Annotated in this window: 49 protein-coding genes, 1 tRNA gene and 3 pseudogenes (1 of these 53 only partly in view); 25 read left to right on the top strand and 28 right to left on the bottom strand. The window is 70.5% G+C overall.

The genetic code is table 11. The annotated features are described in order from the left end of the window. Nucleotides 1-237 precede the first annotated feature (237 nt). Both AB0A61_RS12650 and AB0A61_RS12645 read left to right on the top strand, forming a co-directional pair. Nucleotides 238-762 (top strand): YwqJ-related putative deaminase, encoded by a 525-nt coding sequence (locus tag AB0A61_RS12650; RefSeq protein ID WP_361290400.1) that lies wholly within the window; start codon nt 238-240, stop codon nt 760-762. An 81-nt stretch (nt 763-843) separates the two neighbouring features. Continuing rightward, entirely contained in the window at nt 844-1335 is a 492-nt protein-coding gene (locus AB0A61_RS12645; RefSeq protein WP_361290397.1) for an SUKH-3 domain-containing protein, read from the top strand. Nucleotides 1336-1376: 41 nt separating this feature from the next. On the opposite strand, the gene AB0A61_RS12640 is transcribed toward AB0A61_RS12645, so the two are convergent. Then, on the bottom strand, nt 1377-2696 hold the full coding sequence (locus AB0A61_RS12640) for a histidine kinase (RefSeq protein ID WP_361290394.1): 1320 nt from the start codon (nt 2694-2696) through the stop codon (nt 1377-1379). Between the two features lie 167 nt (nt 2697-2863). Here AB0A61_RS12640 and AB0A61_RS12635 point away from each other — a divergent pair, with 167 nt between their 5' ends. The 7 genes from AB0A61_RS12635 (at nt 2864) to AB0A61_RS12605 (ending at nt 8523) form a co-directional block, all read left to right on the top strand. After that, on the top strand, nt 2864-3721 hold the full coding sequence (locus AB0A61_RS12635) for a hypothetical protein (protein WP_361290391.1): 858 nt from the start codon (nt 2864-2866) through the stop codon (nt 3719-3721). Between the two features lie 29 nt (nt 3722-3750). After that, nucleotides 3751-3822, top strand: a tRNA-Gln gene (locus AB0A61_RS12630). 115 nt (nt 3823-3937) lie between these two features. After that, nucleotides 3938-5386 (top strand): bifunctional UDP-N-acetylglucosamine diphosphorylase/glucosamine-1-phosphate N-acetyltransferase GlmU, encoded by a 1449-nt coding sequence (gene glmU / locus AB0A61_RS12625; RefSeq protein WP_361290388.1) that lies wholly within the window; start codon nt 3938-3940, stop codon nt 5384-5386. A gap of 136 nt (nt 5387-5522) precedes the next feature. Further along, nucleotides 5523-6497: a ribose-phosphate diphosphokinase gene (locus tag AB0A61_RS12620; RefSeq protein ID WP_361290385.1), complete on the top strand. Its 975-nt coding sequence runs from the start codon at nt 5523-5525 to the stop codon at nt 6495-6497. A 201-nt stretch (nt 6498-6698) separates the two neighbouring features. Beyond that, the gene (locus AB0A61_RS12615) at nt 6699-7298 is read left to right on the top strand and encodes a 50S ribosomal protein L25/general stress protein Ctc (protein WP_361290382.1); all 600 of its coding nucleotides are present in this window, start codon (nt 6699-6701) and stop codon (nt 7296-7298) included. 82 nt (nt 7299-7380) lie between these two features. Further along, nucleotides 7381-7977 (top strand): aminoacyl-tRNA hydrolase, encoded by a 597-nt coding sequence (gene pth, locus AB0A61_RS12610; RefSeq protein WP_361290379.1) that lies wholly within the window; start codon nt 7381-7383, stop codon nt 7975-7977. Nucleotides 7978-8019: 42 nt separating this feature from the next. Continuing rightward, entirely contained in the window at nt 8020-8523 is a 504-nt protein-coding gene (locus tag AB0A61_RS12605; protein WP_361290376.1) for a hypothetical protein, read from the top strand. Between the two features lie 167 nt (nt 8524-8690). On the opposite strand, the gene ppc is transcribed toward AB0A61_RS12605, so the two are convergent. Further along, complete coding sequence (ppc, locus tag AB0A61_RS12600) at nt 8691-11432, bottom strand: phosphoenolpyruvate carboxylase (protein WP_361290373.1); 2742 nt, start codon at nt 11430-11432, stop codon at nt 8691-8693. Nucleotides 11433-11732: 300 nt separating this feature from the next. Between ppc and AB0A61_RS12595 the strand changes: the two genes are divergently transcribed. Together AB0A61_RS12595 and AB0A61_RS12590 are read left to right on the top strand one after the other, a co-directional pair. Beyond that, entirely contained in the window at nt 11733-12740 is a 1008-nt protein-coding gene (locus AB0A61_RS12595; protein ID WP_361290370.1) for an acyl-CoA desaturase, read from the top strand. Next, the gene (locus tag AB0A61_RS12590; protein ID WP_361290367.1) at nt 12737-13411 is read left to right on the top strand and encodes a TetR/AcrR family transcriptional regulator; all 675 of its coding nucleotides are present in this window, start codon (nt 12737-12739) and stop codon (nt 13409-13411) included. The genes AB0A61_RS12595 and AB0A61_RS12590 overlap by 4 nt, the downstream gene beginning before the upstream one ends. A gap of 13 nt (nt 13412-13424) precedes the next feature. Here AB0A61_RS12590 and AB0A61_RS12585 read toward each other — a convergent pair whose 3' ends face one another. Together AB0A61_RS12585 and AB0A61_RS12580 are read right to left on the bottom strand one after the other, a co-directional pair. Further along, on the bottom strand, nt 13425-13802 hold the full coding sequence (locus AB0A61_RS12585) for a VOC family protein (protein WP_361290364.1): 378 nt from the start codon (nt 13800-13802) through the stop codon (nt 13425-13427). 3 nt (nt 13803-13805) lie between these two features. Continuing rightward, nucleotides 13806-14618 carry a trans-aconitate 2-methyltransferase gene (locus AB0A61_RS12580; RefSeq protein ID WP_361290361.1) on the bottom strand — a complete coding sequence of 271 codons (813 nt, stop codon included), beginning with the start codon at nt 14616-14618 and terminating at the stop codon, nt 13806-13808. A 138-nt stretch (nt 14619-14756) separates the two neighbouring features. On the opposite strand from AB0A61_RS12580, the gene tamR reads away from it, so the two are divergent. Beyond that, the gene (gene tamR / locus AB0A61_RS12575; RefSeq protein ID WP_361290358.1) at nt 14757-15254 is read left to right on the top strand and encodes a MarR family transcriptional regulator TamR; all 498 of its coding nucleotides are present in this window, start codon (nt 14757-14759) and stop codon (nt 15252-15254) included. 61 nt (nt 15255-15315) lie between these two features. On the opposite strand, the gene AB0A61_RS12570 is transcribed toward tamR, so the two are convergent. Beyond that, a complete protein-coding gene (locus AB0A61_RS12570; protein ID WP_361290355.1) occupies nt 15316-16089 on the bottom strand; it encodes a response regulator transcription factor in 774 nt (257 codons plus the stop codon). Between the two features lie 271 nt (nt 16090-16360). On the opposite strand from AB0A61_RS12570, the gene AB0A61_RS12565 reads away from it, so the two are divergent. Further along, complete coding sequence (locus AB0A61_RS12565) at nt 16361-16804, top strand: N-acetyltransferase (RefSeq protein ID WP_361290352.1); 444 nt, start codon at nt 16361-16363, stop codon at nt 16802-16804. Here AB0A61_RS12565 and galK read toward each other — a convergent pair. From galK to galT, 3 genes are read right to left on the bottom strand one after another with little or no spacing between them, the layout of a single operon-like run. Continuing rightward, a complete protein-coding gene (gene galK / locus AB0A61_RS12560) occupies nt 16788-17960 on the bottom strand; it encodes a galactokinase (protein WP_361290349.1) in 1173 nt (390 codons plus the stop codon). The two genes, AB0A61_RS12565 and galK, sit on opposite strands and share 17 nt — an antisense overlap. Continuing rightward, nucleotides 17960-18928, bottom strand: coding sequence for a UDP-glucose 4-epimerase GalE (gene galE, locus AB0A61_RS12555; RefSeq protein ID WP_361290346.1), 969 nt, complete (start codon nt 18926-18928; stop codon nt 17960-17962). Before galE ends, galK begins: the two co-directional genes overlap by 1 nt. Continuing rightward, nucleotides 18928-19986, bottom strand: coding sequence for a galactose-1-phosphate uridylyltransferase (gene galT / locus AB0A61_RS12550; RefSeq protein WP_361290344.1), 1059 nt, complete (start codon nt 19984-19986; stop codon nt 18928-18930). Before galT ends, galE begins: the two co-directional genes overlap by 1 nt. Nucleotides 19987-20163: 177 nt before the next feature. On the opposite strand from galT, the gene AB0A61_RS12545 reads away from it, so the two are divergent. Further along, entirely contained in the window at nt 20164-21843 is a 1680-nt protein-coding gene (locus tag AB0A61_RS12545) for a sodium:solute symporter family protein (RefSeq protein ID WP_361290341.1), read from the top strand. A 20-nt stretch (nt 21844-21863) separates the two neighbouring features. Beyond that, entirely contained in the window at nt 21864-22190 is a 327-nt protein-coding gene (locus AB0A61_RS12540; protein ID WP_361290338.1) for a hypothetical protein, read from the top strand. A gap of 491 nt (nt 22191-22681) precedes the next feature. On the opposite strand, the gene AB0A61_RS12535 is transcribed toward AB0A61_RS12540, so the two are convergent. The 11 genes from AB0A61_RS12535 to rsmI all read right to left on the bottom strand — a co-directional run bounded on the left by AB0A61_RS12535 (nt 22682) and on the right by rsmI (nt 37569). Further along, a complete protein-coding gene (locus tag AB0A61_RS12535) occupies nt 22682-23392 on the bottom strand; it encodes a response regulator transcription factor (RefSeq protein WP_361290335.1) in 711 nt (236 codons plus the stop codon). A 278-nt stretch (nt 23393-23670) separates the two neighbouring features. Further along, the gene (locus tag AB0A61_RS12530; RefSeq protein WP_361290332.1) at nt 23671-25857 is read right to left on the bottom strand and encodes a PQQ-binding-like beta-propeller repeat protein; all 2187 of its coding nucleotides are present in this window, start codon (nt 25855-25857) and stop codon (nt 23671-23673) included. A 114-nt stretch (nt 25858-25971) separates the two neighbouring features. Beyond that, on the bottom strand, nt 25972-27816 hold the full coding sequence (locus tag AB0A61_RS12525) for a PQQ-binding-like beta-propeller repeat protein (protein ID WP_361290329.1): 1845 nt from the start codon (nt 27814-27816) through the stop codon (nt 25972-25974). A 258-nt stretch (nt 27817-28074) separates the two neighbouring features. Beyond that, nucleotides 28075-29892, bottom strand: coding sequence for an ABC-F family ATP-binding cassette domain-containing protein (locus AB0A61_RS12520; protein ID WP_361290327.1), 1818 nt, complete (start codon nt 29890-29892; stop codon nt 28075-28077). Nucleotides 29893-29940: 48 nt separating this feature from the next. Further along, nucleotides 29941-31248, bottom strand: a complete 1308-nt coding sequence (locus tag AB0A61_RS12515) for a hypothetical protein (RefSeq protein WP_361290324.1) — start codon at nt 31246-31248, stop codon at nt 29941-29943. A gap of 124 nt (nt 31249-31372) precedes the next feature. Further along, nucleotides 31373-32281 carry a 4-(cytidine 5'-diphospho)-2-C-methyl-D-erythritol kinase gene (locus tag AB0A61_RS12510; protein WP_361290322.1) on the bottom strand — a complete coding sequence of 303 codons (909 nt, stop codon included), beginning with the start codon at nt 32279-32281 and terminating at the stop codon, nt 31373-31375. After that, nucleotides 32278-33186: a 16S rRNA (adenine(1518)-N(6)/adenine(1519)-N(6))-dimethyltransferase RsmA gene (gene rsmA / locus AB0A61_RS12505; protein ID WP_361290319.1), complete on the bottom strand. Its 909-nt coding sequence runs from the start codon at nt 33184-33186 to the stop codon at nt 32278-32280. Before rsmA ends, AB0A61_RS12510 begins: the two co-directional genes overlap by 4 nt. 148 nt (nt 33187-33334) lie before the next feature. After that, entirely contained in the window at nt 33335-34924 is a 1590-nt protein-coding gene (locus AB0A61_RS12500) for a ubiquitin-like domain-containing protein (RefSeq protein WP_361290316.1), read from the bottom strand. Between the two features lie 152 nt (nt 34925-35076). Continuing rightward, nucleotides 35077-35955 carry a TatD family hydrolase gene (locus AB0A61_RS12495; protein WP_361290313.1) on the bottom strand — a complete coding sequence of 293 codons (879 nt, stop codon included), beginning with the start codon at nt 35953-35955 and terminating at the stop codon, nt 35077-35079. A 59-nt stretch (nt 35956-36014) separates the two neighbouring features. Next, nucleotides 36015-36443, bottom strand: coding sequence for a hypothetical protein (locus AB0A61_RS12490; RefSeq protein ID WP_361290310.1), 429 nt, complete (start codon nt 36441-36443; stop codon nt 36015-36017). Nucleotides 36444-36720: 277 nt separating this feature from the next. Further along, a complete protein-coding gene (gene rsmI, locus AB0A61_RS12485; RefSeq protein ID WP_361290307.1) occupies nt 36721-37569 on the bottom strand; it encodes a 16S rRNA (cytidine(1402)-2'-O)-methyltransferase in 849 nt (282 codons plus the stop codon). A 108-nt stretch (nt 37570-37677) separates the two neighbouring features. On the opposite strand from rsmI, the gene AB0A61_RS12480 reads away from it, so the two are divergent. Further along, nucleotides 37678-39423, top strand: coding sequence for a phospholipid carrier-dependent glycosyltransferase (locus tag AB0A61_RS12480; RefSeq protein WP_361290304.1), 1746 nt, complete (start codon nt 37678-37680; stop codon nt 39421-39423). 66 nt (nt 39424-39489) lie between these two features. Here the strand turns inward: AB0A61_RS12480 and AB0A61_RS12475 are convergent, their stop codons facing one another. Together AB0A61_RS12475 and AB0A61_RS12470 are read right to left on the bottom strand one after the other, a co-directional pair. After that, entirely contained in the window at nt 39490-40248 is a 759-nt protein-coding gene (locus AB0A61_RS12475) for a hypothetical protein (RefSeq protein WP_361290301.1), read from the bottom strand. Next, nucleotides 40245-40853, bottom strand: coding sequence for a hypothetical protein (locus tag AB0A61_RS12470; protein ID WP_361290298.1), 609 nt, complete (start codon nt 40851-40853; stop codon nt 40245-40247). Before AB0A61_RS12470 ends, AB0A61_RS12475 begins: the two co-directional genes overlap by 4 nt. Before the next feature lie 679 nt (nt 40854-41532). On the opposite strand from AB0A61_RS12470, the gene AB0A61_RS12465 reads away from it, so the two are divergent. From AB0A61_RS12465 to AB0A61_RS12455, 3 genes are all read left to right on the top strand, one after another. Continuing rightward, on the top strand, nt 41533-43290 hold the full coding sequence (locus tag AB0A61_RS12465) for a trypsin-like serine protease (protein WP_361290295.1): 1758 nt from the start codon (nt 41533-41535) through the stop codon (nt 43288-43290). A gap of 258 nt (nt 43291-43548) precedes the next feature. After that, nucleotides 43549-45162, top strand: a complete 1614-nt coding sequence (locus AB0A61_RS12460) for a penicillin-binding transpeptidase domain-containing protein (protein ID WP_361290294.1) — start codon at nt 43549-43551, stop codon at nt 45160-45162. Between the two features lie 306 nt (nt 45163-45468). Continuing rightward, a complete protein-coding gene (locus AB0A61_RS12455; protein ID WP_361290291.1) occupies nt 45469-47142 on the top strand; it encodes a penicillin-binding transpeptidase domain-containing protein in 1674 nt (557 codons plus the stop codon). 24 nt (nt 47143-47166) lie between these two features. Here the strand turns inward: AB0A61_RS12455 and AB0A61_RS12450 are convergent, their stop codons facing one another. Then, nucleotides 47167-47526: an SsgA family sporulation/cell division regulator gene (locus AB0A61_RS12450; RefSeq protein ID WP_361290288.1), complete on the bottom strand. Its 360-nt coding sequence runs from the start codon at nt 47524-47526 to the stop codon at nt 47167-47169. 165 nt (nt 47527-47691) lie between these two features. Here AB0A61_RS12450 and AB0A61_RS12445 point away from each other — a divergent pair, with 165 nt between their 5' ends. The 4 genes from AB0A61_RS12445 (at nt 47692) to AB0A61_RS12430 (ending at nt 51593) form a co-directional block, all read left to right on the top strand. Then, entirely contained in the window at nt 47692-48735 is a 1044-nt protein-coding gene (locus AB0A61_RS12445) for an energy-coupling factor ABC transporter permease (RefSeq protein ID WP_361290285.1), read from the top strand. A 1-nt stretch (nt 48736) separates the two neighbouring features. Continuing rightward, on the top strand, nt 48737-49498 hold the full coding sequence (gene cbiQ, locus AB0A61_RS12440; protein ID WP_361290282.1) for a cobalt ECF transporter T component CbiQ: 762 nt from the start codon (nt 48737-48739) through the stop codon (nt 49496-49498). Next, nucleotides 49486-50271 (top strand): ABC transporter ATP-binding protein, encoded by a 786-nt coding sequence (locus tag AB0A61_RS12435; RefSeq protein ID WP_361290279.1) that lies wholly within the window; start codon nt 49486-49488, stop codon nt 50269-50271. Before cbiQ ends, AB0A61_RS12435 begins: the two co-directional genes overlap by 13 nt. Nucleotides 50272-50423: 152 nt before the next feature. Beyond that, nucleotides 50424-51593, top strand: coding sequence for a serine hydrolase domain-containing protein (locus AB0A61_RS12430; RefSeq protein ID WP_361290812.1), 1170 nt, complete (start codon nt 50424-50426; stop codon nt 51591-51593). A 122-nt stretch (nt 51594-51715) separates the two neighbouring features. Here the strand turns inward: AB0A61_RS12430 and AB0A61_RS12425 are convergent, their stop codons facing one another. Beyond that, complete coding sequence (locus AB0A61_RS12425) at nt 51716-51991, bottom strand: DUF1876 domain-containing protein (RefSeq protein WP_361290276.1); 276 nt, start codon at nt 51989-51991, stop codon at nt 51716-51718. A gap of 95 nt (nt 51992-52086) precedes the next feature. Further along, nucleotides 52087-52209, bottom strand: a pseudogene (locus AB0A61_RS12420) (EamA family transporter); the annotation flags it as partial. 25 nt (nt 52210-52234) lie between these two features. Here AB0A61_RS12420 and AB0A61_RS12415 point away from each other — a divergent pair. Continuing rightward, nucleotides 52235-52798 carry a recombinase family protein gene (locus AB0A61_RS12415; RefSeq protein WP_361290273.1) on the top strand — a complete coding sequence of 188 codons (564 nt, stop codon included), beginning with the start codon at nt 52235-52237 and terminating at the stop codon, nt 52796-52798. Between the two features lie 292 nt (nt 52799-53090). On the opposite strand, the pseudogene AB0A61_RS12410 reads toward AB0A61_RS12415, so the two are convergent. The 4 genes and pseudogenes from AB0A61_RS12410 to AB0A61_RS12395 form a co-directional block, all read right to left on the bottom strand. Then, nucleotides 53091-53300, bottom strand: a pseudogene (locus tag AB0A61_RS12410) (hypothetical protein); the annotation flags it as partial. An 85-nt stretch (nt 53301-53385) separates the two neighbouring features. Further along, nucleotides 53386-53559: pseudogene (locus tag AB0A61_RS12405) on the bottom strand (YbaK/EbsC family protein); the annotation flags it as partial. 126 nt (nt 53560-53685) lie between these two features. Next, a complete protein-coding gene (locus AB0A61_RS12400) occupies nt 53686-55914 on the bottom strand; it encodes an MMPL family transporter (RefSeq protein WP_361290271.1) in 2229 nt (742 codons plus the stop codon). Nucleotides 55915-56016: 102 nt separating this feature from the next. Then, complete coding sequence (locus tag AB0A61_RS12395; protein ID WP_361290269.1) at nt 56017-56616, bottom strand: TetR/AcrR family transcriptional regulator; 600 nt, start codon at nt 56614-56616, stop codon at nt 56017-56019. Between the two features lie 164 nt (nt 56617-56780). On the opposite strand from AB0A61_RS12395, the gene AB0A61_RS12390 reads away from it, so the two are divergent. Further along, nucleotides 56781-57170: the beginning of a S41 family peptidase gene (locus tag AB0A61_RS12390; RefSeq protein ID WP_361290267.1), read on the top strand. Its footprint extends 2991 nt past the window's final position; 390 of the gene's 3381 nt are visible here — the first part of the coding sequence; it begins with the start codon at nt 56781-56783; the stop codon falls past the right edge of the window.

Raw genomic sequence — 57170 nt, 5'->3', positions numbered from 1 at the left:
CGACTACTTCTCTCCAACGCGTTGACCGCACCTAGCGCGGTGCCGACAGCCTATGCGGTACGACGAGACCGGTCACCGGCCCTCCGCTTCCCCGCCCTCCCCAGCCCCGGCACCACCGTGACCAGCCGTCACCCCGCCGTGACACACCGACCCCACCGGGCGTGTCGCACCGCCCCAGCTTCCGTACCAGCCACGGCATTTGGCACTCTGTGTCCTTCGGGGGGATGCCCGGAGGGGATGATGATCATGAACGCGACGCAGACGGGACCGCACACCAGCGCTTCCGGCGACCCAAGGATCGGCTGGAGCAACACCGAAACGCCCCACGCCCCCACCCTGCGCCACCGCCGCGACGGCATACTCCCCACCGTCGCCGCCGCACTCTCCGTCCGCGGCGCCACCCTCACCGGCACCGCCGCCCGCGGCGACCAGCCCCCCGCGCTCCACCCGCTGGTCCAGGACTTCCTCGACACCCTCACCAGCGCCCAGCGCGACCGCTTCACCGGCCGCTGCGCCGAGACCATCCTCATCTCCCGCCACATCGCCACCGCCGACGCCGCCCGCAGCAAACGCGCCGCCCGCAAACCCATGACCAACGGCGAAGCCCGCAAAGCCCTCAAACAGGCCAAACTCACCGCCCGCCGCATCCGCGAGGACGGCGACCCCCTCCACGGCAGCTTCGCCACCCCCTGCCGCGCCTGCACCGCACTCAGCGCCCACTTCGGCGTCCACATCGTCGACCCGGCGAACAGCGACGGCTGACGACCGGCACCTCACACCCCGGTCACCCCTCCCCCACCCCACCCCCGCACGACCCACCACCCCTCGACGAACGAAGGGCAGATGCACGCCGACCGCACCTCCACACGCTTCGCCGTACCCGTCGACGCCACCCTGCGCGCCGCCGGCTGGCAGCCCGGACGCTGGGACATAAAACAGGCCGAGATCTGGGCCGACACCCTCCGCGACCACACCTCCCCCGCCGGACACCGCCACACCGTCTTCCCGGCCGCCGTCGAAGCCTGGGCCGAATTCGGCGGACTCCACATCACCGCCGGCGGACCCGGCCGCCAGATCGCCCCCGCCGCCCTCCACCTCGACCCACTGCACGGCCTCCACATGGCCCGCACCCTCGGCGACCTCGGCCGCGCCCTCGACACCCAGGTCTGCCCCCTCGGCGCCGAACCCGACACCCACTCCCTGCTCGCCATCGACACCGAAGGCCGCGTCTACGCCCTCGACCACACCGGCGACTGGTACCTCGGCCCCGACATCGACCAGGCCCTGTCCGCCCTCGTCTCCGGCATAACACCCGTACGACTGACCGCAGGCTGACCGAGCCCGGCACGCGCAAACACGCGCAAAGAAGCCCGGCCCTACGACGCCGGAATCACCGCCGACACCCGAAAACCCCCCGCATCCGTCGGCCCCGACACGAACACACCGCCCAGCGCGGCCACCCGCTCCTTCATCCCGACCAGACCATTGCCACCCGAGGGCAACCCCACCGACGCCGCCGACGCCGGCTCCGGCGGCGGCTCGTTCTCCACCTGCATCGCGATCTCCGACACCCGATGCGCCAGCCGCACATGCGTCTTCGCCCCCGCCGCATGCTTGTGGACGTTCGTCAACGCCTCCTGCACCACCCGGTACGCGGTCTGCTCGACCTCCGCCGCATACGACCGCACATCCCCCTCGACCGACAGATCCACGACCATCCCGGCCGCCGCCGACTGCCCGATCAACACATCCAGCTCCGACAGACACGGCCCCTCGACCGCAACCCCCTCCTCACCCACCACCCGGAACGCCGCCGCAGCCGCCGCCACACCCACCGCGGCCAGCGGCACGGACGCCGCCGCACGCCGCTCACGCCCCTCCGCGCTGCGCAGCACCCCCAGCATCTCCCGCAACTCCGTCAACGCCTGCCGCCCCATGTCCCCGACCAGAGCGGCGTTCTTCACCGCCTTCTCCGGATCCTTGCGCGCCACCGCCTGCAACGCCGCCGCATGCACGACCATCAGGCTGACCCGATGAGCCACGACGTCATGCATCTCCCGCGCGATCCGCGTCCGCTCCTCGTTGCGCGCCCACTCCGCACGCTCCTCCGCCCGCTCCGCCAGCAACTGCAACTCACGCTCGAGACTGTCCGCCCGCTCCCGAAGACTCTCCATCAGCCGCCGCCGCGCCCCCACGTACAAGCCGAGCAGCACCGGCGGCGCGGTCAGCCCCAGCGAGGTGGTGACAGCGGCGAACGGAACGAACCAGTCCCCCAGGGTCAGATCCCCCCGCGCCAAATCCTGACGCACCCGCACAAATGTCACGATCATCGTCCCGAGCAGCGACATCCCCGCCAACGCCACGATGATCCGGCGCGGCAGCTCACACGCCGCCAGCGTGTACAGGCCGACGATCCCCATCAGGAAGCCCATCTGCGCCGGCGTGATCGCGATCGCCACCAGCACGACCGCGATCGGCCAGCGCCGGCGAATGAGCAGCACGGAACCCGCCAGCAAACCGAACACAATCCCAACGGACACCGGGATACCCGCATCCCGGGCAAACGGCATTCCCTCCGCCCCGCACTCCAGCGCGGACACCACCGCAAGACTCCCGTCGAGCACCGCACTGCGCCACCGCGCCCACCACCACGGCCCGGTCACGGCCGTCGCGCGGTCTTCCCCCGTCGTGGTCATGACTCCAGCCTACGGGCGCCGCGCGCGGCTTTTCCGGCGAGTTTCCGGTACCGCCCCACACCACACTCGGTAATCGAATAAGAACAAAACCAGCCGGTATCCCTCGAACTACTGAACCACCCCCCGTTCGCCCCCGGAGCTCCACATTCCGCCCGGATGGTATGCCTATGGCACATTCCACAGGCAAGTACACGAACTTCGAGGGGCTGCGGGAGCAGGCGGTCGCCCTCCGCCGAGGCGGCTACAGCCTCCGGCAGATCCGGGACGAACTGAAGATCTACAACAACGACATCCTCAACCAACTCGTCAAGGGCGAACCACCCCCGGAGTGGACAAAACGCCCCCGCGCCAAGGACGACCTCCGAGCGAAAGCCCGGGAGCTGCGCCTCCAGGGCTGGACGTACGACCAGATCGAGGCGGAACTGGGGTGCTCCAAGGGCTCGATCTCATTGTGGGTGCGGGATCTGCCGAAGCCGGAGCCGCGCTACACGCAGGAGGAACAGCGGGCGCTCATGCAGGCCGGACTGACCCGCCTGCGCAACGCACAAGACGAGGAGCGCCAGCGGGTGAAGAAAAGCGCCACCCAGGAGATCGGCGAGCTCACAGACAGAGAGCTGTTCATGACCGGCGTCGCGCTCTACTGGGCCGAGGGGCAGAAGAGCAAGCCCTACAGCCGCCGGGAAGCCGTAATCTTCGTCAACAGTGACCCTCAAGTGATCCAGGTCTACCTGGCCTGGCTCGACCTGTTGGGCATCCACAGGGAGCGCCTGCGCTTCCGTGTCATGATCCACGAAACCGCAGACGTGAGCGCCGCCGAGCAATACTGGGCCGACCTCGCGGGGATCGATGCGACGGCCCTTCAAGCAACAACGCTCAAGAAGCACAACCCCAAGACCGTGCGCAAGAACACCGGCGACACCTACCGCGGGTGCTTCGTGATCCGAGTCCTACAGGGAGCCGAGCTGTACCGTCGCATCGAAGGCTGGTGGTACGGCATAGTAGGTGCCGCGACCTCAACGGACTGACAGAATGTCCGTTTTAGGGAGCTATACACTCCCCTGTGGTGTAATTGGCAACACGGGTCACTTTGGATGATTTATTCCAGGTTCGAGTCCTGGCAGGGGAGCTGCTTATGTTCGGGTCCTGACTACCAAGTCAGGACCCGCTCTCGTCACCCCCCACAAACGCCCCGGTATCCTGCGGATGTCCACCCCCACCCATCCACAGCCGAAGGGCATCCCGTGAGCGCCATTCGCCCGGCAGCCGTCGTCGTTCTCGCAGCGGGTGAGGGCACCCGTATGAAGTCGGCCACACCCAAGGTCCTGCATGAGATCTGTGGCCGTTCCCTGGTCGGTCATGTGCTGGCCGCCGCACGCGAGTTGAAGCCCGAGAATCTGGTCGTCGTGGTCGGGCACGCGCGCGAGAAGGTCAGCGCGCACCTGACCGAGATCGACCCGCAGGCCCGTACCGCGGTGCAGGAGCAGCAGAAGGGCACCGGGCATGCGGTGCGTATGGCGCTGGAGGAGCTGGGCGGGTCCGTCGACGGGACGGTCGTGGTGGTCTGCGGCGACACTCCCCTGCTGACCGGTGAGACGCTTCGGAGTCTCGCCACCGCCCATCGCGAGGACGGCAATGCGGTGACCGTGTTGTCGGCCCAGGTGCCGGATGCGACGGGTTACGGCCGGATTGTGCGGGACGGTGCTTCCGGTGCGGTGACGGCGATCGTGGAGCACAAGGATGCGAGCGAGTCGCAGCGGGCGATCCGGGAGATCAACTCCGGTGTGTTCGCTTTCGACGGTCAGCTGCTTGCGGAGGCGCTGGGGAAGGTGCGGACGGACAACAGTCAGGGTGAGGAGTACCTGACTGATGTGCTGGGGATCCTGCGTGAGGCGGGTCATCGGGTGGGTGCGTGTGTGGCGGGGGATCACCGTGAGATCGCGGGGATCAACAACCGGGTGCAGCTTGCTCAGGCGCGTCGGATTCTGAATGACCGGCTGCTGACCGAGGCGATGCTGGCCGGGGTGACGATTGTGGATCCGGCCACGACCTGGGTGGATGTGACGGTGACGTTCGAGCAGGATGTGACGGTGTTGCCGGGGACACAGCTGCATGGGTCGACGCAGTTGGGTGAGGGCAGTGTGGTGGGGCCCAACAGCCGGCTGACGGATACGCGGGTGGGCAGGGGGGCGCGTGTGGACAACACGGTCTCGGACGGGGCTGTGGTGGGTCCGGAGGCTTCCGTGGGGCCGTACGCGTATCTGCGGCCAGGTACGCGCCTGGGGCTCGGGTCCAAGGTGGGTACGTATGTCGAGACGAAGAACGCGAGGATCGGCGAGGGGACGAAGGTGCCGCACCTGTCCTATGTCGGTGACGCGACGATCGGTGAGTACACGAACATCGGTGCGGCGAGTGTGTTCGTGAACTACGACGGGGAGAACAAGCACCACACGACTGTCGGGTCGCACTGCAAGACGGGGTCGGACAACATGTTTGTGGCTCCTGTCACGGTGGGGGACGGTGCGTACACCGCGGCCGGCTCGGTGATCACGAGGGACGTGCCGCCCGGTTCGCTGGCTGTGGCCCGTGGTCAGCAGCGGAATATCGAGGGTTGGGTGGCTCGTAAGCGTCCGGGGAGTGCGGCGGCGAAGGCGGCCGAGGCGGCGTCCCGGAGGCCGGAGGGCGAGGCCTGACCGGATAACGGGTGCGTCGGGGACGGCGTACCGTGATAGGTGAACATCCGCACCCCACCAGCTGAGACGGCCTCTTGCGGACGGCTGAGGGGGTCTCTGGACATCCAGCTGCGAACACCTCTGAGGAGACAGTGCTGTGACCGGGTTCAAGACGACCGGCGAGAAGAAGATGATGTTCTTCTCCGGCCGCGCCCACCCCGAGCTTGCCGAGGAGGTCGCCCACCAGCTGGGTGTCGGGGTTGTCCCGACGAAGGCCTTCGATTTCGCCAACGGCGAGATTTATGTGCGGTACCAGGAGTCGGCCCGTGGTGCGGACTGTTTCCTGATCCAGAGCCACACGGCTCCGATCAACAAGTGGATCATGGAGCAGTTGATCATGATCGACGCGCTGAAGCGTGCGTCGGCACGTTCCATTACGGTCATCGTGCCGTTCTACGGTTACGCGCGGCAGGACAAGAAGCACCGTGGTCGTGAACCGATTTCGGCGCGTCTGGTCGCGGATCTGATGAAGACGGCGGGTGCGCACCGGATTCTGGCGGTGGATCTGCACACGGACCAGATCCAGGGTTTCTTCGACGGTCCGGTGGATCACCTGTTCGCGCTGCCGCTGCTTGCGGACTATGTGGGCAGCAAGGTGGACCGTGCGAAGTTGACGGTGGTGTCTCCGGACGCGGGCCGGGTGCGGGTGGCGGACCGTTGGTGTGACCGGCTGGGTGCGCCGCTGGCGATCGTGCACAAGCGTCGCGACAAGGACGTGGCGAACCGGGTGACGGTGCACGAGGTGGTCGGTGATGTGAAGGGCCGTATCTGTGTGCTGGTGGACGACATGATCGACACCGGTGGCACGATCTGTGCCGCGGCGGACGCGTTGTTCGCGCACGGTGCGGAGGATGTGATCGTGACGGCGACGCATGGTGTGCTGTCGGGTCCGGCGGCGGACCGGCTGAAGAACTCGAAGGTGAGCGAGTTCGTGTTCACGAACACGTTGCCGACGCCGGGTGAGCTGGAGCTGGACAAGATCACGGTGCTGTCGATCGCGCCGACGATCGCGAGCGCGGTGCGTGAGGTGTTCGAGGACGGTTCGGTGACGAGCCTGTTCGACGAGCAGTGAGCGATCGCCCGCAGGGATCGTTGTAGAGATCGTTTTGGGTGCGGCCTCCTGGTCCGAGTATCCTGCTGGGGTTGCTCGGCGAGGGAGGCCGTGTTCGTTCCCGCGAATACGGTGATCCGTTATCGACGCGCTCTTCGTAGCAGGCCGTTCGTGGCCGGGTGACCCCGTCCGTTTTCCACGTTCTTCTGCGAGGAGTGAGAGATGTCCGAGGTGAAGATCTCCGCCGAGACGCGCACCGAGTTCGGCAAGGGTGCCGCGCGTCGTATTCGTCGTGACAACAAGGTTCCGGGTGTGCTGTACGGGCACGGTTCGGACCCGCTGCACCTGACGCTGCCGGGTCACGACCTGCTGCTGGCGCTGCGTACGCCGAATGTCCTGATCTCTTTGGACATCGACGGCAAGACCAATGAGCTGGCGATTCCGAAGTCCGTGCAGCGTGACCCGCTGAAGGGTTTCCTGGAGCACGTCGACCTGCAGCTGGTCAAGCGTGGCGAGAAGGTCACGGTCGAGATCCCGGTGCACGCCGAGGGTGAGCTGGCTCCGGGTGGGAACCTGCTGGAGCACGTTCTGGCCGCGCTGCCGGTCGAGGCCGAGGCCACGCACATTCCCGAGGCGGTCACGGTGTCCGTCGAGGGTCTTGCTGCCGGTGCCTCGGTCCATGCCAAGGACATCACGCTGCCGAGCGGTGTGACCCTGGCCGTGGACGAGGACGCGGTGGTTCTGCAGGTTCTGCAGGCCCAGGTCGAGGAGGCCCCGGAGGGCGAGGAAGAGGCCGCCGGCGAAGAGGTCGCCGAGGCCTGAGCCCGACCGGCGGTTCGGCTTTGGTTTCAGCCGCTGCTCTCCTTCCGGGGGAGCAGCGGCTGCTGCATGAGGGAGATATGACGTGAGCACCCCCGCCAATGCCCCTTGGCTGATCGTCGGGCTCGGCAATCCGGGTCCGGAGTACGCCATGAACCGGCACAATGTCGGGTTCATGGTGGTGGATCTGCTGGCTGAGCGGATCGGGGGGAGGTTCAAGCGGGCCGGGAAGGCGCAGGCGCAGGTGGTGGAGGGCCGGATCGGTCCGCCGGGGCCGGCGGGCCGGCGGGTGGTGCTGGTGAAGCCGATGTCGTTCATGAATCTGTCGGGTGGGCCGGTGAACGCGCTGCGGGACTTCTACAAGGTGCCGCTGGGGAACATCGTGGCGGTCCATGACGAGCTGGACATCGACTACGGCACGCTGCGGCTGAAGCTGGGCGGCGGTGACAACGGGCACAACGGGCTGAAGTCGATGACGAAGGCGATGGGTGCGGACTATCACCGGGTGCGGTTCGGGATCGGGCGTCCTCCGGGCCGGATGCAGGTGGCGGACTTCGTGCTGAAGGACTTCTCGTCGGTGGAGCGCAAGGAGCTGGACTTCTTCGTGGACCGGACGGCGGACTCGGTGGAGTGTCTGGTCACGGAGGGGCTGGAGCGGGCGCAAAGCGCGTACAACTCCTGACTTGTCCCCCGCCGGAGTTGACCGGTGGCGGGGGGATGGCCAATGATCCCGGCCATGTCTGCCACCGCCGCCCGTTCTCGCCGGGCCTCGAACACTGCGCTGCGGTTCGGGCAGGTCGCGGTGATGGGGGTGGTCGCCGTGCTGATCCTGATCGCCGGTGTGTGGGCGTCCTGGAGCACCGCGCCGTACGTGATGCTGACCAGGGGCCGGGAGAGCGGCACGGTCGAGGTGACCCGGTGCGGCGACGACACGTGCAGCGGGCCCTTCAGGCCGCTCTCGGAGGGTTCGACGGCCCGCGGCCGGGTCGTGATCGCCCACACGGTCGGGGTGAAGAAGGGGCAGACCTACACCGTGGTCGTGAAGCCGGGTACGGACGAGGTGGTGCGGTCGGGTCCGGCCGGGGTCCTGTATGCCTGGGTTCCGCTGGGCGGGGCGCTGCTGCTGGCGTCGGTGGTGGTGGCGGGCGGGTTGCGGTTGAGGCGGGCGGCCTGGGTGCTGGCGGGGTCGGGGGTTGCTCTGCTGACGGCGGCTTTCGTGGTGCTGTGAGGGTCCGTGCTGTGCGGGTCCGTGCTGTGTGGGGGTCCGTGCTGTGAGGGTCCGTGCTGTGCGGGGGTCCGTGCTGTGCGGGGGTCCGTGCTGTGCGGGGTCGTGGATGTGGGGGTGCCCCCGGGTTCGGTGAACCCGGGGGCACTTTCGTGTCCGTGGCGGTGTGGTCAGCCGGTGTTGCGCAGGCCGGCGGCCACGCCGTTGACGGTCAGCAGCAGGGCTCGTGAGAGCAGCGGGTCGGGGTCCTGGCCGGCTGCTGCCGCGTCCCGCTGCCGCTTGAGCAGGGCGACCTGGAGGTAGGAGATCGGGTCGAGGTAGGCGTCGCGGATGCTGAAGGTCTGCTTCAGGACGGGCTGGGCGTCGAGCAGCTCGGTCTCGCCGGTGATGCGGAGTACCTCGCGGACGGTGAGTTCGTGTTCGGCCTGGATGACCTCGAAGATGTGCTTGAGGTGGTCGGGGACGAGGGTGTCGACGTAGTGCTCGGCGATGCGCAGGTCGGTCTTGGCGAGGGTCATCTCGACGTTGGAGATGAAGTTGCGGAAGAAGTGCCACTGTTCGTGCATCTCGTCGAGCACGGTGTCCCCTTCCTGCGGCAGGCCTGCCTCGCGCAGTGCCTTGAGGCCGGAGCCGACGCCGAACCAGCCGGGGACGATCTGCCGGGACTGGGTCCAGCCGAACACCCAGGGGATGGCGCGCAGGCCGTCGAGGCCGGCGCCGGAGTCGGGGCGGCGGGAGGGGCGGGAGCCCAGGTGCAGGTCGGCGAGCTGGTCCACGGGGGTGGAGGCGAAGAAGTACGCCGGCAGGTCGGGGTCCTCGACCAGCTTGCGGTAGGCGGCGTGGGCGGCGTCGGAGACGACGTCCATGGCGGCGTCCCAGCGGGCGAGGGCCTCGTCGGACTGGCGGGGTGCGGTGTGCAGGGCGGAGGCCTGGAGGGTGGCGGCGACCGTCAGTTCCAGGTTTTCCCGGGCGAGGGAGGGGATGAGGTACTTGTCGGAGATGACCTCGCCCTGTTCGGTGACCTTGATCTCGCCCTCGAGGGTGCCCCAGGGCTGGGCGAGGATCGCGTCGTGGGAGGGGCCGCCGCCGCGGCCGACGGTGCCGCCGCGGCCGTGGAAGAGGCGCAGGCGGACGCCGTAGCGGTGGGCGACGTCGCGCAGGCGGCGCTGGGCGCGGTGGATCTCCCACTGGGAGGTGGTGATGCCTCCGAACTTGGAGGAGTCGGAGTAGCCGAGCATGACCTCCTGGACGTCTCCGCGCAGCGCGACGAGGCGGCGGTAGGAGGGGTCGGAGAGCATGTCCTCCAGGATCGTGTCGGCGGCCTTGAGCTCGTCGGTGGTCTCCAGCAGCGGCACGATGCCGATCCTGGCCCAGCCGGCGTGCAGGTCGATGAGGCCTGCCTCGCGTGCGAGTACGGCGGCCGCGAAGACGTCGTCGGCGCCCTGGCACATGGAGATGATGTACGACTCGATGACCTCGGCGCCGAAGACCTTCAGGGCCCGCTTGACGGTTTCGAAGACGCCGAGGGTCTTGGCGCCGGCCGCGTCGACCGGGGCGGGGGTGGGGGCCAGCGGCCTGCGGGAGCGGAGTTCCTTGGCGAGCAGCTTGGCGCGGTACTCGCGGGGCATGTCGGCGTAGCGCCAGGTCTCCTCGCCGAGCCGGTCGAAGAGCTGGCCGAGGGCGTGGTGGTGGGCGTCCGCGTGTTCGCGTACGTCCATGGTGGCGAGTTGGAGGCCGAAGGCGGCGAGGGTGCGGATGGTGCGGGCCAGGCGGCCGTCGGCGAACAGACCGCCGCGGTGGGCGCGCAGGGAGGTCTGGATGACGCGCAGGTCGTTCAGCAGTTCGGAGGTGCCGAGGTAGTCGCGGCCGGGCTGGTGTCCGGTGCCCTTGGCCAGGCGCTGCTTGGTGTTGACGAGCTTCTGCCGGATGCAGGTGGCCTTGAGCCGGTAGGGCTCCTCGGCGTTGAGCCGCTTGTAGCGGGGGCTGATCTCGGGCAGGTTCTCCAGGTCGGTCTGGAGGGACTGGAGGAGTTCGTCGGTGGCGCCGGAGTAGCGGATGGACTGGGACAGCAGCCCGCGCAGCTCGTCGATCATGTCGAGGGCGTCGTTGATGCCGTGCTCGTGCTGGAGGATCAGCACTTCCCAGGTGACCTCGGGGGTCACGTTGGGGTTGCCGTCGCGGTCGCCGCCGATCCAGGTGCCGAAGGTGACGGGGCGGGTGTCGTCGGGCAGCTTGACGCCGACGCGTTCCAGTTCGGCGGTGAGGTCCTCCAGGACGTCGCCGACGGCGCCGGCGTGGAGTTCGTCGAGGTAGTAGATGGCGTTGCGGGCCTCGTCGGCGGGCTCGGGGCGTACGACGCGCAGTTCGTCGGTCTGCCAGACGAGGTCGATGTTCTCCGCGAGCCGGATGTCGTGGCGGCGGCGGTCGGAGTCGAGGACCGGGGTCTCCAGGAGTGCGGCGATGCGCCGGAGCTTGTTGAGCACCGACCGGCGTGCGGCTTCGGTCGGGTGGGCCGTGAACACCGGACGAACATTGAGGTGCTGGACCGTCTGGCGCAGGTGTTCGGGGTCGGCGTCCTTGAGGCGGTCGGCCGTGCGGGCGAGCAGGCCGCCCTCGGCGGCGCGGCGGGCGCGCAGTTCGCGGCCGCGGTGGACCTGTTCGGTGACGTTGGCCAGGTGGAAGTAGGTGGAGAAGGCGCGGACCAGCTTGGCCGCGGTCTCCAGCTCGGTGCCGCGCAGCAGTTCGGCGGCGGCTTCGCCGTCCTCCCTGGTGAGGCGGCGGACCTTCTCGACCAGGTCGAGGAGTTCGGGGCCTTCCTGCCTGACGAGGGTCTCACCGAGGAGGTCGCCCAGTCGGCGGATGTCGGCGCGCAGCTCGGTGCTGGTCGTCGTCTGGTCGTCGGCACTGCTCACAGGTGCGGCTCCTTGCAGTGTTGGTGCTTGTCTGAAGCTCGTCTGGAGGGGTACCCGGCCGTCACCCGCGCGGCGGGCTGCCGCATAGCGACGGGGCATCCGGGAAGTAATCAGAGCGGACCGCGCTGTCCGACCGAGTCCAAGTCTAGGTGTCGGGTCGGACGCGCAGGCTCACGGGCTCTTGCCGCGGTGCGACGCGCTGCGATACTTACGACGCCGTAGGTTACGGAACCGTAAGAAGACGGACCGGTTCCGCGGCCTGCCGGCATCTCTCGACCCTCGACCCCACAGGGGACGCCCATGACCACAAGCTCCGATGTGATCGACGACGCCCCGAAGGCGACCGACACCACGCTGCTCACCGCGACCCTGGGCGGCGAGCAGAAGCGTTCGATCGAGCAGATCACGCTGCTGTTGTTCATCACCGTTCCGTTCCTCGCGCTGCTGGCGGCGGTGCCGCTGGCGTGGGGCTGGGGGGTGAGCTGGCTGGATCTCGGCCTGCTGGTCTTCTTCTACTTCCTCGGCTGCCACGGCATCACGATCGGTTTTCACCGGCATTTCACGCACGGCTCGTTCAAGGCGAAGCGGCCCCTGAAGATCGCGCTGGCGATCGCGGGGTCGCTGGCGGTCGAGGGCCCGCTGGTCCGCTGGGTCGCCGATCACCGCAAGCACCACCGGTTCTCCGACGCCGAGGGCGATCCGCACTCTCCGTGGCGGTACGGGGAGACGGTCCCGGCGCTGATGAAGGGCCTGTGGTGGGCCCATGTCGGCTGGATGTTCGATGAGGAGCAGACCCCGCAGGAGAAGTACGCGCCGGATCTGATCAAGGACCGTACGCTGCGGACGATCTCCCGGCAGTTCGTCCTGTGGACGGCGGTGTCGCTGCTGCTGCCGGCGCTGATCGGTGGTCTGGTCACCATGTCCTGGTGGGGCGCGTGCACCGCGTTCTTCTGGGGGTCGCTCGTGCGGGTGGCGCTGCTGCACCACGTGACCTGGTCGATCAACTCGATCTGTCACGCGGTCGGCAAGCGGCCGTTCAAGTCGCGGGACCGCTCGGGAAACGTGTGGTGGCTGGCGATCCTGTCCTGCGGCGAGTCCTGGCACAACCTGCACCATGCCGACCCGACCTCGGCCCGGCACGGCGTGGAGCGCGGGCAGCTGGACTCCTCCGCGCGCATCATCCGCTGGTGCGAGCAGCTCGGCTGGGCCCATGACGTGCGCTGGCCGTCACGCTCGCGTATCGATTCCCGCCGGAACACCGGTGAAGGCGGCTCCCGGCGCCGGAAGGAGGCCGCCGAGGCGGCATGATGGTCGCTGTGGCGACCGACTCCAGCACTCCCAGCAACGACAAGCCGCGGCGCACGCGTCGTACCCGTATGACCGGTGCCGAGCGCCGCCAGCAGCTGCTGGAGATCGGTCGCACCCTCTTCGCCGCGAAGGGCTTCGAGGGCACGTCGGTGGAGGAGATCGCGGCGAAGGCCGGGGTGTCCAAGCCGGTGGTGTACGAGCACTTCGGCGGCAAGGAGGGCCTGTACGCGGTGGTGGTGGACCGCGAGATGCGGCGCCTGCTGGACATGGTCACCAGTTCGCTGACGGCCGGTCACCCGCGTGAGCTGTGCGAGCAGGCGGCGTTCGCGCTGCTGGACTACATCGAGGAGTACACGGACGGCTTCCGCATCCTGGTGCGGGATTCGCCCATCCCGCAGTCGACGGGTTCCTTCGCCTCGCTGATCTCGGACATCGCCACCCAGGTGGAGGACATCCTGGGCCGCGAGTTCAAGAGCCGCGGTTTCGACCCGAAGCTGGCTCCGCTCTACGCGCAGGCGCTGGTGGGCATGGTGGCGCTGACCGGCCAGTGGTGGCTGGACGTGCGCCGCCCGAAGAAGGCGGAGGTCGCGGCCCACCTGGTGAACCTGGCGTGGCACGGACTGGACGGGCTGGAGCCGAAGCCCCGGTTGATAGGGCACCGCAAGAGCTGACCCGGGCACGTGATCACCCGATGTGGTGATCTTTGACCGGCTCGAGAAACTCCAGTCGGTTCCCCACCGGGTCCTCGGAGTAGAAGCGGCGGTGGCCCGGCAGGTTCTCGTCCCAGACGACCGCCGCTCCGTGCTCGGCCAGCCGGGCCGCGTACGTCTCGATGTCCGTCACCCTCAGCCCGGGGTGCGCCTTGCGCGCCGGGCGGAAGTCCTCCTCGATGCCCAGGTGGAGCTGCACCGCTCCCGCCTGGAACCAGCAGCCGCCGCGTGTGGCCAGGACCGGTGGTTTCGGGGTCTCCGTCATGCCGAGGACGTCGACGTAGTACGCCCGAAGCGCCACCTCCGAGCCGGGCGGCGCCGCCAGCTGTACGTGATCCACCGCGGTGAGCATCTCTCACGCCTCCCTGGTGGCCACTGCGAAGATCCGGCGGAAGGGGAACGGCGTGCCGTGCGGGCCCGCCGGATACGCCTCGCGCAGTGCGGCCCGGTACTCGGACAGGAAGTCCTCCCGTGCCCGGGGGTCGTCGGCGAGCACGGTCAGGACCGGGCGCAGGCCGGTGCCCTTCACCCAGTCCAGGACCGGGTCCTCGCCCTGGAGCAGGTGGATGTACGTCGTCTCCCAGACGTCCGCCGTGCAGCCGAGGCCGGTCAGCTTCTCCAGGTAGGCCTCGGGGGAGAGCACCGCGTCGTCGTGGCGCAGGGTGTCCGCCAGGCGGTCCTTCCAGCGGGCGGAGTGGGCGAGTTCCCGCATCAGCTGGTGGCTGGGGGCGGGGAAGTTGCCGGGCACCTGGAAGGCGAAGGTGGCGCCCGGCTTCAGGGCTGTCACCCAGTCGGGGAACCTCTCGGCATGCCCCGGCACCCACTGGAGGGTGGCGTTGCTGATGATCAGGTCGTACGGCTCGTCCGGCGTCCAGGTGCGGGCGTCGGCGTGGGCGAAGTCGAGGCGGCCGCCGCCGGGGGTGGGGCCCTCGTGGTCGACCGCGGCCTTGTCGAGCATCTCGGGCGAGTTGTCGTAGCCGGTGATGTGCGCGGTGGGCCAGCGGTCGGCGAGGAACACGGTGACGTTTCCGGGGCCGCAGCCCAGGTCGGCGATGCGGGGTGGGTCGCCGGGGAGCTCGGGGACGCGGGCGAGCAGGTCGGCGAAGGGGCGGGCCCGGTGACCGGCGTGGCGAAGGTACTGGGCGGGGTCCCAGACGGGGGCGGGCATGGCGGCCTCCTCGAAAGTCGTGGGCGTCGTCGACGCCGTGCACCACTGTGATCACCACTGTCGCGCGAGATATATCTCGACGTCAAGAGAATCGACATCAAGAGACTTCACGTCGACACAACCACTACACTGATCGTCATGGAGGACGAGGTCGATCGGCTGGTCGCGGCGTGGCGCCGGGAGCGCCCGGACCTCGACGTGGAGCCGCTTGAGGTGCTCAGCCGGGTGAGCAGACTGGCCCGGCACCTCGACCGCGCACGGCGGCTGGCCTTCTCCGAGCACAGCCTGGAGCCCTGGGAGTTCGACGTGCTGACGGCGCTGCGCCGCGCGGGCGCGCCGTATCAGCTCTCGCCGGGACAGCTGCTGACCCAGACCCTGGTCACCTCGGGCACGATGACGAACCGTATCGACCGTCTGGCGAAGAAGGGCCTGGTGGAGCGCCTGCCCGACCCCAGCGACCGCCGCGGCGTGCTGGTCCGCCTCACGGCCGAGGGCCGGGACCGCGCCGACCAGGCCCTGGCGGGTCTGCTCGACCAGGAACGGGCGATCCTCGGAGAGCTGTCGAGCGCCCAGCGCGCCGAACTGGCCGGTCTGCTGCGCCAGTTGACCGCCCCGTTCGACAACATCCCGGGCTGAGGGCCCGCGAAGAGGATCAGGACGCGGACGCGGGGCCCGGAATGGCACGCACCGGCGTCGATCAGGCGCTGCTGCTCGCCTCCACCCCGATCCGCCCGGCGGGCCCCAGATCGACCGGCCCGACCCCGGCCCGGCGGGCCAGCGCCACCGCCGCCAGTGTGGAGTGCACGCCGAGTTTGCCCAGGACGTTCTGCATATGGGTGCGCACCGTGTGCGGGGACAGGTACAGCCGCTCGGCCACGGCCTTGCGGCCGAGCCCCGCGACCATGCAGCGCAGCACCTCCCGCTCCCGCGGGGTCAGCGACTCCACCAGCCGTTCGCTCTCGGTGCGGTGCTTGCGGGCGGCGGTCAGTTCGCGCAGCACCCCGGTGAGCAGGGCGGGCGGCAGATGGGTCTCCTCGCGCAGCACGCCCCGGATGACGGTGAGCAGCCGGGACAGCGAGCAGTCCTTCGCCACCCAGCCGGAGGCACCGGCCTGCAGGGCGAGCGCAGCCCTCCGCGGGTCGTCCTTCTCGGCCAGTACGACGGTGCGCACCCCGGGCTGGGCGCCGCGCACCCCGGCGACCAGGGAGATCCCGTCGACCAGGCCGTCCGCGTTGCCCTCCTGCACCGGCACCGCGGGCCGTCCGCCGGGTACGTTGCCACCGAGGTCCGCGTCGACGAGCAGTACGTCGAAGCGGCGGCCCTCGGCGGCGGCGCGCTCCAGACAGCGCAGCGCCGCCGGGCCGGAGCCGGCCGCGGAGACGTCGACGTCGGGCTCGGCGGCCAGGGCGGCGGCGAGCGACTCGGCGAAGATGCGGTGGTCGTCGACGACCAGGACACGGATGCGAACCACTGAAAACCCCCTTCCCCAGGCTCCCGAAAGAGCAGGGGATTCCCCATCGTCCGGAGAACGCCGACCGGCGCGGGCACGACGCCCGGGCTGACACGACCGCACGGCCGCCGCCATGCGGAACTGCTACCCCCACTTCGGGCGTCGTACCCGACTGTCTCGCCCCCTGATCGGTACCGGCCCCCACCGGTACTGCTCCTCAGAGTACGGACGGGGGGCAGGAGCGGAAGGCAATTCGCAGAACTGGCCGTCCAGCGCGTTTAGGGTGTGCCGCATGTTTCGTATTGAGGCAGAAGTAGACAAAGAGCGGTGCGATCTGCTCCGCTCCCGCCTCCGCGACACGAACTCGGTGGCCTCGCCGGTACTCGCCGCGCTGCGCGGAACCCCCGCCGAACGTGAACTTCCGCTCCACGTCTGGGCGTTGGACGACGCGGGCGGCCTCGTGGGCGGTCTGGTGGGCCACACCTGGACGACCTGGCTGCATGTGACCTACCTGTGGGTCGACGAACGGCACCGGGGCGCGGGCCTGGGCTCCCGGCTGCTGGCCCTTGCGGAGCGGCTGGCCCGCGCCGACCGCGGCTGCCGGGGCGCACGCCTGGAGACCTGGGACTTCCAGGCACCGGAGTTCTACCGCAGACACGGCTACAAGGTGGTGTGCGCGATCCCCGACTATCCGCCGGGGATCACCGAGTACACCCTGATCAAGCCGCTCGGCTGAGCCGGCGCGCACCCGCCGACGGCACCGCCTCGAACACCCGGGGGGCTGTGAAGCCCGCCGCGGCGAAGGCATCCTCGATCGCCTTGGTGAGGGAGGGCACACCGGCCTCCTCGGCCAGCACGATCGCCGAGCCGCCGAAGCCTCCGCCGGTCATGCGGGCGCCCAGCGCGCCCGAGGCGTTCGCGGTGTCGACGACCAGGTCCAGCTCCGGGCAGGAGATGCGGAAGTCGTCCCGCAGCGAGATGTGCCCCTCGGTCAGGACCGGCCCGATGGCCCGGGCGTCGCCCGCCCGCAGCAGGGACACCACCCGCTCGACCCGGTGGTTCTCGGTGACGATGTGGCGCACCAGGCGGCGCACCTCCGCCTCGTCGCCGAGCCTGCCGAGCGCCGCGTCCAGTTCGTCGTAGGGGATGTCCCGCAGCGCGTCCACGCCCAGCAGGGCGGCGCCCTTCTCGCAGCCGGCCCGGCGCTTGCCGTACTCGCCGTCGCTGTGGGCGTGCTTGACGCGGGTGTCGACGACCAGCAGCCGCATTCCCTGCGACACCAGGTCGAAGGGGATCTGGCGCTGGGACAGGTCGCGGGTGTCGAGGAAGAGGGCGTGACCGGCCTCGCAGCAGGCCGACGCCGTCTGGTCCATGATGCCCGTGGGGGCGCCGACGTAGATGTTCTCGGCGCGCTGGCACAGGCGGGCCAGTTGCCAGCCCCTGAGGCCGAGCTCGAACAGGTCGTTCAGTGCCAGGGCGACGACGACCTCCAGTGCCGCCGACGACGACAGGCCGGCCCCGGCCGGGACGGTCGACGCCAGGTGCACGTCCGCGCCGGTCACCGCGTGGCCGGCCGCGCGCAGCGCCCACACCACGCCCGCCGGGTAGGCAGTCCAGCCGTCGCCGGACTCGGGGGTCAGTTCCTCGACGCGCAGTTCGACGGGCTTTCCCGCCCCGTCGTCGATGTCCGCGGAGTGCAGTCGCAGCAGGCCGTCGGTGCGCCGCGCGAGGGCGGCCACGGTGACGTGCGGCAGCGCGAACGGCATCACGAAGCCGTCGTTGTAGTCGGTGTGCTCGCCGATCAGGTTGACCCGGCCCGGCGCTGCCCACACTCCCTCCGGTTCGGCTCCGTACAGCTCGACGAAGCCTTCCCGGACCCGCTGTGGCCCCACTACTGCTCCCTTGCGATGTGCTGGGCGAACTCCCAGGCGTCGGCGACGATACCCGCGAGGTCCGCGCGGGACGGATTCCAGCCGAGCTTCTCCCGGGCCGCCCCGGCCGAGGCGACCAGCACCGCCGGGTCGCCGCCGCGGCGCGGGGCCACGACCTCCGGGATCGGGTGGCCGGTGACCTTGCGGACGGTCTCGACGACCTCGCGGACGGAGAAGCCGTTGCCGTTGCCGAGGTTGCAGATCAGGTGCTCGCCGGGCCGAGCTGCCGTCAGGGCCAGCAGGTGGGCCTCGGCGAGGTCGGCGACGTGGATGTAGTCGCGGACGCAGGTGCCGTCCGGCGTCGGGTAGTCGTCGCCGAAGACGGAGATCGCGTCGCGGCGGCCCTGCGCGACCTGGAGCACCAGGGGGATGAGGTGCGACTCGGGGTGGTGCCGCTCGCCGTACGCGCCGTAGGCGCCGGCCACGTTGAAGTAGCGCAGGGAGACCGCGCCCAGGCCGTGCGCCGCGGCCTCGCCGGTGATCATGTGGTCGACGGCGAGCTTGGAGGCGCCGTAGGGGTTGGTGGGCCTGGTCGGCGCGCTCTCCACGATCGGCACCCGCTCGGGCTCGCCGTACGTCGCCGCCGTGGAGGAGAAGACCAGCCTGCGCACGCCCGCCTCGCGCATGGCGGCCAGCAGCGCCATGGTGCCGCCGACGTTGTTGTCCCAGTACTTCTCCGGCTTGGCGACCGACTCGCCGACCTGGGAGAAGGCGGCGAAGTGCAGGACGCCGTCGTAGGAGGAGTCCAGCCATTTGGCGGCATCCCGGATGTCCCCCTCGACGAAGGCGGCACCGGCCGGGACGCCCTCGCGGAAGCCGGTGGAGAGGTTGTCCAGCACCGTGACTTCGTGACCGGCCTCCAGCAGGTGCCGGCTCACCACGCTGCCGACGTAGCCCGCGCCGCCCGTCACCAGGTACTTACCGCTCATCAACTCGCTACCTCTCGCAGTCGCTCGGCCGCGCGCTCCGGCGGCACGTCGTTGATGAACACGCTCATGCCGGACTCGGAACCCGCGAGGAATTTCAGCTTGCCGGAAGTGCGGCGGATGGTGAAAAGCTCAAGGTGCAGCGCGAAGTCGTCGCGCGTCACACCGTCGAACCCCTCCAGCCGGCCGAACGGCGCCTGGTGCCAGGCGGCGATGTACGGCGTCGGAGACTCACCATGGTCGAAGATCCGGTCGAAGCGCCTCAAGAGTTCCAGATAGACGGCGGGGAACTCCGCGCGCGCCGCCTCCTCCAGCGCGAGCAGGTCCGGCACCCGGCGCTTGGGGTACAGGTGGACCTCGTAGGGCCAGTGGGCCGCGTACGGCACGAAGGCCGCCCAGTGTTCACCCTCAAGGACGACCCGCTTGTCGGCGAGTTCCCGCTCGAGGACCGCGTCGAAGAGGTTCTCCCCACCGGTGGCCTCGCGGTGGGCCGCCAGCGAGCGCAGCATCAGCGCGGTGCGGGGAGTGGTGAAGGGGTAGGCGTAGATCTGACCGTGGGGATGCCCCAGCGTCACGCCGATCTCGGCCCCGCGGTTCTCGAAACAGAAGACCTGCTCGACGGAGGGCAGATGGGACAGCTCCGACGTCCGGTCCGTCCAGGCCTCCAGGACCAGTCGCGCCTGCTCCTCGGTCAGGTCGGCGAAGGACGCGTCGTGCGCGGAGGTGAAGCAGACGACCTCGCAGCGGCCAGAGTCGCCGGCCAGGGACGGGAAGCGGTTCTCGAAGACCACCACGTCGTAGGACGAGTCCGGGATCTCGGTCGGTCGGCCGCCCTGCGAGGGGCACAGGGGGCACTCGTCGGCCGGCGGGTGGTAGGTGCGGCCCTGGCGATGGGAGGCGACGGCGACCACGTCACCGAGCAGCGCGTCCCGGCGGATCTCGGACGTGGTGAGGGTCGGCTCCAGTGGGCGCCGGTCGACCGACCCGCGCACGGTGTCGTCGCGCAGGTCGTAGTAGATGAGCTCACGACCGTCGGCCAGCCGGGTCGAGGTCTTCTTCACTCCGGACTCCCTATGCCCGCACCCAATCACTCAACACAATCAAACATAACACGTCACAACCAATCATCGGACGAGCACATCACAATCCAACAAAGCCGACCATCAAATGTGTTCAAATACTGAACGCCGAGGCGTAGGTTCGCCGCTGGATCAGTTCGCGCAACGAAGCGAGTTCTCATGCACACCCCCACGTACCTGGCAGCGGGGCTACGGCTGCCGACCAACGGGATCGACTACACGATCCTCGGGATCTACTTCGTCGTGGTCCTGGGCATCGGCTTCGCCGCCCGCCGCTCGGTGAAGACCAGCCTCGACTTCTTCCTCTCCGGGCGCTCACTGCCCGCCTGGATCACCGGTCTGGCGTTCATCTCGGCCAACCTCGCCGCCACCGAGATCCTGGGCATGGCCGCCAACAGTGCCCAGTACGGCGCCTACACCGTGCACTGGTACTGGATCGGCGCGATCCCGGCCATGGTCTTCCTGGGCCTGGTGATGATGCCCTTCTACTACGGCTCCAAGGTCCGGTCGGTCCCCGAGTTCCTGCTGCTCCGCTTCGACCGGGGGGCGCACCTGCTCAGTTCGATCCTGTTCGCCTTCGCCGCCATCCTGATCTCCGGCGTGAACCTGTACGCCCTCGCGATCGTCGTTGAGGCGCTGCTGGGCTGGCCGCAATGGGTGGCGATCGTGGTCGCCGGGGCCTTCGTGCTCGCCTACATCACCCTCGGCGGTCTGTCGTCCGCGATCTACAACGAGGTGCTGCAGTTCTTCGTGATTCTCGCCGCCCTCATCCCGCTCGTCGCGCTCAGCCTGCGGAAGGTCGGCGGCTGGGACGGCCTGACCCACAAGCTCACCGCGACGCACGGGGCGAACTTCGTCACCGCCTGGGGCGGCACCGGCATCGGGGACACCAACCCGCTGGGCGCCAACTGGCTGACCATCGTCCTCGGCCTCGGCTTCGTACTGTCCTTCGGCTACTGGACGACCAACTTCGCCGAGGTCCAGCGCGCGCTGTCGGCGAGGAACCTCTCCGCGGCCCAGCGCACCCCGCTCATCGCCGCCTACCCGAAGATCTTCATCGTCTTCCTGGTGATGATCCCGGGTCTGGTGGCCGCCGCCCTGGTGCCGAAGATCGGCACCCCCGGCTCGGGCCTGCAGTACAACGACGCGATCCCCTACCTGATGCAGGAGCTGCTGCCCAACGGCGTGCTCGGCATCGCGGTGACCGGTCTGCTCGCCGCCTTCATGGCCGGTATGGCGGCCAACGTGTCGTCCTTCAACACCGTGTTCACCAACGACATCTGGTCCAAGTACGTGGTCCGGCACCGCGAGGACGAGTACTACGTGCGGTTCGGCCGGATCATCACCGCGATCGGGGTCCTCGCCTCGATCGGCACGGCCTTCCTGGCCTCGTCGTTCTCGAACATCATGGCCTACCTGCAGACGCTGTTCTCCTTCTTCAACGTGCCGATGTTCGTGGTCTTCATCATCGGCATGTTCTGGCGGCGCGCGTCCATGAAGGCCGGCTTCTGGGGCCTGCTCGCCGGCACGACGGCGGCGATGGTGAACTACTTCGTCCTCTACAAGCAGGGCATCGTCCGCATCCCAACCGACCAGGGCGCCAACTTCGTCTCCGCGATCGTCGCCTTCGTGGCCGGTGCGGTGGTCATGTTCGCCGTCTCGCTGGTCACCTCGCCGAAGCCGGACGACGAGCTGCAGGGCCTGGTCTACGGCACCCGCTCGCCCGGTATGGCCGAGCCGCCCGCGCCCGGTGACGAGGCCTGGTACCGCCGGCCGGCGCTGCTCGGCTGGGGCGCCGTCGTCCTCGCCGCCATCTGCTACATCCCGTTCTCGCTCTGACGCGGGAGGATTGAGAAACCATGACTGATCAGTCCGGGTACTCCGGGTTTTCCGAGAAGGACGTCCAGCGGGAAGTCACCGAGCTGGAGGGCAAGTCGGCGACCGCCGCACGGATCTTCGACCTGCGGCGCATCATCGGCGGCCTGTTCGTGGTGTACGGGATCATCGTCACGATCGTGGGGATCACCGACTCTCCGGCCGCCATCGAGAAGGCACAGGGCGTCAACATCAACCTGTGGACCGGGATCGGGATGCTGCTGCTCGGTGTGTTCTTCCTGGTGTGGCTGAAGCTGCGGCCGGCCGTGCCGACGACGCCCCCACCGCCGGAGGACGAGCCCAAGCAGTGAGCCGATGGCATGCGCCTCGGGCCAGCGGCCGAAGACATGGGCCTCCGGGTCCGCGGGGCCAGGGGCCCATGCCGTCGCCTCCGGGTCCGCGGGGCCAGGGGCCCATGCCGTCGCCTCCGGGTCCGGGTCCGGAGGCACAAGCCATCGCCTCCGCTTCCGGGTCCGCGGGGCCAGCGGCCGAAGACATGGGCCTCCGGGTCCGCGGGGCCGGAGGCCCATGCCGTCGCCTCCGGGTCCGGGTCCGGAGGCACAAGCCATCGCCTCCGCTTCCGGGTCCGCCTTCGGCTCCGTTTCCGGATCCGGAAGCCCATGCCATCGCCTCCGCTTCCGGGTCCGCCTTCGGCTCCGTTTCCGGATCCGGAAGCCCATGCCTTCGGCACCGTTTCCGGGTCCGCCTTCGGCTCCGTTTCCGGGTCCGGAGGTCAATGCCTTCGGCTCCGTTTCCGGGTCCGGAGGTCAATGCCTTCGGCTCCGTTTCCGGGTCCGGAGGTCTATGCCTTCGGCTCCGTTTCCGGGTCCGGTGAGGTGGGATGCGGGAGGGGGCCCGCGCGGTCCAGCAGGCCGGTGCGGGCCGCCAGGGCCGCCGCCTCCAGGCGGGAGCCGACGCCCAGTTTCATCAGCACGCGCTGTACGTGCGTACGGGCCGTGCTGGGCGCTATGCCCATGCCGGCCGCGATCAGCCGGGTGTCCTCCCCCTCCGCGACCCGGACCAGGACCTCCACCTCACGCGGGGTCAGCATCTCCAGCAGGCGCTGTCCCTCGTCGTCCGGCTGGGCCGCCGGGTTGAGGAGCTCACCGAAGGCACCCTGGAGCAGCTGGGGCGCCACCGCCGCCTCCCCGGCCCTGGCCTTCATGATCGCGCGCTCGACCCCTTCTATGCGCTCGTCATGGCGTACGTATCCGGAGGCACCGGCGGCGAACGCCGCCGCGATGCCCCGCGGCGACGGAACCGGCCCCAGCACCACCACCGCGACCTGCGGCCGCTCCCGCTTGATCTTCGCCACCGGGTCGAACGCCCCCGGCTCGGCCGGTGTCGCCGTGCCCAGCAGGCACACCTCCGGCGCACGGCTGATCACCAGATCCGCCGCACCCGCGGCCGGCGCCGCCGCGGCCAGCACCCGGTGCCCCCGCAGCTTCAACGCCGAGGCCAGCGCCTCGGCGAGCAGTCGGTGGTCGTCGACCACCATGAGCCGCACTCCCATCGAGCAACCCCCCAGTCCCCCCAACGGATGCCCACTATGGATGCCCACTGGATCCCACGGACAGCCCCCCAACGGGCCGGTGGCCCCCCGGCACACCCGCCCTTCATGCCCCCGGAAGCTACACGCTTGTTCGACGTTGCGCTGCCCCTACCGGCGAGAAGTGCCCCGGATCGACGGACTTTCTGGCATTGCTCGCATTCGAGGGTGATGAGCGGTAACGCGCACGGCCCCGCCCCCGAGCGGGGGCGGGGCCGTGGCGGTGCGGCCGCAGGGCGGGCTCAGCCGACCGTGCCGAAGGCCAGCAGCAGGTACTCCTTGTCGGACGACGAGGTGGACTTGTGGGCGAACACCTCCGACATGTACAGGTGGCCCTGCGCGTAGAGGATCTCCGCGTAGTCCGGGGACATGCTGGTCTCCGCGTTCCGCACCACCTCGGTGGACGGGTTCTCGAGCAGCTTGGTCTCCTTGAAGGTGCTGCCGTCGATGCTCACGATCTGGCCGCCCTTGTCGTAGGGCGGGCGCTTGTAGGCGATGACGTTGCTGCCGTCCATGCGCAGCGGGTAGATCATGTAGCCGTCGCCCGCGTCCGCGCGCTGGCCGGTCTGCCTGCCCGTGGCCAGGTCGAAGGCGACGACCTCGTTGGTCTTGCTGTACTCGCCGGAGCCGTCGTGCTCCTCGGTCGGCACGTACAGCCTGTCGTTGCCGACCGCGAGCCCGGTGCACAGCTCGACCCTGCTGATGCCGTCGCAGCGTGCGGCGTACTTGTCGCCCGGCGCCGAGATGTGGGCGCGCAGCCGGCCGGTCTTGTTGTCGATGGAGAAGAAGTCGGAGATGCCGCTGCCGTCGCCGGCGCTGTCACCGACGTCGGCCGCCACGACCAGCGGGTTGGTCGACACGACGGCCGCGTACTCGATACCGGCCGACATCTTGTACTCCGAGATCACCTTCCCGGACTTCGGGTCGATGGTCTGGATGTGCAGCTGACGCTGGTCGTAGGAGCCGCACTTGCGCACCGCCACCAGCTTGTCGCCGCCGCCGTAACCGGCGTCGTAGCAGGTGTCGGACGGCTTCGGGGCCCACAGGACCTTGCCGGTGGGGATGTCGAAGGCGGCACCGCCACTGGTGCTGCCCACGGCGACCGTGCTGCCGCTTACCGTGACGTTGTCGAGGCTGACCAGCTGGTCGCCGCTCTTGACGGTCTGCGTCCACAGCTTCTTGCCGCCGTCGAGGTCGATCGCGGCGACCTGGCTGCAGCCGTGGGACGGCTTGGCCTTGGTCGGCATGGCGGGCTCGTAGACGATCGCGGTCCGGCCGTCCGCCGAGGTCTGACGGCTGGCCTGGCACACCGGCCCGGGCAGCTTGATCGACCACAGCCTGGTGCCCTTGTCGCGGTCGTAGCCGGCGATCTCGGCGACCCCGCTCTTGGCGTACACCTTGTCGGTCAGCCAGGAGCCGGAGGTGACGATCGTGTCGCTCACGGCGGGCATCGGCACCTGGTAGAGGACCTTGGCCGCGGCGTTCGCCGGCACCTTCTCCTTGCCGCCCGAGGAGGTACCGCCCGTACCGCCGTCACCGCCGTCGGGGTTCTTGCCGCCGGTGCCGCCGCTGGAGCTCGCGGTGTCCTTCTTGCCGCTGCCGCCGGAGGACTTCGCGTACCAGACGCCGCCGCCGACGATCAGGGCGATCGCGACGACGGCCGCGACGATGATCACCAGCTGCGCGTTGACCTTCCGGCCGCCCCCGGCCGGCTGCGCGGCCTGGGGGTGCAGCGGGACCGTCGAGGGCTGGCCCGGGTAGCCGTAACCGGGTTGCGGGGCGCCGTACGGGCCCGGCTGTCCGGCGTATGCGCCCGGCTGCGGGGCGTACGGGTTCGGCTGCTGGCCGGGGTAGCCGTAACCGGGCTGCGGCTGCGCGGGGCCCTGGGGCGGCTGCGGGGCCTGGGGATAGCCGTAGCCGGGCTGGGGCTGCGGAGGTCCGGTCGGCGGGGCCGGCGGCGGAGGCGTCTGCGGGGCGCCGTGAGGCGGCGGAGGCGGCTGCGGGGCACCCTGTGGCGGCGGAGGAGTCTGCGGTGCGCCCTGCGGCGGCGTAGGCGGCTGCGGGGAACCCTGCGGGGGCTGGGGCTGCTGAAGACCCTGCGGCGACTGGGGAGCCTGCGGGGCCTGCGGGGCCTGCGGGGCCTGCGGGGCCTGCGGGGCCTGCGCAGCCTGCGGGGCCTGCGGGGCCTGCGCAGCCTGCGGGGCCTGCGGAGCTTGCGCAGCCTGCGGGGCCTGCGGGGCCTGCGCAGCCTGCGGGGCCTGCGGGGCCTGCGGGTAGCCGTAACCCGGCGCCGGGGCAGGGGACTTGGTGAGGTCCGGCGCGTCCGCGGGGGGCGGGGTCTGCGCGGGCGGCTGGGGCGGCTGGTCCTGGGGCGGGCCGAACCCGCCCTGCTGGGGCGGCTGCTGGGGCGGCGGGGGCGGCTGGGTCATGACGGGTACACCTCAAGGGGACGAAGACGAACGAGCGAGCGGAGAAGGCGGGTGATCGGGACGGCACCTGAGCGGCGGCCGCCCGGCCGGAGCGGGCGGGGCGACCGGGCCGCCTCACTTGCCGAAGGCGAGCATCAACTTCTCCTTCGTCTTGTCGTTGCCGTTCAGGTGGGTGGTGGAGATGTAGAAGCGCCCGTCGACCCAGTCGACGTCCTTGGAGAAGAAGCCGTCTTCGATCTGCGCGGTGCCCTGCGGGTTCTGCAGCAGCGTCACCGGCGTACGGCTCGCCCCGGTCGTCGGTACGGCGACGATCCGGCCGCCCGCGGAGTACGACGGCTGGACGTAGGCGATCAGCTTCCCGTTCTCCACCTTGATCGGCATCATCGAGGTGTCCGAAGGGGACTTGACGCGCCACTTCTCCTTGCCGGTGGCGAGGTTGACGGCGACGATCTCGTTGGGACCGCTGGAGGCCTCGGTGGGCAGGTAGAGGGTGCCGGCGTCGGAGGCGACGTACTGGCAGCCCTGGAGGTCGCGGTCGAGGACGGCGTAGTCGCACTTCGCGTCGAAGGAGGCCTTGGAGTCGACCTGGGAGCGGATGGAGCCGTCGGTGTTCAGGGTCGAGATGTTCCAGTGCTTCTTGTCCTCGTTGGTCGAGTACAGGATCACCGGGTCGAGGGAGTAGGCGCGCTCGACCGTCCAGCCCTTGGGGATCTGCTTGGTCCACTTGACCTTGCCGGTGGCCGGGTCGAGCTCCTGCACCTCGTCGTGCTGGTTCGCCTGGCTGGCGTCGCACCACGAGACGGAGATCAGCCGGGCGCCGCCCGCGAACCCGGCCGGATAGCAGGCCTGGCCGTAGTGCTTCTTCTCGAACAGCTTCTTCCCGCTGTCGACGTCGTACGCGATGCCCGACTGGGAGCGGCCCACCATCAGCGTCCTGCCGGTGAGGGACAGCTCGATGCTGAGCGTGCTGTCGAACAGCTCGCCCTCGGGGACCTCCAGGCTCCAGCCCTTCTTGCCGGTGTTCAGGTCGATCTGCTGGAGGTGGTTGCACTTGGCGCGGTCGCTGGTCCCGCTCATGTACGCCACGACGACCTTGCCGTCGGCGGACTGCTGCCGGGTGACGGCGCAGATCTTCTGCGGGAAGGTGACAGGCGCCCAGGTGGGGTTGCCGTCGCCGACGTTGTAGGCGAGGAGCTGCTTGTACGCCGCCTTCACCGCGGTCTTGTCGGTGATCCACATGCCGGGGGCGTCGGCGCCGGAACCGGGCGCGTCGGGCGCCTCCTTGTACCAGAGCACCTTCGCCTCGCCGGGCTTGCGGCCCGCGTTGAGGTCCTGGGTGTCCTTGCGGCCGTCGCCGCTGCCGTCACCGGGGTTGGCCGGGTCGCCGGAGGCGGAGCCCGTGGCGGCGCTCTGCTCGGCGACGGGCTTCTTCTTGTCGCCGCCGCCGGACACGGCCCACACGGTGCCGCCGACGACCAGCAGTGCCGCCACCGCGGCCGAGACGACGAGCGCGGGCTTGCCCTTGAAGGGGTTGCGGGAGGCGCCGCCGGGCGGCGGGGTTCCGGGCGCGCCCGGGAACTGCGGCTGCGGGTAGCCGTACCCGTACCCGGGCTGCTGACCGTACGGGCCGGGCTGCTGCGGCTGGCCGTAGGGGCCGGGTGCGGCGGGCGCGCCGTACGGGCCCGGCTGGGCGTAGGGGCCGGGCTGCTGCGGGTAGCCGTAGCCCGGCTGGGGCTGCTGCGGGTAGCCGTAACCGGGCTGCGGCGGTCCGGCGGGCGGGGCCTGGGGCGGCTGGGGCGTGGGCGGGGCCTCGCGCGGGTCCTGGGGGGCGCCGAAACCGCCCTGCGCGGGCGGGGTCGCCGGAGCTTCGGATGCGCCCGGCCGGGCGGGCTGCTGCGGCGGCTGGTCCTGTGGTGCTCCGAAGCCGCCCTGCGGCGGCTGACTGGGCGGCTGAGCCATCAGCGCGCTTCCCCCTCATTCACTGATTTTTAGCCACGCCCTGAGGTACGTGATGGACCCAGAGTCGTACTCAGACAGTTGTCCGACGGATCTTTCTACCACTGGCCACCGACAGCAGAACGGGCCGGATCCGCCCCTGTTCCCAAGGAAGAACCGGCCCGTGATGGCCTCGTTACGCGCCTTCACTCCCCCTTCACGCGGCGCGCGCCACGCCACCGCGCGCCGGGCGGGTGAGCCGTGGCGCGCGGCACGCGACTGCTATGCGTCCTCCGCGAGTTCCAGCCAGCGCATCTCCAGCTCCTCCCGCTCGGACGTCAAGTCGCGCAGTACGGCGTCGAGTTGGGCAACCTTCGCGAAGTCGGTGGCATTCTCGGCGATTTGGGCGTGGAGCATGGTCTCCTGCTCGGCGATCCGGTCCAGGTGCCGCTCGATCTTCTGGAGTTCCTTCTTCGCGGCCCGCTGCTCGGCGGCGCTCTTCTCGGGCGCGGCCTTGTCCGGCGCGGGCGCGGCAGCCGAGACGGCCGCGGCGGCGGCCTGCTGCTCCATCCGCTGCCGCCGCTCCAGGTACTCGTCGATGCCGCGCGGCAGCATCCGCAGCGTGCCGTCCCCGAGCAGGGCGTACACGGTGTCGGTGGTGCGCTCGATGAAGAACCGGTCGTGGGAGATGACGATCATCGAGCCGGGCCAGCCGTCGAGAACGTCCTCCAGCTGGGTGAGGGTCTCGATGTCGAGGTCGTTGGTGGGCTCGTCGAGGAAGAGGACGTTGGGTTCGTCCATGAGCAGCCGCAGCAGCTGCAGCCGGCGCCGCTCACCGCCGGAGAGGTCACCGACCGGCGTCCACTGCTTCTCCTTGCCGAAGCCGAAGGTCTCGCACAGCTGCCCGGCGGTCAGCTCGCGCCCCTTGCCGAGGTCGACCCGCTCGCGCACCCGCTGTACGGCCTCCAGGACCCGCCAGCTGGGGTCCAGTTCGGCGACCTCCTGGGACAGGTACGCCAGCTTCACGGTCCGGCCGACGGCGACCCGTCCGCCCGCGGGCTGCGCCTCGCCCTCCGTACGGGCCGCCTGAGCCATGGCGCGCAGCAGGGAGGTCTTGCCCGCGCCGTTGACGCCGACCAGGCCGATGCGGTCGCCGGGCCCGAGCTGCCAGGTGACGTGCTTGAGCAGCACCTTGGGCCCGGCCTGGATGGTCACGTCCGCCAGGTCGAAGACCGTCTTGCCGAGCCGCGAGGAGGCGAACCTCATCAGTTCGCTGCGGTCGCGCGGCGGCGGGACGTCCTTGATCAGCTCGTTGGCGGCCTCCACCCGGAAGCGCGGCTTGGACGTACGGGCGGGGGCACCGCGCCGCAGCCAGGCCAGCTCCTTGCGGACGAGGTTCTGCCGCTTGACCTCCTCCGTGGCCGCGATGCGCTCGCGTTCGGCCCGTGCGAAGACGTAGTCGGAGTAGCCGCCCTCGTACTCGTACACCGTCCCGCGCTGCACGTCCCACATGCGGGTGCAGACCTGGTCGAGGAACCACCGGTCGTGCGTGACGCACACGAGTGCCGAGCGCCGGTCCCGCAGGTGCTGGGCGAGCCAGGCGATGCCCTCGACGTCGAGGTGGTTGGTGGGCTCGTCGAGGACGAGCAGGTCCTGCTCCTCGATGAGCAGCTTGGCGAGCGCGATCCGGCGCCGCTCACCACCGGACAGCGGCCCGATCACGGTGTCGAGCCCCTTCGGGAAGCCGGGCAGGTCGAGCCCGCCGAAAAGCCCGGTCAGCACATCGCGGATCTTGGCGTTGCCGGCCCACTCGTGGTCGGCCAGATCGCCGATGACCTCGTGCCGCACGGTCGCCCCCGGGTCCAGGGAGTCGTGCTGGGTGAGCACGCCCAGCCGGAGCCCGCCGGAGTGCGTGACCCGCCCGGTGTCGGCCTCCTCCTGCCTGGCCAGCATCCGGATGAGGGTGGTCTTGCCGTCGCCGTTGCGCCCGACGACACCGATCCGGTCCCCTTCGGACACGCCGAGCGAGACACCGTCGAGCAGGGCACGCGTGCCGTACACCTTGCTGACGTTCTCGACATTGACCAGGTTGACGGCCATTTCTCTCCTGCCCGGGGGGATCGATCGACCCTCAAGGGTAGTCGGAGCTCAGCCTTCGTCTCCGGGCTCCTGCTGACGCAGCCGGTAGCGCCACACCGCCCACAGCTCCTCCCGCAGGTCGTCTGCGTGCACGGGGCCGACGAACAGCCTGGCCTCCAGGCACCGTGGATCGTCACGGTGGGCCAGCCCGCTCACCGCACGGACCCGGACGCGCTGCCGCTCGTCACGGGCGAGCGCCATCAGCGAGTCGGCGACCGCCGGCTCCGGTACGGAGTCGGCGACCGCCGGCTCCGGTACGCGCAGGTGCCCGAGCCACCGGGCCAGCCGTTCGCGTACGTCGGGGTCCGGGTCACGGACCAGTGTGAGCACCGCGGCCAGGCTGTCGGGGCGGACCACGTCCCCGTCCTCGGACAGCTCCAGGGTTTCCGGCACCAGGCCGCGCACCCGCGCGTCCGGATGCGTCAGGTGCGGCAGGCCGACGGCTTCTATGTCCGGGCCGTTGTCGTGGGTCAGCGCGTGGAGGACGACGGCCAGCACCTCCGGGTCCTGCTCGCGCCCGGCCCAGGGCGCGAGTTCCCGCGCCCGGTCCCAGAACGGGGCATGTCCCTTGCGGATGTCCCCCAGGACCAGACCCAGCAGCAGGTCGGCCGCGAGGAGCCGGTGCAGGCGGTCGGGGTGAGCGCTCAGGTCCACGGCGGCCGTCCAGGTCTCCTCGTCGACGCGGCAGCCGAGTGTGAACACCACCTGGGACCACACCGCGTGGTCCCGGTCCGGGTGGTTCAGGGCGCGGGCGGCCAGTTCCGCGAAGGGCGTGCGCTCCCCGTAGCGCTCCTCCAGGGCGGTGAGAATCGCGGCGTGGCCGTCGCGTGCGGTCAGCCCGCCGAGCGCGACCTGCTCATAGGCGTTGTACGAGGGACCGTCCCAGGCCCGGGTCCGCCGGGCCGGCCCACGCAGGCCGGTCCTGCGCCGCAGCTCCGCCTCCACGCCGGTCTTCACCCAGTGCCGGGCCCGCGCGATCAGCTCCTCGCGCGCGGGTGCCCTGAAGGGGATCGGACCGCGTTGCAGGAGGGTCCAGGTCATGGCCACCGAACCGCCGTCCACCGCGCGCAGGAGCGGTGTGGTCCCGTCGGGCAGCCGCCGCAGCGGGTCGGCCCGGGCCTCCAGCAGCGCCTCGGCGACCGGTTCGTCGTACGCCGCCACGGCCAGGCACAGGACCGGGACGCCCTCCTCCTCGTCGACCGTCTCCGGATCGGCCCCGGCGTCCAGCACGGCCCGCACGGCCCCGGCGTCACCGTGTCGCACGGCCGCGACCAGTTGCCCGGCCTCCCGCGCGGCACTCTCCTGCGCAGCACTCATGCGCAACCCCCCTTTTTCAGTTTTTAAGCTTTTTCAGTTCATTCGGCTCACGTCCCCAAAACCGGGCCCGCGCGGCACATGCAGCCCGTCCGGCGACCCGGGCGCCCAGGGGGTGTCGTGCCCCCTAGGAGACACGGCCCAGCACAACCGCCCCCGGCACCGGCCCGGCAGCCACCCGCACCGCGCGGCACGCGCCGGACGCCCGCAGCGCGTCCGCCACCCCCGCGGCCGCCTCCTCGTCCCGGACGAGGAACGCCGTGGTCGGCCCGGAACCGGAGACCAGCGCGGCGAGGGCGCCCGCGGCACGCCCGGTCGCGAGGGTGCCGGCGAGCTCGGGGAAGAGGGACAGCGCGGGGGGCTGGAGATCGTTGGAGACGGCCGCGGCGAGCGCGTCGGCGTCGCCCTTGGCCAGTGCGTCGAGCAGCTCCTCGGAGGCGACGGGCTCGGGGATGTCCGTGCCCTCGCCCAGCCGGTCGAACTCGCGGAAGACCGCCGGGGTGGACAGTCCGCGGTGGGCCATGGCGAACACCCAGCGGAAGGTGCCGCCGACCACCAGCTCCTGGAGCTTCTCGCCCCGCCCGGTGCCCAGCGCCGCCCCGCCCACCAGGCTGAACGGCACGTCACTGCCCAGTTCGGCGCAGATGTCGAGCAGTTCGTCGCGGGAGGCGTTGGTGCCCCACAGCGCGTCGCAGGCCACCAGCGCGCCCGCGCCGTCCGCGCTGCCGCCCGCCATGCCCCCGGCGACCGGGATGTCCTTGGCGATGTGGATGTGCACGTCGGGACTGCGGCCGTACCGCTCGGCGAGCGCGAGGGCGGCGCGGGCGGCCAGGTTCGTACGGTCCAGGGGTACCTGGCCGGCGTCCGTCCCCGCGCAGGTGATCCGCAGCCCCTCCGGCGACGGGGTCACCGTGACCTCGTCGTACAGGCCGACCGCCAGGAAGACGTTGGCCAGGTCGTGGAAGCCGTCGGGCCGGGCGGCGCCCACCGCGAGCTGGACGTTGACCTTGGCCGGGACGCGGACGGTGACGCTCACTGGTGACCGGACTCCTGTGTCGGGGATGCGGGGGTCGTCTCCCGCTGTGACGCGGCCTCAGCGATACGCGCGAACTCCGCCACGGTGAGCGACTCACCGCGTGCCTGCGGCGAGACGCCGGCCGCGACGAGGGCGGCCTCCGCGGCGGCCGCCGACCCGGCCCAGCCGGCGAGCGCCGCCCGCAGGGTCTTGCGCCGCTGGGCGAACGCCGCGTCGACGACGGCGAAGACCTCACGCTTCGTGGCCCCCGTCCTGATCGGCTCGGTTCGCCGGACCAGCGACACCAGCCCGCTGTCGACGTTGGGCGCGGGCCAGAAGACGTTGCGGCCGATGGCGCCGGCCCGCTTGACCTCGGCGTACCAGTTGGCCTTCACGGACGGCACGCCGTACACCTTCGAGCCCGGCGGGGCCGCGAGCCGGTCGGCGACCTCGGCCTGCACCATGACGAGGGTGCGCTCGATGCTCGGGAAGGTGTCGAGCATGTGCAGCAGCACGGGGACGGCGACGTTGTACGGCAGGTTCGCCACCAGCGCCGTGGGGGCGGGACCCGGCAGCTCCGTCACGTGCATCGCGTCGGAGTGGACGAGGGCGAACCGGTCGGCGCGCTCGGGCATGCGGGCCGCGACGGTCGCGGGCAGTGCCGCGGCGAGTACGTCGTCGATCTCGACGGCGGTCACGCGGTCGGCGGCCTCCAGCAACGCCAGGGTGAGGGAGCCGAGCCCCGGGCCGACCTCGACGACCACGTCGTCCGGGCGGACGTCTGCGGTGCGGACGATGCGGCGGACCGTGTTGGCGTCGATCACGAAGTTCTGGCCGCGCTGTTTGGTGGGGCGTACGCCGAGGGCTGCCGCCAGCTCACGGACGTCGGCGGGGCCCAGCAGGGCGTCGGGGGTGGGGCTGCTCACGGCACAAGGGTACGGGGCCGACGGGGGGCGCCCGTGCGGCCGGGCCGGGCCGCGCCCGGCTGGGCTGGATGGGCCGGGGTGGGCTGGATGGGCGTGTTGGGATGTTGGGATGGATGGGCTTGGCTTGGCCGCCAGGGTGCCCGGGGCCCTACCCGTGCAACCGCTGCCCGCAGTGCGGCCAGGGACTCGCCCCCCGTTTCAGGTACAGCTTCTTCGCGCGGTACGTCTGTTCGTCCGCGGGTGCGTCCTGGGGGCGTCCGGTGCCGCCGAGGCTGTGCCAGGTGCCGTTGTCGAACTGGTAGAGGCCCCCGTACGTGCCGGAGGGGTCCACGGCGTCGGGCCGGCCGCCGGACTCGCACGCTGCGAGTCCGTGCCAGTCGAGGTGGTCGGTGCCCCGCACGGACGGCGGATGGGCCTTGGTGCCCACCCTGATCACCTGCGGCTGCGGCTCGCGCACCACCTGCGTAGCGATGCGGCGCGGCTTCTCCCGCACGCCGTTCACGGTGCGCAGGGCGTACGTGATCCGGCGCACTCCCGGCTGCCCGGCCCGATCGACCACCTCCGTGCCCCTGAACAGCGAAGGGTCGGCGACGCGCTGCACGCTGAAGGGGATCGGTTCCTCCCTGGCCTCCCGGGTGCCGGTGATCCGCAGCACGGTGACCGTCTGGCCGTCGCGCGGGAAGCTCCCCGGCGCCACGGAGGTGGTGTCCTGGCCCCGCAGGGTGATCCCGGCCTCCTCCACCGCCTCCCGCACGGTCGCCGCGTTGGTGCGGACGGTGCGGGCGCGGCCGTCCGCCATGATCGTCACCGTGCGCTCGGTGCGCACGTCGAGCGCGAGTCCGGTGCGCCCGATGGGCTGGGACCGCGAGGCCGACAGGTACGCGCCCTCCGCGCGCACCCCCAGCTGCCTGAGCGCCCCCTCCACCGTGCGTGCCGTCGTCCACACCTCGTGCCGGTGTCCGTCGAGAGTGAGCCGTACCGGCCGCCCGTAGCGCACCGCCACCTCGTCGCCGCTGGCCAGGGCCGTGCCGGGGGCGGGCGCCACCACGTCGTGCGCGCCGACGCGCACGCCCTGTTCGGCCAGCAGTTCGGTCACGTCGTCGGCGAAGGTGTGCAGCGTGCGCGGCCTGCCCTCGACGTCGAGCTCGATCGCCTTGTCCTTGGCCACGAACGCGGTGGTGCCGCCGGCGAGGAAGACCACGACCAGCGCCTGCGGCAGCAGTCGGCGCATGTTCGCCTCCGGGCGCTCCGCGTACCGGGGCCTGCGCCGTCGGGCGCCGCGCCGCCCGGCTCCGCCGGCCCGCCCGCCGGGGGCCCGCCCCTCCCCGGCCGGAGCGCCACGGCCCTGGCGGGGAAGCAGCGGCGCGGCCGCCTCGTACGCGGGCCGGTAGGTGTCCTCGTGGGCGGGCCGGTGAGTGCTCTCGTGCGCGGGCCGGTGAGTGCTCTCGTGGGCGGGCGTGTACGTGTCCTGGTGGGCGGGACCGTACGCGTTCCCGCCGACCGCCGGCCGGTACGCGTCCTCGCGGGCCGTCTCGTAGGCCGCCTGCGCCCGGTGCGTCATCTGGGCCCCGGGCGTTCCCGGGACCCCGTAGCCCAGCGTCTCGGCGTCGTGCACGTCGTCCGGGCCGCCGAGGTGCACACCGCCGGGCACGGCGTAGGGGTCGTACACCAGTGGCTGCGGGGCCGGGTGCAGGCTCGGGCCGTAGCTCCCGTACGTCTCGTACCGCGGGTTGCTCAAGACGACACGCTCCAGAGGGCCTAGGGGTCCGAGGGTCCGGATCGGGCCCCCAGAACCTAGCGGAGCCCCCGTCACTCTCCAAAGCGACGCGACCACGCAGCGTCGCCGTCGGCCCGTCCTGAACGCTTGTGAGCGTTTTCGGCCGGTTGGCGTCAGTAGTCGAAGGCGCGGGCCGTGTTCGCGGCCAGGGCCGTCGCCAGCGCGTCCTCCTCGATGCCGCGCACGGCGGCCATCGCGCGCACCGTGACCGGAACGAGATACGGGGCGTTGGGCCGTCCGCGGTACGGCGCCGGGGTCAGGAAGGGCGCGTCGGTCTCGACCAGGACCAGCTCCAGCGGGGCGACGGCGAGGGCGTCCCGCAGGTGCTGGGCGTTCTTGAAGGTGACGTTGCCCGCGAAGGACATGAAGTAGCCCGCGCGGGCGCACATCTCGGCCATCTCCGCGTCCCCGGAGTAGCAGTGGAACACCGTCCGCTCCGGGGCGCCCTCCTCCTTGAGGACGCGCAGGACGTCGGCGTGGGCGTCACGGTCGTGGATGACCAGGGCCTTGCCGTGCCGCTTGGCGATCTCGATGTGGGCGCGGAAGGACCACTCCTGTGCGGCCTTGCCCTCGGGCCCGGTGCGGAAGTAGTCGAGACCCGTCTCGCCCACGCCCCTGACCTGCGGCAACGCGGCCAGCCGGTCGATCTCGGCCAGCGCCTCGTCCAGCGCCGCGTCACCGCCCGGCTCACGCGAGCCCTGCCTCGACCATCCGTCCGGGTCGCCGTGCACGATGCGCGGGGCCTCGTTCGGGTGCAGGGCGACCGTCGCGTGGACGTTCCGGTACGCCGCGGCCGTCTCGGCGGCCCACCGGGAGCCCTTGATGTCGCAGCCGACCTGGACGACGGTGCTCACTCCGACGGACGCGGCCTTGGCGAGGCCCTCCTCGACCGTGCCGGACTGCATGTCGAGGTGGGTGTGGGAGTCGGCGACCGGTATCCGGAGCGGCTCGGGAAGCGGCGGTGCCGCGTTCTTGTCGGCGTGGGAAGGCATGCCCCGATCCTACGGAAAGGGCATGCCTTCACCGGTCCGGGCGGGCGTCGGGCGGCCCGTCACCCGGCCTTGCGCTGGAACGGGTGGAGCAGGTCGGACAGGTGCCAGTGGTGACCCGGCTGCTTCGGGGCCGGCGCCTGGCTGTCGGGCCTGGACCGCGGGGCGGACGGCGCGGGGTCCACCACGGGCCCCGCCGGGCGCTGCTGGGCGTGCAGGTGGTACTGCACCGAGGACACCTGCCCGGCCCGCATGATCCGGACCACGTGTCCGTCGCAGTTCTGGCAGGTCGGACGACTCAACGGGGACGGCACGACCCTCCCGTCCGACACGTAGCGCACGAACTCGTTGCCGTCGCCGTCGGTGTGGTGCTCTATCTCGTACGACTGCTCCCAGCCGTGCCCGCACCGCATGCAGGCGAAGGAGTAGGACTCGTTGACGACGGCGGTCGCCGCACCACGGTGGCCGTTCTGCCCTGCGATCTCACTCATGCCAGCTCCTCTTGTCCCCTGGACAAGCACCCCCGGCGCGGGGATTCCCCCCGGAATCCCTTGGGGGTGAGGGACGGGTGCGTCCCTTCACCCAGTGGACGCTTCCACCAGCGCGAACGCATCAGGCCTGTCGAGTGTTGGAGGCGATTTTGGCGTCGCTTGCCACAAGGCACCCGGACGGCCGGTCCTTGCTTTGCCTTTCATGACGCCGCTTTGCCGCCCGATGGGGCGCCCGCTCAAGCGAGATGCGACCTGCTCAGAGGGGGTATGAGCCGCGTCACGCCCCCGCGCGCTTGGCGGCCACCACCGCGTCGAACACCTCGCGTTTGGGCACCCCCGCCTCCACCGCGACCGCGGCGATGGCCTCCTTGCGGCGCTCCCCCGCCTCCTCGCGCACCCGCACCCGGCGCACCAGCTCCTCGGCGCCGACCTCCTCGGGCCCCTTCTCCGGCGCTCCCTCGACCACGACCGTGATCTCGCCGCGCACGCCCTGAGCGGCCCACGCGGCCAGTTCCGCCAGCGCGCCGCGCCGCACCTCCTCGTACGTCTTGGTCAGCTCCCGGCAGACGGCGGCCCGCCGCTCGCCGCCGAACACCTCGGCCATGGCGGCGAGCGTGTCGTCGAGCCGGTGCGGGGCCTCGAAGTAGACCAGCGTGCGCCGCTCGCCGGCGACCTCGCGCAGGCGGGAGAGCCGTTCCCCGGCCTTGCGCGGCAGGAATCCCTCGAAGCAGAACCGGTCGACGGGCAGCCCGGACAGGGCGAGCGCGGTGAGCACGGCGGACGGCCCGGGGACGGCGGTGACCCGGACGCCCTGCTCGACGGCCGCCGCGACCAGCCGGTACCCGGGGTCGGACACGGACGGCATGCCCGCGTCGGTCACGAGCAGCACCCGCGCACCGCCCAGCAGCTCCTCGACCAACTCCGGCGTACGGGCGGACTCGTTGCCCTCGAAGTACGACACGACCCGCCCCTTGGGCGTGACGCCGAGCGCCTGCGTCAGCCGGCGCAGCCGCCGCGTGTCCTCGGCGGCGACCACGTCGGCGCCCGCCAGCTCGTCGGCGAGCCGGGGCGGCGCGTCCTGGATGTCGCCGATGGGGGTGCCCGCCAAAACAAGGGTTCCAGTCACGCGCCCCATCCTCTCAAGCACGGCGCAGGGCGGACGCACGGCAGACGCATAACGTCCGGTACCGCCCATGCGCGGGACTCACACAGCACGGTTCCTTACGATGGCGCGGTGACCAGTACCGCGTCCTCCACGGACACCCGGCAGGGCCCGGCCCCGCACGACCAGCGGCCGTCGTGGCAGCAGCGGCTGCGCCGATTCGGCTACACGGCGGCGCCGGCAGGCGATGTCGGTGTCATCGACCGGCTGGTGCCGCCGTACGCGGAGCCCAGTCCACGCCTGTGGGACGTCTTCGGCGTCCCACGGACCGTCGCCGACCGCGTCGGCCGCTGGTCGGGCTGGATCGGTCCGCTGCTGGTGACGCTGATGGCCGGCGTGATGCGGTTCTGGAACCTGGGCAGCCCGAAGGCGGTGATATTCGACGAGACGTACTACGCCAAGGACGCCTGGGCGATCGTCCACCACGGCTTCGAGGTCAACTGGGACAAGAACGCCAACGACCTGATCCTGAAGACGGGCGGCCATCTCAGCATCCCGTCCGACGCGGCGTACGTCGTGCATCCGCCGGTCGGCAAGTACGTGATCGGCCTCGGCGAGCTGATGTTCGGCTTCAACCCGTTCGGCTGGCGCTTCATGACGGCGTTGCTCGGCACGCTGTCGGTCCTGATGCTGTGCCGCATCGGCCGCCGCCTGTTCCGTTCCACGTTCCTCGGCTGCCTGGCGGGCGCGCTGATGGCGGTGGACGGCCTGCACTTCGTGATGAGCCGTACCTCGCTGCTCGACGGCGTGCTGATGTTCTTCGTGCTGGCCGCGTTCGGGTGTCTGCTGATCGACCGCGACCGGGCCCGGGAGAAACTCGCCGCCGCGCTGCCGGCCGACACGGACGGCCGTGTCCGCCCCGACGCGGGCACGGCGGAGAACACCCGCCTCGGGTGGCGGCCCTGGCGCTGGGCGGCGGGCGTGCTGCTGGGCCTGGCGATCGGCACCAAGTGGAACGGCCTCTACATCCTGGCCGCCTTCTGTGTGATGGCCGTGCTGTGGGACGTGGGCGCCCGCAGGGTCGCCGGTGCCCGGCACCCGTACGCGGCCGTGCTGAAGCGGGACACGGGCATCACGTTCCTGGCCACCGTCCCGGTCGCGATCGCCGTGTACCTGATGTCCTGGATCGGCTGGATCGCGTCCCCCACGGACGGCACCGGCGGCTACTTCCGCAACTGGGCCGCCACCGACGGCAAGGGCGGCAGCTTCACCTGGCTGCCCGACTGGCTGCGCAGCCTGTGGCACTACGAGCACGAGGTCTACGAGTTCCACGTCGGCCTGTCCTCGCCGCACACCTACCAGTCCAATCCGTGGAGCTGGCTCGTCGACGGCCGCCCGGTGTCGTACTTCTACGAGTCCCCCGCACCCGGTACGGCGGGCTGCCCCTCGAACGCCGGCGGGAAGTGCGCCCGCGAGGTCCTCGCGCTCGGCACGCCGGTGCTGTGGTGGGCGGCCTGTGCGGCGCTCCTGTACGTCCTGTGGCGCTGGTTCTTCCGCCGCGACTGGCGCGCGGGCGCGATCGCCTGCGGTGTGGCGGCGGGCTACCTGCCCTGGTTCCTGTACCAGGAACGCACGATCTTCTACTTCTACGCCGTCGTCTTCGTGCCCTTCCTGTGCCTGGCGGTGGCCATGCTGGTCGGCGCGATCACCGGCCCACCCGGCTCCGGCGACACCCGCCGCGTGGCGGGGGCCACCGGGGCGGGCGTCCTGGTCCTGCTCATCGCCTGGAACTTCATCTACTTCTGGCCGCTGTACACGGGCACGGCCATCCCGATCGACTCCTGGCGGTCGCGGATGTGGCTGGACACCTGGGTCTAGCCGACGCGGCTACCGGCCGCGCCCTCGTGGTCGTGGAGCGTCCTTGTCCGGGAACAGCGGTATGGCTCAGCTCGGGCGGAGATAGGCGATCTGACTGGCGAGGGGGAGGAACTTTCCGCGATTCACATCGATCGCGTAGCGTCCTTCTCGTGCCAGATCTGCTTGGTGCACCGCCGAGCCATTTGTGGTGCTGTACAAAGAGAAAAGTATCGCATCGCCCCGAAGTGGAGAATTTCCCACGGAATCCACATGCACGATAAAAATGCCAGATGACGAACTACGTGCAGGATTGCTCCACACGGGGTAATTGGCCCTCAGCTGGGAGGAGGATTCCGGCGTGGCGAAGAGCCAGAGCGAATTCTCCGGGGGAACTCCCTCGAAATACACCCGCACATCGCAGGAGTACAGGTCACCGAGCCCATGAGCGTCTGTTTTGCAGTTGGGATTGATGCTCGCGCCCGGCGGATCGTAATCGGAAGCGGAGCGGGATTTCGTTCCTGCCAGGGGTGAACGTGTGACAAGCAGTGCGGCACAGGTGACCAGCGCGGCGCACAGCGAGACGAACAGAGTGACGCGTGCGTGCGACTTCACCTCCACGTGCAGCTTTCCGGCCGTTGCCACCCTGCTCCTGAGCGGTGCAGCAACCGCCAACCCGCCCTTTGAGTGGTGCATTCCGCCGGGAAGCAGCCCGCCGCCGACGCCGGCTTCCCCAACCGCCTTTTGCCCGGGAAAGGACTTGCGTCGCCGCAAGCGGATCGCGGTGGGGATGGTGGCCAGTAACGGGCCAAGGACAGAAGCCAGAGCAATTACCGTTTCGACGCTCACCTAGTCCACCTTTTCTTCAGTCCTGCCTCGGATCGCAAGAACAGCCCGAGAAGAACCAGGGCCACCGATATCAGAAGACACAAAACCGAGACGGTTGCAATATGTCTGGTGAAGATGGACGTCGAATTCACGCCTTGAGGGGCCGCCAGCGTCGAGGGTTTCGTTGTGGGTACTTCCGGGTGCGTTATCGTGAAATTCTGGGCCGTGAGGGCGGCGAAACCCATACACACTGCGACGAGGACGACCATGGCGGTGAGCAAGTATGTGTAGACTACTCGCTTGCCGTTGTTCAGAGCAGAGACCGTCCCTGGAATCTCTGGTGCGACGAACGCCGCAGCAATGATGAACAGGTCACCGCGTTCGCAGATCTCGGACCACTTGTCGGCGGATGGCAGGTTGAGTATGGTCAGCCATACGGGGGCTGCACCAAAACAGAAAGTGAAGCCGATCCAGCGGCCAATATCCTCACCCAGGCTGCTCTTTCCGGGTTCGGCATCCAGGCGTCCATCTTCGAACCGCTCAGCTTCCGATTTTTCGGATTCGGGGGCTGCAGAGAATCCGGAATTCTTCTTTCCCTCCAACACCCCTGCCCCCTGACCGTTCATGACTCGCACGGGGGCTCACCATCCCAGCTTGCGCCGGATGGTCAGCATCGTCCCCCTAGTGGTTATTCGTACCCTCTCGGTGGGCTGATTCAGCATGGGTTGACCTGAGTGGGAGGGGCGCATGGCAGCAACAGCGGCGCGTATTTTCTGAAGTTCACGCCTCGGCAGTCCCGCACGCCCTGGGTCGTGCCCGGTGCCCGAACCCAACGGACGCACCGGACGCACCGGACGCACCGGACGCACCGGACGCACTCAAGTGGGGTTGAACATGAACCGCACGCATGATCTCGCCACAGCCATGGCCGGCGGGAAGACGACTCTCACCTGCTCCTTGGTCCGTCGCTGACGGGCGGCTCACACCGAAACCACGAGCCCCGTACCGGCGGGGCGGACGACCACGAGGGCGCGGCAGATGCCGCGCCCTCGTGGTCGTTGTCATCGGTCGGCGGTTGCCCCCGGCCGCCCCGGCCGGGCCGAGCTTTACACGATCATGGTGCGACGGATAGGTGAACGTGCTTCGAGCATGGGTACGATCAGCCGCTTGAATTATCAACCTTCCATCGCACGGGAGACCTGAGTGTCATCTGCCCACAGAGGTGGGAACCACCGCCGCCGCGCCCGGATCGTGGTGCCCGCGGCTGCGAGCGCGTTGGTCGTCGGGGGGATCGGTGCCTTTCTCATGGCGCCGGCCCAGGCGACGGAGGCCCCGAAGACCACGCTGAGCGCTCACCACGTGCCGACCCAGGCCCAGTTGCGGGCCAGGATGCGCGGTGCCGAGAAGGGCAAGCGCCTCACCACGGTCGCCGCGGGGCCGGCCGCCTCGGCCGCCAAGCGGACGGCGCCGAACTCGCCGGCGGCCGCGCCGTCGGCCACCGCCACCACTTCGCCGACTCCGTCGGCCACCTCCTCCACCGCCCCCTCCAGGACCGTCGTACCGCAGATCATCGGCGGCCAGACGGCGAACTTCTCCGCGGCGCCCTGGATGGTGCAGCTGTGGTACTCCGACCCCGCCACCGGGGACGGGTTCTTCTGCGGCGGCACGCTCGTGGCGCCGGCGAAGGTCCTCACCGCGGCCCACTGCGTGGCCGGCCAGGACTGGGCCGACAACGGCGTCGTCGTCTCCGGCAGCGCCCAGCTGCCGAGCTTCGACAGCAGCGGCAACGTCACCAGCATGAACGGCGGCACGGCCAACGGCGTGCTGCACCAGTGGAGCCACCCGTCCTTCGACTCGACGACGATCGACAACGACGTCGCCGTGCTGACCCTGGACAGGCCCGTGGCGGGCAAGACGCTGCCGATCACCTCCGCGACCGACACCGCGTCGTACACGGCGGGCACGACGGCCACCATCTACGGCTGGGGCCGGACCAGTTCCACCAGCAACGACATCTCGCAGATGCTCCAGACGGCGACGGTGCCGGTCAACGCCGACTCGACCTGCACGGGCTTCTACAGCGGCGACTTCATCTCCGGCCACATGACCTGTGCCGGCAACCCGGCATCCGGCTCCGACAGCGGAACGGTGGCGACCTGCAACGGCGACTCCGGCGGTCCGCTGGTGGTCGGCGGCAGGGTCGTCGGCGTGGTCTCCTGGGGCGTTCAGGACTGCGTCGCGCAGGGGTCGTACAGCGTCTTCAGCAAGGTCAGCACCTACGCCACCACCATCGCCCCGCGGCTGGACGACACCGACCTGAACGGTGACGGCAGGGCGGACATGTTCGCCGGCACCTCGGGCGGTTCGGCCTACGAGTACGACTCGACGGGGACCGGCTTCGCCGGCCGGCAGTCGCTGGGCACCGGCTGGTCCGGGCTCAACCTGGTCCGCCAGGCCGACCTGAACCGCAGCGGCATCCAGGGCTTCCTGCTGCGCACCACGGGCGGCTCCCTGATCTGGCGGCACATCGACACGGCCACCGACAGCATCGTGGACACCACCATCGGCGGCGGCTGGAACACGATGAAGGTCGTGACGCTGCCCGGCGACGTCAACGGTGACGGCTACTGCGACCTGGTCGCGGTGGACACCAGCGGCAACCAGTGGCTGTACCCCGGCAACGGCAAGGGCTGGTTCGGCACCCGGACCAAGATCGGCTACGGCTGGAACATCTACGGCGGCAACGTCTACGGCCACGGTGACTTCACCCACGACGGCCACTCGGACCTGCTGGCCCAGGACAGCTCCGGCAACCTGTGGCTGTACAAGGGCACCGGCAGTGCGACGACGCCGTTCGCGTCCCGGGTCAAGATCGGCTACGGCTACCACTACACGGCGTACGACACCATCGGCGACGTCACCGGTGACGGCAACGCCGACCTGGTCACCCGCGACAGCTCCGGCAACCTGTGGCTGTACAAGGGCACCGGCTCGGCCACCGCGCCGCTGAGCGCCCGCGTCAAGGTCGGTTACGGCTACAACATCTACAGCCTCTTCGGCTGATCCGGCCGGGCCTGCCGAACAGGTCCGTACTCCGGCGACGGGCCGGTCCGCACAAACCCCGACCGGGGCGAGCGCGGGCCGGCCCGTCGCGGCTCCACCCTCCCGTTGTTCACATAGGCGGCCGAACGCCTGGCCTGGGCCAACCCGCTGATCTCTGTTCGGACAACATCCGAAAACACACCTCACAGTTGTCCCCCTGGTCACTTACAGTGCGTGAGGACTCAACCGGGGATACGGGGAAACGGGGAGGGAAGCGGTATGCGCAAGGGGGTGAAGGCCTCCGTCGTCGGCGGTGTGTTCGCCGTCCTGGTGGGCGGGGCCGGGTACGGGGCGTTCAACGTGGTGGCGGCACTGCACGACCCCGACGGGGCGGCGGCCGTGAAGACCGGTCCGCCGAGCGCGGACGAGGTGAAGGAGACCTCGGCGAAGTTCTTCGCGGCCTGGGAGCAGGGCCGGGCGACCACGGCGGCGTCGTACACCAACTTCCCCGGGGAGGCCGGGGCGCTGCTGACGGCCTACGGGCGCGACGCCCACATCACCGGTGTGAAGGTCACGCCCGGGGCGGCCTCCGGCGCCACCGTGCCCTTCTCCGTGCGGGCGACGGTGTCCTACGGCGGCCGGTCCGAGCCGCTGGCCTACCGCAGCACGCTCACCGTCGTGCGCGGCGCCAGCACACACCGTCCGCTGGTCGACTGGCAGCCGTCCGTCGTCCACCCGCAGCTGAAGAAGGGCGACACGCTCGTCACCGGCGAGTCGGCCGCCGCGCCGATCGAGGCCGTGGACCGCGACGGGACCGTCCTGACCAAGGACAAGTACCCCTCCCTCGGGCCGATCCTGGACGAGCTGCGCGCCAAGTACGGTGACGAGGCGGGCGGTTCGCCCTCGATCGAGCTCAGCATCCGGCACGCGGGCACGAACGCCGCCGAGACCCCGCTGATCACCCTGGCCAAGGGCAGGGCGGGCAGGCTGCGTACGACCCTCAGCGCGAAGGCCCAGGCGGCGGCCGAGCGGGCGGTGCAGCAGTACACCGAGTCGTCCGTCGTCGCCGTGAAGGCGTCCACCGGTGAGGTGCTGGCGGTCGCCAACCACCGCAACGACGGCTTCAACGCGGCCTTCCTCGGCCGGCTCGCGCCCGGCTCGACCATGAAGATCATCAGCGCCGCCACCCTCATCGACAACGGGATCACCACGGCCAACGGATCCGCGCCCTGCACTCCGGACGCGATGTGGGAGGGCCAGACCTTCCACAACCTCAAGGGCATGACGCCGAACCGGCAGGCGACGCTCTCCGAAAGCTTCGCGCGCTCCTGCAACACGGCCTTCATCAAGTTCACGGACAACGTGAAGGTGGAGTCCCTGACCGAGGAGGCCGAGAAACGCTTCGGCCTCGGCCAGGACAACTGGAAGGTCGGCATCCCGTCCTTCGACGGCTCGGTCCCCGCCTCCGGCGGGCCCGACAAGGCGGCCAACCTGATCGGCCAGGGCCAGGTGCAGATGTGCCCGCTGAACATGGCGTCGGTCACGGCGACCGCGATGACCGGCGTCTTCCGGCAGCCGGTCATCGTCGCGCAGACGCTCGACGACCGCCAACTGGCCCGGGCCAAGGGCCTGTCGGCGACCACGACCGCCCAGCTGCGGCAGATGATGAGCCGCACCGCCACCACCGGCACCGGTGCCGCCGTCATGTCCGGGCTGACCGGCAGCATCGGCGCGAAGACCGGTTCCGCCGAGGTCGACGGGCAGGCCAAGTCCAACAGCTGGTTCACCGGTTACCGCAATGACGTGGCCGCCGCCGCCATGACCCAGGAAGGCGGCCACGGCGGCGACGCGGCGGGCCCGATCGTGGCCGCGGTGCTGCGCGCGGGCGGCTGACACCGGCGGCGTGGGGGGTGAAACCGGCCACAGGCGATGACACCGGCCACGGGCGGCTGACACCCGCCAAAAGGGCCGTCGCCACCGGTCAGGACGCACTTTTCGGTCCACGCGACGGACGTCCGCGGGCGAAACGAATCGCCGGAGTGTTTGTCGCAGCTTGGCTACGGTCGGGTGGCTGATGTCACCCCCGCACATCGGGACCCTAGGGTGGTTGCCGTCGTTTTGGATCGTGAGGGCAACGAGGGCAACGGGAGCAACGAGGGCGGCGGGGGCCCCTGGGGATTCGCGGAGGAACGGAAGGCCGTGGGCAAGAGAAGGCGCGTCGCCGAGCGACGGAAGACGAGACCCGCCGTGATCGGCGGGGTGATCGCCGTGGTCGTCGGCGGCGCCGGACTCGGCGCCTACGCGTTCTACGGCGGCTCCGCGGGCGATGACCACGCGCACACGGTGTCCTCGGCCGGCGACCACAAGGCGGTGAAGACCGGCCCGCTGTCGGCGACCGAGGTGCGGACCACCGCGGAGCGGTTCCTGACGGCCTGGGGGCAGGGGAGGACGAGCGCGGCGGCGGCCGCGACGAACGGCTCCACGGCCGCCACCGCCCTGCTCACGGGCTACTCCAAGGACGCCCACGTCAAGAACGTCACGCTCACCCCCGGCACGCCCACCGGTGCCAGGGTCCCCTTCTCCGTGCGCGCGACCGTGTCGTACCGGAACCTGAGCAGGCCGCTGGCGTACGACAGCGCGCTGACCGTCGTGCGCCGTGCCGCGGACGGCGAGCCGGTCGTCCAGTGGCACGCCTCGGTCGTCCACCCCGAACTCGAGGACGGCGACACCCTCGTCACGGGCGAGTCCGGCACACCGCCGGTGAAGGCACTGGACCGGGACGGCGGCGAGCTGACCACCGCCCGGTACCCGTCGATGGGCGCCGTGCTGGACGGGCTGCGCGAGAAGTACGGCAGGACGGCGGGCGGCAGGGCCGGCATCGAGCTGCGGGTGGTGCGCGGCAAGGCGTCGCAGAAGGCGGAGCTCTCCGACAAGACGCTCGTGGAGCTGAGCAAGGGCACGCCGGGCACGGTGCGCACCACGCTGAGTCCGGCCCTCCAGGCCGCGGCCGAACGCCAGGTGGCCAAGCAGAAGCAGGCCTCGGTGGTGGTGATGCGCCCCTCGACCGGCGAGATCCTCGCCGTGGCCAACACCAACCACGGCTTCAACACGGCGTTCCAGGGCTCCCTCGCCCCCGGCTCCACGATGAAGGTCATCACCTCGTCGTTGCTCCTCGACAAGGGGCTGGCGGCGGCCGACAAGCCGCATCCGTGCCCGAAGACCTTCACCTACGGCGGCTGGAAGTTCCACAACGACGACGACTTCGAGATCAAGAACGGCACGTTCAAGGCGAGCTTCGCCCGCTCCTGCAACACGGCCTTCATCAGCCAGGCGAAGAAGCTGACGAACACCGACCTGACCCAGCAGGCCCAGCAGGTGTTCGGCCTGTCGAGGGACAACTGGTCGATCGGCGTCCCGTCCTTCGACGGGGCGGTGCCCGTGCAGAGCGCGGCCCAGATGGCCGCCTCGCTCATCGGCCAGGGCGGGGTGCGCATGAACCCGCTGAACATGGCCTCGGTCTCCGCGACGGTCAAGTCCGGCGTCTTCCACCAGCCGTACCTGGTGTCCCCGTCGGTCGACCACCGCAAGCTGGCCACGGCCTCCCGCACGATGTCCGCGTCCACGCTGTCCCAGCTGCGCGAGGTGATGCAGTACACCGCGGCCTACGGCACCGCCGCCCAGGCCATGGCCGGTCTCGGCCCGGACTACGGCGCGAAGACGGGCTCCGCCGAGGTCGACGGCCAGCAGAAGCCGAACGGCTGGTTCACCGCGTACCGCGGTGACCTCGCGGCTGCGGGCGTCGTCCAGGCGGGCGGTCACGGTGGCGACACGGCGGGCCCGATCGTGGCGTCGCTGCTCAAGCTGGGGGGCTGAGGCTCAGCGCTGCCCACCGGGTCCTCAGAGCTGCCCCACCGGCTCCTTGGCCGCGGCCAGATAGGTCAGCTGCAGGAACCTGATCAGCCTCTTGGTCTCGAACTGGACGACCGAGACGCCCTGTGGGGAGTGGAACTCGACCACGGCCTGCACCCGGCCGCACGGCCACACCCGCACCTCGCCGGTGCCGGTCGGGGCGCGCAGGCCCTGTTCCAGCAGCGAGCGCGGAAAGGTCCACTCGTAGGGCCCGGGGAGGCGGACCCGCACCGAGCCGGGGTCCTCCTCGGCGTCGTAGCGGAGGATGACGGGCACGGCAGCGTTGTCATCCCATATGTCGTGGTCAGTGAGTATGTGGACTCGTGCGTACTGTTCGACTACCGACATCGGACGACCCCTCACGCTGGGCGACCTATGCGAAAGCTTGGAATCCGCTTTCCCTCCAGAGTCGCACATCTTTCCGGCTACGCCCGTCGACGGCGGATGTCGCACACCAGTGCACGAGCACCTCGCTCTTGCAAGTCGTTCGCAACAAGCCCCTAATATTGAACGGTGCACGTACCTGACGGATTCATCGACGCACCCACCTCCGCCGCCACCGGCCTCGTCGCGGCCGGCGCACTCGCCGTCAGCCTGCGCGGTGCGCGCCGGGAGCTCGACGAGCGGACGGCCCCGCTGGCCGGGCTCGTGGCGGCCTTCATCTTCGCGGTGCAGATGCTGAACTTCCCCGTCGCGGCCGGGACCAGCGGGCATCTCCTCGGCGGGGCACTCGCCGCGATACTCGTCGGACCCTTCACCGGGGTCCTGTGCGTCTCGGTCGTGCTGCTCATGCAGGGCATCCTCTTCGCCGACGGGGGCCTGACCGCGCTCGGTGTCAACATCACCGACATGGCGATCGTCACGACGGTCGTGGCCTACGCCGTCTTCCGCGGCCTGGTGAAGGTGCTGCCGCGCCGGCGGCGCTCGGTCACGGTCGCCTCGTTCACCGCCGCCCTGGTCTCCGTCCCGGCCGCCGCCGTCGTCTTCACCCTCGTCTACGCGGTCGGCGGCACCACGGACGTGCCGATCGGCAAGGTCGCCACCGCCATGATCGGCGTCCACGTCCTCATCGGCATCGGCGAGGCGGCGATCACCGCGCTCACCGTCGGCGCCGTCATCGCCGTACGACCGGACCTGGTGTACGGCGCGCGCGGCCTGCGACAGCGGCTGAAGCTGCGGGTGGACGGCGAACTCGTCGACGCTCCGGACGCCCCGGCGCCGGTCGCCGCGCGCACCTCCCGCCGCACACTGTGGCTCACCGGCCTGGCCACCTCCCTCGTCCTGGCCGGCTTCGTCAGCTTCTACGCCTCCGCGAGCCCGGACGGCCTGGCCAAGGTCGCGCACGACCAGGGCATCGACAAGAAGGAGGAGCGGCACGCGTCCGCCGACTCCCCACTCGCCGGCTACGGCGTCAAGGACGTCTCCGACGCCCGGCTGTCGGGCGGTCTCGCGGGGGTGATCGGGGTCGGCGCCACCGTCGTCGCGGGCAGCACGGTGTTCTGGGTGGTCCGCAGGCGCCGTAGCGCATCCGAGCCGTCGCCGTCCCGGGTCGCCTGACATGGGAGCGGGTCACGCGCACCGGCTCTACCGGCACGGGCACTCCCCCGTGCACGCCCTGCCGCCGCACACCAAGCTCGCCGCGGCCTTCGCCTTCGTGGTGGTCGTGGTGTCGACACCGCGCGAGGCGATGTGGGCGTTCGGGCTGTACGCCGTGCTGCTCGCCGGTGTCGCGTACGCGGCCCGGGTGCCCGCCGCCTTCCTGCTCCGGCGGCTGCTGATCGAGGTGCCGTTCGTCGCCTTCGCCGTGCTCATGCCCTTCGTGGCCGAGGGCGAGCGCGTCCACGTTCTCGGGCTGTCCCTGAGCGTGAACGGGCTGTGGGGCGCCTGGAACGTGCTCGCCAAGGGCACTCTCGGCGTCGCCGCCTCCGTCCTGCTCGCCGCCACCACCGAGCTGCGCGAGCTCCTCCTCGGCCTGCAGCGGCTGCGGCTGCCGCCGCTGCTCGTGCAGATCGCGTCCTTCATGATCCGCTACGGCGACGTCATCACCGACGAGATGCGGCGGATGCGGATCGCGCGGGAGTCGCGCGGTTTCGAGGCCAGGGGGATCCGGCACTGGGGGGTCCTGGCCAAGTCGGCGGGCGCCCTGTTCATCCGCTCCTACGAGCGCGGCGAGCGCGTCCACCTGGCCATGGTGAGCCGTGGCTACGCCGGTTCGATGCCGGTCATCGACGAGGTGACCGCGTCGCGGGCGCAGTGGTCGTACGCCCTCACCCTCCCCTGCGCCGCCCTCGTCGTCTGTCTGCTGGGATGGGTCCTGTGACTACTGCTTCCCTCGAGGTCTCCGGCCTCGCCTTCGCCTACCCCGACGGCCACCAGGCGCTGTTCGGCGTGGACTTCGAGATCGGGCGCGGGGAGCGGGTCGCCCTGCTCGGCCCGAACGGCGCGGGCAAGACGACGCTCGTGCTGCACCTCAACGGCATCCTGAGCGGTGGGGCGGGCACGGTGACGGTGGCCGGGCTGCCGGTCGGCAGGAGGCACATGGCCGAGATCCGGCAGAAGGTCGGCATCGTCTTCCAGGACCCGGACGACCAGTTGTTCATGCCGACCGTGCGGGAGGACGTGGCGTTCGGGCCGGCGGCGGCCGGGCTGAAGGGCACCGCGCTCCAGGAGCGGGTGGACCGGGCGCTCGCCCGGGTCGGCATGGCGGAGTTCAGGGACCGCCCGCCGCATCACCTCTCCTTCGGCCAGCGCCGCCGGGTTGCCGTGGCGACGGTCCTCGCGATGGAGCCGGAGATCCTGGTCCTGGACGAGCCGTCGTCCAACCTGGACCCGGCGTCCCGTCGCGAACTGGCGGACATCCTGCGCTCGTTGGACGTGACGGTCCTCATGGTCACGCACGATCTGCCGTACGCGCTGGAGCTGTGCCCGCGCTCGCTGATCCTGAGCGACGGCGTGATCGCGGCGGACGGCCCGACCGGCGCACTGCTCTCCGACGACGCGCTGATGCGCGCCCACCGTCTGGAGCTGCCCTTCGGCTTCGACCCGCGGTCCGTGACGCGTACTCCGACGCCAGGCGCGGCAACGTCGATGTAACGATCGTGCGTGACTGGTCCAGCACAGGAATCGCAGGCAGGTCGGCCGTGTTGCACCCGCTGTCGTAGGTGAGCTGGGACCAGACAGACCAGACCCAGATGGACCAGGCAGAGCAGACAGAGCAGACAGAGCAGACGGAGAGGAACGCGGACGTGGACGTGCACGGCGCAGTCGCCGAGGGCTTCGAGCCGGTCGGGGAAGCGTTCGCGAAGAACTTCCAGGTGCTCGGCGACCGGGGCGCGGCGGTGGCCGTGTACCGGGACGGACACAAGGTCGTCGACCTGTGGGGCGGTACGAAGGACGTCGACGGCGCGGCCTCCTCGGCCCCGTGGGAGCAGGGAACCGCCCAGATCGTGCGCTCGGCGACCAAGGGCGTCGCCGCCGCCGCCGTCCTGCTGCTGCACCAGCGCGGCGAGCTGGACCTCGACGCGCCGGTGGGCGCGTACTGGCCGGAGTACAAGGCGGCGGGCAAGGAGCAGACGCGCGTCCGCGACCTGCTCGCGCACCGCGCGGGCGTGCCGGTGCTGGACCGGCCACTGACGCCGGAGCAGGCCGCCGATCCGCTGCTGGGCGCCGGGGCCGTGGCCGCCCAGGCCCCGGTGTGGGAGCCGGGCACGGACCACGGCTACCACGCCCAGACGTACAGCTGGCTCACGGGTGAGCTGGTCCGGCGGGTCACGGGCCGCTCGATCGGCGAGTGGATCGCGGACGAGATCGCCGGGCCGGTCGGCGCGGACCTGTGGGTCGGGCTGCCCAAGCGCGCGAGCGGCCGGGTGGGCCGGGTCGGGCAGGCCGAGGCCCCGGCGTCCGCGGGCGGGCTGAAGACGCGCCCCAAGCGGTCCGTCGCCCAGGCGTACACCGACCCGGAGTCGCTGACCCGGCGGGCGTTCGCCGCGATCAGCCCGCTGCCCGACGAGAACGACCCCGCCTACCGCGCCGCGGTCCTGCCCGCCTCCAACGGCATCGCGACGGCCGACGGCCTGGCCCGCTTCTACGCCTCGCTCATCGGTGAGGTCGAGGGCGGCAGGCGGCTGTTCACGCCGGCGACCATGGAGCTGGCCCGCGCCGAGCACTCCGCCGGGCCGGACCGGGTCCTGGTGGTGCACACGCGGTTCGGCCTCGGCTACATGCTGCACGGCAGTGCGTCCCCCCTCCTCGGCGCGGGCTCCTTCGGCCACCCGGGCCGCGGCGGCGCCCTCGGGTTCGCCGACCCGGAGTCGGGCATCGCCTTCGGCTACGTCACCAACGGTTTCCGCACGAGCGTGACGGCCGACCCGAGGGCGCAGGCACTGCTCCGGGCGCTGCGGGCGTCCCTGGGCTAGGGGGTGTCGTTCGGGTCACCCCGGGTCCGCGGGGATTTGACGACACCCCCCGGGCCCCTTCGCCGAACTCCCGTCGTACGCCCGGAGGGCGGGCCGTGCCCGCGCCGTCGGCGGAACAGGGCTCAGACGTGGATGGGGTGCGAGGCGCGCCCCGACGCCTGGTCGATCTCCTCGTGTGCCTTGGTCAACAGCGACATGGCGATGTCGTTGAGGGCACGCGCCGCCGCGATCTCCTCGCCCACCCGCGGCTGATTGGAGTCGGTGCGGTGCCGGCTGGCCCGTCCGCGCCCCCGCACCTCGCTCCCGTCGGGCAGCCGGACCAGTGCCGCCGCCCGCGTGTGCTGATCGTCCTCCTCGAACTCCATCTCGACGTGCCATCCCACAGTGTTGTGCATCATGACGATCACCTCCGGAACACCTGCTTCCAGGGTGCGCCTCGGAAGCCGGGCGCGCACCCATTGGGGGCACGGTCCGGCGGCCACCTGTGGGCCCGTCAACCCGAGTGCATCATCAGCCCGATGCCGACCACCAGGAGCCCCGCCGCCGCGATGCGCGGCGCCCCGAACCGCTCCTTGAAGGACACCGCGCCGATCGCCGCGCCGGCGATGATCGATGTCACATCCTGCTCATACAGTGTTACCGTGCGTCGATCCAAGTTAGCCAACGCCACTGTCACACCGGGCGAGCCCGAAGCGATCTACTGCCGCATCTCCCATGCCAAGGACGAGGATCAGACCGGAGTCGACCGGCAGGAACGCATCTGCCGGGACATCGCCGAACGGCTTCAGCTCCGTGTCGAGTCGACCCACATCTACGTGGACAACAACCGTTCGGCGTGGCAGCGCAACCGGAAGAGGCCGGGGTGGGAGGCGATGCTGAAGGCGATGGGGAACGGGGAGATCCTTCCGGACGGGAACGCAGTGGGTCCACCTGCCGGAGAAGTACGGCAACTGGCGAGGCGTCTACAACCGACTGCGGATGTGGGCCGTCGAGGCGTCGTCTGCGACCGGGACGGGCTGCTTGCGCGCTCGGGAAAGACCTGCCCGCTCTGCGGGGAGCCGCTGCGCGAGGTCCCCGACATCATCGACGAACTGACCGAGACCGTCATCGACGACGGCGGCGAGGTCCGGCACATCGAGCCGGAGACGGAACTTCGCGCGCACCAGGCCGGGGCACTGCTGCGCTTCGAACTTCCCCCGCAGTAGGCCGGCGCGGGAATAGTCCGCCGGATCCTTTGACCACCTCGCATAATCGGAGTAATCATTGTAAATAGGACCGGTCAACCACGACAGGGCTCCCTCGCGGAGTACCTGTCGGGCACCGGCCAGGTCCCCGGCGACTTCTGAGATACGAGTAGTTGGTTGATCGGAAATTTCCGGGGACCGCCTGTGTGCACGATGCCCTCACGCCCGGATCGACGACCCGGGCCCACCCCGCAGACCCTTAGGAAGCCTCCCGTACCGGGCCGAGGAGTCGCGCGAGTCGCGCAGCACTCTTTCACGCCTCACCGCCCTTCGCGTGCGCCGCCGGGCCGCCGTGCACGGGCGTGACCGCGTCGGCCCGGAAGCTGACGCCGTGCCGGTCGCCCATCGACCACATGAACGCCGTCAGCCCGGTGGCCTTGACGATCTGCCCTTCCTCCATGCCCTTCGGCTGACTGCTCACGGCGATCTCGATGACGGAGATCCGTCGCCCGTCCTGCCGCACAGGCACCGGCCTGACCATCGCGGCGTACACGGTCGTCGACGGGCTCGGGGTACGCGCCTCGGGCGGCGAGGGTCCGGGGCGCCATGCCGGTGGCTGCGGCGGCCTCGGCCGCGGTGTGCGTCGGATCCGGGAAGCGCCGGATGCGGGCGCGCAGCGGGTCGAGTCCCGCCTCTTGCAGGGCCTCGGCGAAACGGGGGTGTGCGGCGAGGTCGCCTCCGGGTTCCCCGGGCTCCTCGGCGTCGCGGGCGGCTGTCGTCATGCAGGGCACGCTAGTGCCCCGGGCACGCGACGGGTTGTCGCCGGTCAGGCCGGCAAAGAGGGCCGGTGAGGGTGCGCCGTCCCCACGGCACCCTCACCGGCCGGTCCTCATGTCACGGGCGTGACGTCACACCCGCACCAGCTCCCGGTCCCCGTCCGGATCCGCGTTCCCGGGCTGGTGGGTGCGCAGGCCCTCGCCCTCCACGTCCACGTTGGGCAGGGCGCGGTCCAGCCACCTCGGCAGCCACCAGGCCCTGCGGCCCAGCAGGGCCAGGACGGCCGGGACGAGCGCCATGCGGACGATGAAGGCGTCGAAGAAGACCGCGATCGCCAGGCCGAAGCCGATCATCTTGATCATGGCCTCGCTGGAGCCGATGAAGCCGGAGAAGACGGCGATCATGATGACGGCCGCGGCCGTGACCACCCGGGCGCCGTGCCGGAAGCCGGTCACGATGGCCTGGCTCGGCTTCTCGCCGTGGACGTAGGCCTCACGCATGCGGGTCACCAGGAACACCTCGTAGTCCATGGCGAGGCCGAAGACGACACCCACCATGAAGATCGGCATCATCGACATGACCGGGCCGGTCTCCGCCACGCCCATCAGGCCGGACAGCCAGCCCCACTGGAAGACCGCGACCACCGCGCCCAGCGCGGCCATCACCGACAGCAGGAAGCCGAGCGCCGCCTTCAGCGGGACGAGGATCGAGCGGAACACCACGATCAGCAGCAGGAAGGCCAGTCCGACCACCAGTGCCAGGTACGGGAACAGGGCGTCGTTCAGCTTCTGGGAGACGTCGATGTTCATCGCCGTGGTGCCGGTGACGAGCACCTTCGCGTCGGTGTCCGCCGTGATGCCGTCGCCCGCGTCGCGGATCGCGTGCACCAGGTCCTCGGTCGTCGCCGAGGACGGCTTGGAGTCGGGGACCACCGTGATGACCGCGGTGTCGCCGGCCTTGTTGTAGGTCGCCGGGGTCACCGTGACCACGTCCTCGAGGCCCTTGACGTCGTCGGTGACCTTGGTGACGGCGCCCTTCGGGTTCCCGCTCGCCTTCGCGTCGACGACCAGCATCAGCGGGCCGTTGAAGCCCGGCCCGAAGCCCTGCGACAGCAGGTCGTAGGCCCGGCGCTGGGTCGTGGACACCGGCTGGGAGCCGTCGTCCGGCAGGCCCAGTTGCAGCGACGACGCCGGGACGGCCGCGGCGCCCAGGCCGATCACGCCGAGCAGCAGCACCGCGATCGGACGGCGCACGACGAAGCTCGACCAGCGCGTGCCCATGTTGGGCTTCGCCGTGCCCGACGCGGTCTCGCGGGCCGCCCGGCGGCCGCCCAGGAACCGGCTCTTCTCGCCCGCCGGCTTGACCTTCCGGCCCGCGTAACCCAGCAGCGCCGGGATCATGGTCAGCGCGATGAGGACCGCGATGACGACCGTGCCGGCCGCCGCGACGCCCATCTTCGTCAGCATCGGGATGTTGACGACGGACAGACCGACCAGGGCGATCACGACCGTCAGGCCCGCGAAGACCACGGCCGAGCCCGCCGTGCCGACGGCGCGACCGGCCGCCTCCTCGCGTTCGCGGCCCTCGGCCAGTTCCGCGCGGTAGCGGGAGACGATGAACAGCGCGTAGTCGATGCCGACCGCAAGACCGATCATCATCGCGAGAGTGGATGTCGTCGAGCCCAGGTCCAGGGCGTTCGACAGTGCCGTGATGGTCGACACGCCGATGCCCACGCCGACCAGCGCGGTCAGCAGCGGGAGCCCGGCCGCGACCAGGGAGCCGAAGGTGATGACGAGGACGACCGCGGCGACGGCGATGCCGATGACCTCGGTGGCCCCGGTCTCGGGCACCGCGGTGAGCGCGTCACCGCCGACCTCGACGGTCAGCCCGGCGTCCCGCGCGTGCTGCGCGGCCTGCTTCAGGGCGTCCTTGGAGGCGTCCTTCAGCTCCATGCCGGAGACCTTGTACTTCACCTGCGAGTAGGCGATCGTGCCGTCCTTGCTCACGGCGTGCGCGGTGAACGGGTCGGCGGCGGAGGTGACTTCGGAGCCGCTCCTGAGCTCCGTGACGGTCCTCCTCACCGTCGCCTTGTAGGCAGCTTCGGTGATCTTCTCGCCGGCGGGCGCCTTGAAGACGACCCGCGCGGTCGCCCCGCCGGCGTTCATGCCGGGGAAGCGCTGGTCCAGCAGGTCGAAGGCCTTCTGCGCCTCGGTGCCGGGGACGGAGAAGGAGGAGGAGCCCGCGGCGGGCGCCGAGGCGGCGCCCACACCGGCGAGCGTGAGCAGCGCCACCCAGATCAGGGCGACGAAGTGCCGTCGCCGGAAGGCGAGTCGGCCGGCTTTGTACAGGAACGTGGCCACGTGGGCGTACTCCCGGTCAGGTCGTTGGGTTGTTCGGGGCAGGGGTGATCAGCCCGACGACGTGAGCGGGGACGTCAGGTGGTGGGCTTGTCGGGGGACGTGTCAGTGGGTCGGTGCGCCGAGGGCGGGGAGGACCACGGCGTCGATGTACGAGGTGAGGAAGGCCCGGGTCGGCGGCTGGTCCTCGATCAGCGCGCGGGTGGCGAACCCGCCGACCATCATGTGCACGACGAAGTCGAGCGCGGGGCAGTCCGGACGGACCTCGCCCCGGTCGACGGCGCGTTGCAGCACGCGGCCGAACTCAGCCATCTCCGGTTCGATGAGCTGCTCCCGGAACACCTGCCTGAGGTCCGGGTTGGTGTGCATCGCCATGGCCAGGCCCCGCATGAGGGCGGAGTTCTGCTCCATGACGCAGTCGTCCTCGCGGGACACCAGGGCGTGCAGGTCGCCCCGGAGCGACCCGGTGTCTATCTCGCCGACCGCACCGGGCTTGGTGTGCCGCATGGCCCGCACGACCAGTTCGGGCTTGCCGCCCCACTGGCGGTAGAGCGTGGCCTTGCTGGACCGGGTGCGGGCGGCCACGGCGTCCATCGTCAGGGCGTCGTAGCCGACTTCGCGGAGCAGGTCGAGTACGGCGCCGTACAGCTCCGCCTCACGTTCGGGCGTGATACGGCTGCGGCGCGCGGTCGCGACGTCGGTCATCTGTGCCGCCTCCCTCCGAACTCCACTGCGAACGACACGGTCTCGTACATGACGAATGTAGCGCAGCCCTAAGCGAAACGAAACTGTTTCGTACGTGTGCTGGGTCACGCCTGTCGGTTTTCCATAAGTTGCTCCGGTCCATCCCCCGGCGAAGCATGGGGCAGGTGAGCTATCTGCGCCTGCCGCACCTCAGCGGCGACCTGCTGTGCTTCGTGGCGGAGGACGACCTCTGGCTGGCGCCGCTCGACGGAGCGGGCCGCGCCTGGCGGCTCACCGTGGACCGCACCAAGGCCGGCCACCCCCGCTTCTCACCCGACGGCAGCCACATCGCGTACACGAGCTGGCGCAGCCTGGAACCGGAGATCCACCTGATCCCCGTGGACGGCGGACCGGGCCGGCAACTGACCTACTGGGGCAGTTCGGACACGCGGGTGTGCGGCTGGAACCCGCCCGACGAGCACGGCCGCGCCGACATCCTCGCCGTCGCCTCCCACGGCGAGCCCTTCTCGTACTTCACGTGGGCCTACAAGGTGTCCACCGACGGCGACCCCGGC

Source organism: Streptomyces sp. NPDC046197, assembly GCF_040646295.1.
GTDB lineage: Bacteria > Actinomycetota > Actinomycetes > Streptomycetales > Streptomycetaceae > Streptomyces.
The sequence above is the reverse complement of the archived record's forward strand: the minus strand, read 5'-3'. Positions and strand labels throughout refer to the sequence as shown.

Bases quoted from the DNA above. Each gene is read 5' to 3' on its own strand.
- AB0A61_RS12650 (WP_361290400.1), top strand. From the start codon at position 238: ATGATGATCATGAACGCGACGCAGACGGGACCGCACACCAGCGCTTCC.
- AB0A61_RS12645 (WP_361290397.1), top strand. From the start codon at position 844: ATGCACGCCGACCGCACCTCCACACGCTTCGCCGTACCCGTCGACGCC.
- AB0A61_RS12640 (WP_361290394.1), bottom strand. From the start codon at position 2,696: ATGACCACGACGGGGGAAGACCGCGCGACGGCCGTGACCGGGCCGTGG.
- AB0A61_RS12635 (WP_361290391.1), top strand. From the start codon at position 2,864: ATGGCACATTCCACAGGCAAGTACACGAACTTCGAGGGGCTGCGGGAG.
- AB0A61_RS12615 (WP_361290382.1), top strand. From the start codon at position 6,699: ATGTCCGAGGTGAAGATCTCCGCCGAGACGCGCACCGAGTTCGGCAAG.
- AB0A61_RS12605 (WP_361290376.1), top strand. From the start codon at position 8,020: ATGATCCCGGCCATGTCTGCCACCGCCGCCCGTTCTCGCCGGGCCTCG.
- AB0A61_RS12595 (WP_361290370.1), top strand. From the start codon at position 11,733: ATGACCACAAGCTCCGATGTGATCGACGACGCCCCGAAGGCGACCGAC.
- AB0A61_RS12590 (WP_361290367.1), top strand. From the start codon at position 12,737: ATGATGGTCGCTGTGGCGACCGACTCCAGCACTCCCAGCAACGACAAG.
- AB0A61_RS12585 (WP_361290364.1), bottom strand. From the start codon at position 13,802: ATGCTCACCGCGGTGGATCACGTACAGCTGGCGGCGCCGCCCGGCTCG.
- AB0A61_RS12580 (WP_361290361.1), bottom strand. From the start codon at position 14,618: ATGCCCGCCCCCGTCTGGGACCCCGCCCAGTACCTTCGCCACGCCGGT.
- tamR (WP_361290358.1), top strand. From the start codon at position 14,757: ATGGAGGACGAGGTCGATCGGCTGGTCGCGGCGTGGCGCCGGGAGCGC.
- AB0A61_RS12565 (WP_361290352.1), top strand. From the start codon at position 16,361: ATGTTTCGTATTGAGGCAGAAGTAGACAAAGAGCGGTGCGATCTGCTC.
- galE (WP_361290346.1), bottom strand. From the start codon at position 18,928: ATGAGCGGTAAGTACCTGGTGACGGGCGGCGCGGGCTACGTCGGCAGC.
- AB0A61_RS12545 (WP_361290341.1), top strand. From the start codon at position 20,164: ATGCACACCCCCACGTACCTGGCAGCGGGGCTACGGCTGCCGACCAAC.
- AB0A61_RS12540 (WP_361290338.1), top strand. From the start codon at position 21,864: ATGACTGATCAGTCCGGGTACTCCGGGTTTTCCGAGAAGGACGTCCAG.
- AB0A61_RS12535 (WP_361290335.1), bottom strand. From the start codon at position 23,392: ATGGGAGTGCGGCTCATGGTGGTCGACGACCACCGACTGCTCGCCGAG.
- AB0A61_RS12530 (WP_361290332.1), bottom strand. From the start codon at position 25,857: ATGACCCAGCCGCCCCCGCCGCCCCAGCAGCCGCCCCAGCAGGGCGGG.
- AB0A61_RS12525 (WP_361290329.1), bottom strand. From the start codon at position 27,816: ATGGCTCAGCCGCCCAGTCAGCCGCCGCAGGGCGGCTTCGGAGCACCA.
- AB0A61_RS12520 (WP_361290327.1), bottom strand. From the start codon at position 29,892: ATGGCCGTCAACCTGGTCAATGTCGAGAACGTCAGCAAGGTGTACGGC.
- AB0A61_RS12515 (WP_361290324.1), bottom strand. From the start codon at position 31,248: ATGAGTGCTGCGCAGGAGAGTGCCGCGCGGGAGGCCGGGCAACTGGTC.
- AB0A61_RS12495 (WP_361290313.1), bottom strand. From the start codon at position 35,955: ATGCCTTCCCACGCCGACAAGAACGCGGCACCGCCGCTTCCCGAGCCG.
- AB0A61_RS12490 (WP_361290310.1), bottom strand. From the start codon at position 36,443: ATGAGTGAGATCGCAGGGCAGAACGGCCACCGTGGTGCGGCGACCGCC.
- AB0A61_RS12470 (WP_361290298.1), bottom strand. From the start codon at position 40,853: ATGAACGGTCAGGGGGCAGGGGTGTTGGAGGGAAAGAAGAATTCCGGA.
- AB0A61_RS12465 (WP_361290295.1), top strand. From the start codon at position 41,533: ATGGCGCCGGCCCAGGCGACGGAGGCCCCGAAGACCACGCTGAGCGCT.
- AB0A61_RS12460 (WP_361290294.1), top strand. From the start codon at position 43,549: ATGCGCAAGGGGGTGAAGGCCTCCGTCGTCGGCGGTGTGTTCGCCGTC.
- AB0A61_RS12450 (WP_361290288.1), bottom strand. From the start codon at position 47,526: ATGTCGGTAGTCGAACAGTACGCACGAGTCCACATACTCACTGACCAC.
- cbiQ (WP_361290282.1), top strand. From the start codon at position 48,737: ATGGGAGCGGGTCACGCGCACCGGCTCTACCGGCACGGGCACTCCCCC.
- AB0A61_RS12435 (WP_361290279.1), top strand. From the start codon at position 49,486: ATGGGTCCTGTGACTACTGCTTCCCTCGAGGTCTCCGGCCTCGCCTTC.
- AB0A61_RS12425 (WP_361290276.1), bottom strand. From the start codon at position 51,991: ATGATGCACAACACTGTGGGATGGCACGTCGAGATGGAGTTCGAGGAG.
- AB0A61_RS12395 (WP_361290269.1), bottom strand. From the start codon at position 56,616: ATGACCGACGTCGCGACCGCGCGCCGCAGCCGTATCACGCCCGAACGT.